Annotated in this window: 49 protein-coding genes and 1 tRNA gene (1 of these 50 only partly in view); 25 read left to right on the forward strand and 25 right to left on the reverse strand. The window is 58.9% G+C overall.

The window, feature by feature from the left end; all coding sequences use genetic code 11:
- Together tig and G560_RS0113015 are read right to left on the reverse strand one after the other, a co-directional pair.
- A protein-coding gene (gene tig / locus G560_RS0113010) for a trigger factor (RefSeq protein WP_022704745.1) crosses the window boundary here: on the reverse strand, window positions 1–1,322 show its 5' portion. The gene continues 13 nt to the left of window position 1, outside the view; 1,322 of the gene's 1,335 nt are visible here — the first part of the coding sequence; it begins with the start codon at window positions 1,320–1,322; the stop codon falls past the left edge of the window.
- Window positions 1,323–1,346: 24 nt separating this feature from the next.
- A tRNA-Leu gene (locus G560_RS0113015) sits at window positions 1,347–1,431 on the reverse strand.
- 202 nt (window positions 1,432–1,633) lie between these two features.
- On the opposite strand from G560_RS0113015, the gene G560_RS0113020 reads away from it, so the two are divergent.
- On the forward strand, window positions 1,634–2,104 hold the full coding sequence (locus G560_RS0113020; protein WP_022704746.1) for a Hint domain-containing protein: 471 nt from the start codon (window positions 1,634–1,636) through the stop codon (window positions 2,102–2,104).
- A gap of 79 nt (window positions 2,105–2,183) precedes the next feature.
- Here the strand turns inward: G560_RS0113020 and G560_RS0113025 are convergent, their stop codons facing one another.
- Window positions 2,184–3,764, reverse strand: coding sequence for a bifunctional ADP-dependent NAD(P)H-hydrate dehydratase/NAD(P)H-hydrate epimerase (locus tag G560_RS0113025; protein WP_022704747.1), 1,581 nt, complete (start codon window positions 3,762–3,764; stop codon window positions 2,184–2,186).
- A gap of 177 nt (window positions 3,765–3,941) precedes the next feature.
- Here G560_RS0113025 and G560_RS0113035 point away from each other — a divergent pair, with 177 nt between their 5' ends.
- From G560_RS0113035 to G560_RS0113045, 3 genes are all read left to right on the forward strand, one after another.
- The gene (locus G560_RS0113035; RefSeq protein ID WP_022704749.1) at window positions 3,942–4,280 is read left to right on the forward strand and encodes a P-II family nitrogen regulator; all 339 of its coding nucleotides are present in this window, start codon (window positions 3,942–3,944) and stop codon (window positions 4,278–4,280) included.
- Window positions 4,281–4,337: 57 nt separating this feature from the next.
- Window positions 4,338–5,747, forward strand: a complete 1,410-nt coding sequence (glnA, locus tag G560_RS0113040; RefSeq protein WP_022704750.1) for a type I glutamate--ammonia ligase — start codon at window positions 4,338–4,340, stop codon at window positions 5,745–5,747.
- Window positions 5,748–5,998: 251 nt separating this feature from the next.
- The gene (locus G560_RS0113045) at window positions 5,999–6,409 is read left to right on the forward strand and encodes a glyoxalase superfamily protein (RefSeq protein ID WP_022704751.1); all 411 of its coding nucleotides are present in this window, start codon (window positions 5,999–6,001) and stop codon (window positions 6,407–6,409) included.
- Window positions 6,410–6,527: 118 nt separating this feature from the next.
- On the opposite strand, the gene G560_RS19295 is transcribed toward G560_RS0113045, so the two are convergent.
- A complete protein-coding gene (locus G560_RS19295) occupies window positions 6,528–7,307 on the reverse strand; it encodes a heme-dependent oxidative N-demethylase subunit alpha family protein (protein ID WP_022704752.1) in 780 nt (259 codons plus the stop codon).
- A 126-nt stretch (window positions 7,308–7,433) separates the two neighbouring features.
- On the opposite strand from G560_RS19295, the gene dddP reads away from it, so the two are divergent.
- The 8 genes from dddP to G560_RS0113090 all read left to right on the forward strand — a co-directional run bounded on the left by dddP (window position 7,434) and on the right by G560_RS0113090 (window position 15,483).
- Window positions 7,434–8,774 carry a dimethylsulfonioproprionate lyase DddP gene (gene dddP / locus G560_RS0113055; RefSeq protein WP_022704753.1) on the forward strand — a complete coding sequence of 447 codons (1,341 nt, stop codon included), beginning with the start codon at window positions 7,434–7,436 and terminating at the stop codon, window positions 8,772–8,774.
- 75 nt (window positions 8,775–8,849) lie between these two features.
- Window positions 8,850–10,079 (forward strand): bifunctional alpha/beta hydrolase/OsmC family protein, encoded by a 1,230-nt coding sequence (locus G560_RS0113060; RefSeq protein WP_022704754.1) that lies wholly within the window; start codon window positions 8,850–8,852, stop codon window positions 10,077–10,079.
- A gap of 80 nt (window positions 10,080–10,159) precedes the next feature.
- Window positions 10,160–11,464 (forward strand): adenylosuccinate lyase, encoded by a 1,305-nt coding sequence (purB, locus tag G560_RS0113065; RefSeq protein WP_022704755.1) that lies wholly within the window; start codon window positions 10,160–10,162, stop codon window positions 11,462–11,464.
- A gap of 95 nt (window positions 11,465–11,559) precedes the next feature.
- Complete coding sequence (locus tag G560_RS0113070; protein WP_022704756.1) at window positions 11,560–12,096, forward strand: tetratricopeptide repeat protein; 537 nt, start codon at window positions 11,560–11,562, stop codon at window positions 12,094–12,096.
- A gap of 23 nt (window positions 12,097–12,119) precedes the next feature.
- A complete protein-coding gene (locus G560_RS21045) occupies window positions 12,120–12,281 on the forward strand; it encodes a hypothetical protein (RefSeq protein ID WP_022704757.1) in 162 nt (53 codons plus the stop codon).
- A gap of 108 nt (window positions 12,282–12,389) precedes the next feature.
- Complete coding sequence (locus G560_RS0113080; RefSeq protein ID WP_022704758.1) at window positions 12,390–13,472, forward strand: flagellar motor switch protein FliG; 1,083 nt, start codon at window positions 12,390–12,392, stop codon at window positions 13,470–13,472.
- 239 nt (window positions 13,473–13,711) lie between these two features.
- Entirely contained in the window at window positions 13,712–14,611 is a 900-nt protein-coding gene (locus tag G560_RS0113085) for a DMT family transporter (protein ID WP_022704759.1), read from the forward strand.
- Window positions 14,611–15,483: a lysophospholipid acyltransferase family protein gene (locus G560_RS0113090; protein ID WP_022704760.1), complete on the forward strand. Its 873-nt coding sequence runs from the start codon at window positions 14,611–14,613 to the stop codon at window positions 15,481–15,483. Before G560_RS0113085 ends, G560_RS0113090 begins: the two co-directional genes overlap by 1 nt.
- Window positions 15,484–15,589: 106 nt before the next feature.
- Here G560_RS0113090 and G560_RS0113095 read toward each other — a convergent pair whose 3' ends face one another.
- The gene (locus G560_RS0113095; protein ID WP_022704761.1) at window positions 15,590–16,303 is read right to left on the reverse strand and encodes a DUF1223 domain-containing protein; all 714 of its coding nucleotides are present in this window, start codon (window positions 16,301–16,303) and stop codon (window positions 15,590–15,592) included.
- A gap of 358 nt (window positions 16,304–16,661) precedes the next feature.
- Between G560_RS0113095 and acnA the strand changes: the two genes are divergently transcribed.
- Window positions 16,662–19,433 carry an aconitate hydratase AcnA gene (gene acnA / locus G560_RS0113105; protein WP_022704763.1) on the forward strand — a complete coding sequence of 924 codons (2,772 nt, stop codon included), beginning with the start codon at window positions 16,662–16,664 and terminating at the stop codon, window positions 19,431–19,433.
- Window positions 19,434–19,891: 458 nt separating this feature from the next.
- Here acnA and G560_RS0113115 read toward each other — a convergent pair whose 3' ends face one another.
- The 6 genes from G560_RS0113115 to tgt are packed head-to-tail and all read right to left on the reverse strand — an operon-like array spanning window position 19,892 to window position 23,864.
- The gene (locus tag G560_RS0113115; RefSeq protein ID WP_022704765.1) at window positions 19,892–20,419 is read right to left on the reverse strand and encodes a DsbE family thiol:disulfide interchange protein; all 528 of its coding nucleotides are present in this window, start codon (window positions 20,417–20,419) and stop codon (window positions 19,892–19,894) included.
- A complete protein-coding gene (gene ccmD, locus G560_RS19300) occupies window positions 20,412–20,606 on the reverse strand; it encodes a heme exporter protein CcmD (RefSeq protein WP_022704766.1) in 195 nt (64 codons plus the stop codon). The genes G560_RS0113115 and ccmD overlap by 8 nt, the downstream gene beginning before the upstream one ends.
- Entirely contained in the window at window positions 20,603–21,331 is a 729-nt protein-coding gene (locus G560_RS0113125; RefSeq protein WP_022704767.1) for a heme ABC transporter permease, read from the reverse strand. The genes ccmD and G560_RS0113125 overlap by 4 nt, the downstream gene beginning before the upstream one ends.
- Window positions 21,332–21,383: 52 nt before the next feature.
- Complete coding sequence (gene ccmB / locus G560_RS0113130; protein ID WP_022704768.1) at window positions 21,384–22,040, reverse strand: heme exporter protein CcmB; 657 nt, start codon at window positions 22,038–22,040, stop codon at window positions 21,384–21,386.
- Window positions 22,037–22,675: a heme ABC exporter ATP-binding protein CcmA gene (ccmA, locus tag G560_RS0113135; protein WP_022704769.1), complete on the reverse strand. Its 639-nt coding sequence runs from the start codon at window positions 22,673–22,675 to the stop codon at window positions 22,037–22,039. The genes ccmB and ccmA overlap by 4 nt, the downstream gene beginning before the upstream one ends.
- A gap of 58 nt (window positions 22,676–22,733) precedes the next feature.
- Window positions 22,734–23,864: a tRNA guanosine(34) transglycosylase Tgt gene (tgt, locus tag G560_RS0113140; RefSeq protein ID WP_028914072.1), complete on the reverse strand. Its 1,131-nt coding sequence runs from the start codon at window positions 23,862–23,864 to the stop codon at window positions 22,734–22,736.
- Between the two features lie 146 nt (window positions 23,865–24,010).
- Here tgt and modA point away from each other — a divergent pair, with 146 nt between their 5' ends.
- From modA to G560_RS0113170, 6 genes are all read left to right on the forward strand, one after another.
- A complete protein-coding gene (gene modA, locus G560_RS0113145) occupies window positions 24,011–24,745 on the forward strand; it encodes a molybdate ABC transporter substrate-binding protein (protein WP_022704771.1) in 735 nt (244 codons plus the stop codon).
- On the forward strand, window positions 24,742–25,422 hold the full coding sequence (gene modB / locus G560_RS0113150) for a molybdate ABC transporter permease subunit (RefSeq protein WP_022704772.1): 681 nt from the start codon (window positions 24,742–24,744) through the stop codon (window positions 25,420–25,422). Before modA ends, modB begins: the two co-directional genes overlap by 4 nt.
- Complete coding sequence (gene modC / locus G560_RS0113155) at window positions 25,422–26,516, forward strand: molybdenum ABC transporter ATP-binding protein (RefSeq protein ID WP_022704773.1); 1,095 nt, start codon at window positions 25,422–25,424, stop codon at window positions 26,514–26,516. Before modB ends, modC begins: the two co-directional genes overlap by 1 nt.
- A 167-nt stretch (window positions 26,517–26,683) precedes the next feature.
- Entirely contained in the window at window positions 26,684–27,658 is a 975-nt protein-coding gene (cobS, locus tag G560_RS0113160) for a cobaltochelatase subunit CobS (RefSeq protein WP_022704774.1), read from the forward strand.
- Between the two features lie 77 nt (window positions 27,659–27,735).
- Window positions 27,736–29,610, forward strand: coding sequence for a cobaltochelatase subunit CobT (cobT, locus tag G560_RS0113165; protein WP_022704775.1), 1,875 nt, complete (start codon window positions 27,736–27,738; stop codon window positions 29,608–29,610).
- The gene (locus tag G560_RS0113170) at window positions 29,611–31,407 is read left to right on the forward strand and encodes an aminopeptidase P family protein (protein WP_022704776.1); all 1,797 of its coding nucleotides are present in this window, start codon (window positions 29,611–29,613) and stop codon (window positions 31,405–31,407) included.
- On the opposite strand, the gene G560_RS0113175 is transcribed toward G560_RS0113170, so the two are convergent.
- Window positions 31,404–31,832 carry a SufE family protein gene (locus G560_RS0113175; protein WP_028914074.1) on the reverse strand — a complete coding sequence of 143 codons (429 nt, stop codon included), beginning with the start codon at window positions 31,830–31,832 and terminating at the stop codon, window positions 31,404–31,406. The genes G560_RS0113170 and G560_RS0113175 overlap by 4 nt on opposite strands.
- A 147-nt stretch (window positions 31,833–31,979) precedes the next feature.
- Here G560_RS0113175 and G560_RS0113180 point away from each other — a divergent pair, with 147 nt between their 5' ends.
- Window positions 31,980–32,429, forward strand: coding sequence for a hypothetical protein (locus tag G560_RS0113180; protein ID WP_022704778.1), 450 nt, complete (start codon window positions 31,980–31,982; stop codon window positions 32,427–32,429).
- A gap of 9 nt (window positions 32,430–32,438) precedes the next feature.
- Here the strand turns inward: G560_RS0113180 and G560_RS0113185 are convergent, their stop codons facing one another.
- From G560_RS0113185 to G560_RS0113235, 11 genes are all read right to left on the reverse strand, one after another.
- Window positions 32,439–35,129: an ATP-binding protein gene (locus G560_RS0113185; RefSeq protein ID WP_022704779.1), complete on the reverse strand. Its 2,691-nt coding sequence runs from the start codon at window positions 35,127–35,129 to the stop codon at window positions 32,439–32,441.
- 1 nt (window position 35,130) lies between these two features.
- Window positions 35,131–35,400 carry a hypothetical protein gene (locus tag G560_RS0113190; protein ID WP_022704780.1) on the reverse strand — a complete coding sequence of 90 codons (270 nt, stop codon included), beginning with the start codon at window positions 35,398–35,400 and terminating at the stop codon, window positions 35,131–35,133.
- A complete protein-coding gene (locus G560_RS0113195) occupies window positions 35,397–35,795 on the reverse strand; it encodes a response regulator transcription factor (RefSeq protein WP_028914075.1) in 399 nt (132 codons plus the stop codon). Before G560_RS0113195 ends, G560_RS0113190 begins: the two co-directional genes overlap by 4 nt.
- A 77-nt stretch (window positions 35,796–35,872) precedes the next feature.
- Window positions 35,873–37,171 (reverse strand): short-chain fatty acyl-CoA regulator family protein, encoded by a 1,299-nt coding sequence (locus tag G560_RS0113200; RefSeq protein WP_028914076.1) that lies wholly within the window; start codon window positions 37,169–37,171, stop codon window positions 35,873–35,875.
- Between the two features lie 143 nt (window positions 37,172–37,314).
- Window positions 37,315–38,298: an ABC transporter substrate-binding protein gene (locus tag G560_RS0113205; RefSeq protein ID WP_022704783.1), complete on the reverse strand. Its 984-nt coding sequence runs from the start codon at window positions 38,296–38,298 to the stop codon at window positions 37,315–37,317.
- 23 nt (window positions 38,299–38,321) lie between these two features.
- Window positions 38,322–39,263, reverse strand: a complete 942-nt coding sequence (locus G560_RS0113210) for an ABC transporter permease (protein ID WP_081647659.1) — start codon at window positions 39,261–39,263, stop codon at window positions 38,322–38,324.
- Window positions 39,260–40,153: an ABC transporter permease gene (locus G560_RS0113215; protein WP_022704785.1), complete on the reverse strand. Its 894-nt coding sequence runs from the start codon at window positions 40,151–40,153 to the stop codon at window positions 39,260–39,262. The genes G560_RS0113210 and G560_RS0113215 overlap by 4 nt, the downstream gene beginning before the upstream one ends.
- A 30-nt stretch (window positions 40,154–40,183) precedes the next feature.
- Entirely contained in the window at window positions 40,184–40,966 is a 783-nt protein-coding gene (locus G560_RS0113220; protein WP_022704786.1) for an ABC transporter ATP-binding protein, read from the reverse strand.
- A 46-nt stretch (window positions 40,967–41,012) separates the two neighbouring features.
- Window positions 41,013–42,464 carry a dihydropyrimidinase gene (gene hydA, locus G560_RS0113225; protein ID WP_022704787.1) on the reverse strand — a complete coding sequence of 484 codons (1,452 nt, stop codon included), beginning with the start codon at window positions 42,462–42,464 and terminating at the stop codon, window positions 41,013–41,015.
- A gap of 39 nt (window positions 42,465–42,503) precedes the next feature.
- Window positions 42,504–42,707 (reverse strand): hypothetical protein, encoded by a 204-nt coding sequence (locus tag G560_RS0113230; RefSeq protein WP_155947275.1) that lies wholly within the window; start codon window positions 42,705–42,707, stop codon window positions 42,504–42,506.
- Window positions 42,708–42,781: 74 nt separating this feature from the next.
- Window positions 42,782–44,032 carry a Zn-dependent hydrolase gene (locus G560_RS0113235; protein WP_028914078.1) on the reverse strand — a complete coding sequence of 417 codons (1,251 nt, stop codon included), beginning with the start codon at window positions 44,030–44,032 and terminating at the stop codon, window positions 42,782–42,784.
- 127 nt (window positions 44,033–44,159) lie between these two features.
- On the opposite strand from G560_RS0113235, the gene G560_RS0113240 reads away from it, so the two are divergent.
- From G560_RS0113240 to G560_RS19305, 5 genes are all read left to right on the forward strand, one after another.
- A complete protein-coding gene (locus G560_RS0113240; RefSeq protein ID WP_022704790.1) occupies window positions 44,160–44,792 on the forward strand; it encodes a TetR/AcrR family transcriptional regulator in 633 nt (210 codons plus the stop codon).
- A gap of 18 nt (window positions 44,793–44,810) precedes the next feature.
- The gene (locus G560_RS0113245) at window positions 44,811–45,263 is read left to right on the forward strand and encodes a heme-degrading domain-containing protein (protein ID WP_022704791.1); all 453 of its coding nucleotides are present in this window, start codon (window positions 44,811–44,813) and stop codon (window positions 45,261–45,263) included.
- Between the two features lie 139 nt (window positions 45,264–45,402).
- Window positions 45,403–45,660: a PepSY domain-containing protein gene (locus G560_RS0113250; RefSeq protein WP_022704792.1), complete on the forward strand. Its 258-nt coding sequence runs from the start codon at window positions 45,403–45,405 to the stop codon at window positions 45,658–45,660.
- 21 nt (window positions 45,661–45,681) lie between these two features.
- Window positions 45,682–46,245, forward strand: a complete 564-nt coding sequence (locus tag G560_RS0113255; protein WP_022704793.1) for a cytochrome b/b6 domain-containing protein — start codon at window positions 45,682–45,684, stop codon at window positions 46,243–46,245.
- A complete protein-coding gene (locus G560_RS19305) occupies window positions 46,223–46,765 on the forward strand; it encodes a helix-turn-helix transcriptional regulator (RefSeq protein ID WP_022704794.1) in 543 nt (180 codons plus the stop codon). Before G560_RS0113255 ends, G560_RS19305 begins: the two co-directional genes overlap by 23 nt.
- 225 nt (window positions 46,766–46,990) lie before the next feature.
- Here the strand turns inward: G560_RS19305 and G560_RS20030 are convergent, their stop codons facing one another.
- Both G560_RS20030 and G560_RS20705 read right to left on the reverse strand, forming a co-directional pair.
- A complete protein-coding gene (locus tag G560_RS20030; protein ID WP_162140866.1) occupies window positions 46,991–47,968 on the reverse strand; it encodes a Hint domain-containing protein in 978 nt (325 codons plus the stop codon).
- An 80-nt stretch (window positions 47,969–48,048) separates the two neighbouring features.
- Window positions 48,049–48,361, reverse strand: a 313-nt coding sequence (locus G560_RS20705; protein ID WP_155947277.1) for an IS5 family transposase, incomplete at its 5' end; no start/stop codon positions are given.

Here is a 48,361-nt window from a genome sequence, read left to right on the forward strand (position 1 = left end):
AGCGCTTCGATGGCTTTTTGCAGATCTTCCTTGCTGACTTCCTTGTCGGAAACCTTGGCACCCGCAACGATATGATCGACCACTTTATCTTCAAAAATCGGCGCGCGCAGCTGCTGCTGCATTTGCGGATTCTTTTGGACATATTCAAAGAACTGGCGTTCCTGACCTGGATACTGACGGGCCTGCATCATCACAGCCTGGGTCATTTCCTGATCGGTGACAGTCACCTCGGCCTTGCGACCGATTTCAGCCAAAAGCAGTCCCAAACGAACCCGACGTTCCGCCAGCTTTTTATGCTCGTCCGTGGTCTCGACAGCCCCGTGGTTGTGATCGTGAACCTCTGGGTTTTCTTCATGCCACAGCTGATGCGCGATTTGTCCAGCTTCGGCTTCCACCAACGAAGGCGGCAGATCAAACTTTACCAAACCATCCAACTGATCCAGCAAAGACCGCTTCATCACAGCGCGGGCAGCGCCTTGATATTCAGCTTCCAAACGCTCGGAAATCTGGCCCTTCAACGCGGCCAAATCCTCGGCGCCGTATTTCTTGGCCAGCTCGTCATTCACTTCAGCAGGCTTCGGCTCTTTAACAGCCTTCACAGTGCATTCAAATACGGCCGCTTTGCCAGCCAGATTTGCCGCGCCATACTCTGCAGGGAAACTCACTTCGACCTTCACTTCGTCATCGGCTTTGGCACCAACCAACTGCGCTTCAAACCCAGGAATGAAGGAATTAGAGCCCAGAACCAGCGGATAATCCTCGCCCGTGCCGCCTTCAAAATAGTCGCCATCAACCGAGCCTTTAAAGTCGATCACAACCTGATCGCCGTCCTTGGCCTTGGAACCCTTCTTGCGGTCCTCAAAGTTTTGCGCCGATTGGGCCAGATTTGCCAGCGCTTCGTCCACAGCCGAATCCTCGGCCTTCACGACCAAACGCTCCAACGTCACCTTCGACGCGTCAACCTCGGGAATCGCTGGCAGGGCTTCATAGGTCATCTCAACGACGACATCCGTGCCCTCTTTCCAGTTTTCACCATCAACCATTTTCACGTCAGGCTGCATCGCAGGGCGGTCGCCGGACTTGTCGAAATGCTCTTTCATCGCGCCATCAATAGCGTCTTGCATGGCTTCACCCATGATCCGCGGGCCAAATTGCTTGCGCATCATCGCCATAGGCACTTTACCCTTGCGGAAGCCCTTCATTTCGACTTCGGGCTGCGCCTCGACCAGCTTTTCTTGCACTTTCGCGTCAAGTTCTGCCGCGGTCACCGTGATGGTGTAGCCGCGCTTAAGGCCGTCGTTCAGGGTCTCAGTGACCTGCATATGGATCCATCCTTCTTACATATCTGGTGCGGGTAGAGGGACTTGAACCCCCACGCCTTGCGGCGCCAGAACCTAAATCTGGTGCGTCTGCCAATTTCGCCATACCCGCATCTCATCTCCGCATCCTTTGGCCGTGTGCCAAGGGTTGCGATGAAATTCCGCGCCCTTCTAACAAAGCCGCGCGCAGGATGCGAGAGGAAAAGATTGCCTTAAAATGGATAGATTCAAAATCGAAGTTTAACACCTCGTTGACTCATTGCCGCCACCTTTAGAGGCGAGACAGTTGGCAGGGATCAAGGAAAGCAAATCACATGACACAAAACACAGCCACCATCTACCGCACAGATGCAGCCCTTACCAACGGGCTTGTTGCCGGAACCACCGTCATGACGCTGGCTGGTGAAATGCCGGTTGAATACCTGTCTGTTGGTGATCGCATCATCACCCGCTCCGGTGCCCGTGCCATCCGCGCCATCCACAGCACCGTTTTGCCTACCGCGAAACTGGTCTGCATCTCGGCCTCGGCCCTTGGGGTTGAGCAACCAGAGGAAGACATGCGTGTCTCCCCCGATCAAGGCATCCACATCCGCGACTGGCGCGCCAAGGCGCTGAAAGGCGTGGCACAAGCCGTGATCGCGGCCAAGGAATTGGCTGATGGCGAATATATCCGCATGGAAACTGTTGTGGGCGCTTGCCTGTACAGTCTTGAATTTGACGTCGCCGAAGTGATCTATGCCAATGGCGTCGAGGTGACTTGCACCCCCGCCACGGTTGCCGCCTAACCCCCAAACCTTCTGCTTTCCTCAACAATCCCAAAAGGTAAGCCCGCCCCGATACCGGAGGCGGGCTTTTCCTTGGCTGCTATAGCCCCAAAGCGCGAAACACCTTAGGCAGTTCTTCGGGCAAATCCTCGGCAATCAGACAGGGGCCAAACGACCGCGCGCATTCCACATGTAACCAAGCCGCCATTTCTGCCGCCGTCATCGGCGCAAATCCCCGCGCCAGCAGGCCCGTGATAAACCCCGCCAGCACATCGCCCGACCCTGCCGTTGCCAACCACGGTGCCGCGCGGTCATACACGGCGGCATTGATAGAACAGCGCCCCGATGGGCCCGCAATCACCGTATCGGCGCCTTTGAACAGCACCACACAGCCCGCACGCTTTGCCGCCTCACGGGTCGCATCCACCTTTGAATAGGCAGGGCCTTTGGTTGCCGGTTCGTTCAACTTCGCCGCAATATCGGGAAACAGCCGCGCAAATTCGCCCGCGTGGGGCGTAAGGACGCAATCTGGGTGCAACATTGCGAACAGCGCAGCATCCCCCGCCAGCAAAGTCAGCGCATCCGCATCCAGCACCGTAGGTCGGGGTTTACCCCGGCTCCCGTCCAACGCCGCCGCGACCAATTCTCCACGCTCCAACCCCAGCCCCGGCCCAAGGCACAGCGCGTTGATTCGCGTATCCTCCAGCACCCCTGCCAAAGCCGCCGCATCACCGACAGATTTCAACATAATGGCATTCAAATGCCCCGCATTCACCATCACAGCCGAAGGCGGGCACCCCAGCGTCACCACCCCTGCCCCAATCCGCAACGCGCCACGCGCCGCAAGGCGGGCGGCCCCGCTGGTGGTGATACCGCCGGACAGGATAAGGGCGTGGCCGTGGGTGAATTTGTGGGCAGGCGTAAATTTCATGAGGTCTTCTTTGTCTGCGGGATTTGGCGACACCGCGCGCCAGACTGGGTTAACCATTGCATCGGCGTCAGCCGCGGACCCATCATCGATAAGACCAATATCGACAACGGCTATCTTGCCACAAGCATCAATTCCAAGATCGATGTAATGACCAACTTTGGCACGATGAAATGTCACGGTCAGATCGGCCCGGAAAACGAAACCTTCTGACGTTATCCGCCGCCCGCTGTCCGAACAAACTCCCGTCGGGACGTCAACGCAAACCGTTAATGCGTTGTGAAACAGACCATGATTGTGGGTGGACCAGTCGGCAAGCATCTCGGCAGCATCGGACAAAGCGCGGGTCAGTCCGGTGCCGAACAACGCATCGATCACCACGTCACAGGTGTGTTTCTCCAATTCTGCAGCATCCTGCACGACCGAAGTCGTCCCCATCCCCAACCACCGCTCATAATTCACCTTCGCGTCAGGCGGCAGCTTTTCGGCGTCGCCATAGAGGAAGACGTCGACCTCCCAGCCCCATTCCTTCAACAGCCGCGCCACAACAAACCCGTCGCCGCCGTTGTTGCCCGGCCCGCACAGCACCACCGCGCGGTGGGATGTGGCGCGCAGCGCGGGCCATTCCTCAAAAATCGCCTCGACCACGCCACGGCCTGCGCGTTCCATCAATTCCAGCCCTGTCACGGTGCCAGACGCAATCGCAGCCGCCTCAATGGCGCGCATTTGGGCAGCGGTCAGCAGTTCGGTCATTTTTCCCACCTTACGAATTTTTATTCCGCCTGCTTTTCAACCGAAATGCCTAAATTTTAGGCGACACATCAAAATCCCCCCTCAGATCCGACCTGCCGCGCGCCCAGCAATTGTCCCTGCCCGATGAAAATGGTCAACACATCATCAGATGAAAATTGCCCCAGGGGGAGTCGGCCGATGAAAAAGATCGAAGCGATCATCAAGCCATTCAAATTGGATGAAGTGAAAGAGGCCTTGCAAGAGGCCGGCGTCCAAGGGCTTTCCGTCACCGAAGTCAAAGGCTTTGGCCGTCAAAAGGGGCATACCGAACTCTACCGTGGCGCGGAATATGTCGTTGATTTCCTGCCCAAAGTGAAAATCGAAGTCGTGCTGCCAGATGATATGGTCGATGCCGCAATCGAGGCCATCGTCACCGCCGCGCGCACAGATAAAATCGGCGATGGCAAGATCTTTGTCAGCCCCGTCGAACAAGCCATTCGTATCCGCACCGGCGAAACCGGTGATGACGCGATCTAAACCAACGGTCGGGATGCTACCCCTGCCAAACCACGCTTAAGCAGAAGGAATGACCCTATGAAAACGGTCGCAGACGTTCTGAAACTGATTAAAGATGAAGAGGTCGCCTATGTCGACGTCCGCTTCACCGATCCAAAAGGCAAATTGCAGCACGTGACGCTGGATGTGGACCTTGTGGACGAAGATTTCTTTGACGAAGGCTTTATGTTTGATGGCTCGTCCATCGCTGGCTGGAAATCGATTGACCAGTCCGACATGAAGCTGATCCTCGACCCGTCTTCGGTCTACCTCGACCCCTTCTATGCCGAAAAAACCCTGTGCGTGCATTGCAATGTGGTCGAACCCGACACAGGCGAGGCCTACAGCCGCGACCCCCGTGGCACCGCTGCCAAGGCCGAGGCTTATTTGAAGTCGACAGGCATTGGCGACACGTCCTATTTCGGGCCAGAAGCTGAATTCTTCCTGTTTGATGACGTGCGCTATTCCGTGACGCCACAAAAAGTGTCGTTCCAGATTGATGCCGAAGCGGCGTCTTGGAACACCGATGCCGAATTCGAAGGCGGCAACATGGGCCACCGCGCGCCCCACAAGGGCGGCTATTTCCCCGTGAACCCGATTGACGAAGCGCAAGATATTCGCGGCGAAATGCTGTCGACGATGAAGCGTATGGGTATCAAGGTTGACAAGCACCACCACGAAGTTGCGACCTGCCAGCACGAACTTGGCATGATCTTTGGCGGTCTGGTTGAACAGGCCGACAACATCCAGAAATACAAATACGTGATCCACAACGTCGCCCACGCTTACGGCAAGACCGTAACCTTCATGCCAAAGCCGATGAAGGGCGATAACGGCTCGGGGATGCACGTGAACATGTCGATCTGGAAAGACGGCAAGCCTTTGTTTGCAGGCGACAAATATGCCGATCTCTCCCAAGAGGCGCTATATTTCATCGGTGGCATCCTGAAGCACGCGAAATCGTTGAACGCGCTGACCAACCCATCGACCAACAGCTACAAGCGGTTGATCCCCGGGTTTGAAGCGCCTGTTCTGCGCGCGTTTTCGGCCCGCAACCGCTCGGGCTGCGTTCGTATTCCGTGGACAGAATCGCCAAAGGCCAAGCGTGTCGAGGCGCGTTTCCCCGATCCGGCAGCGAACCCCTACCTCGCATTCTCGGCCCTGTTGATGGCTGGCCTTGATGGCATCAAGAACAAGATCGATCCGGGCCCGGCATCTGACAAAGACCTCTATGATCTGCCGCCAGAAGAATTGGCAGCAATCCCAACGGTTTGCGGCAGCTTGCGTGAAGCGCTGGAAAGCCTTGAGGCGGATCATGAGTATCTGCTGGCCGGTGATGTGTTCACCAAGGATCAGCTGGACGGCTACATGGCGCTGAAATGGGAAGAGGTTTATGCCTATGAGCATACGCCACACCCGATTGAATACGCGATGTATTATTCCTGCTGATCAACAGCACGATCGACATCAAAGGTCGCCCCTCGGGGCGGCCTTTTTCATTTCGCGCGCCCGCCCCTTGCAATCCCCTGCGCCCTTCCCCAATTATGCTGCACGGGGAGCAGGCCCCCGCCTCTCGCAGGCAGTGATGCCAAGGTGAAGCCTGTGTAGTGACGGTTTTGACAGATCAGCTTTTGGTCATGCAAGGCAGGCGTAACGCGGGAAACGAATGACACCGGCATGGCCCTTTGAAAGGCACGATCATGCAAGACATTACCGTTTTGAAAACCCAAGCCAAACGGCTGCGCAAAGCCTTGGCCGACACGGGCACCGAGGTCAGCCACAGCCGCGCGTTGGAATTGGTGGCGCAGTCCGTGGGCGCGCGCGACTGGAACACAGTCGCCGCAACAACGCGCCCCGACACCCCTGCTTGGCACATCGGGCAAATCGTTTCGGGCCGCTATCTGGGCCATGCCTTTACCGGCCGCATCCACGAGGTTTCGGCCCGTGCGGCGGGTTGGCACCGTTTGACCATCGACTTTGACACGCCCGTCGATGTGGTGGCGTCCGAACATTTCACCTCATTGCGGCGGCGCGTTTCGGGCACGGTTGGAACCGATGGCAAGACGGTTGAAAAAACCTCGAACGGGCAGCCGCATTTGCAGTTGGATTAAATCGTTAGGGCGCGCTGATGTGCGCCCTAACCCCTTGATGTCCCGTGTGCGCTATCCTTGACAAGACAGCACTTGGACGTGACGTCAGATGGATATTTAAGCCAAAGAGAATGGGGGCTTAGGGTTTGTGCGCCGCTTGCAAGCTATGCCGCTGATCGGGGGTAAGGTTGGTTAGCGCCATCACATAGGTATGGATTGTGAACAACACAGCCCCCGTTTCGGGCAGGCGCAGCAGGCATTGGCGTTCGGCCCTAAGGTAGTGCGGGGTGGCATCCACGCGGGGGGCGTTTTCGGTTCGGGGGTGAAACAGGTCGGGGCGGGCATATAGATTGTGGTTCATCCGCCAGATCGGGCGGCCCGGCTGCACTGCATCCAGCAAACGCTGCACGCGGCGCGCGATGTTATCGTCATATTCGGGGACAGGCGTATGGATGCGGGTCATCGGGTGGCCCAATTTTTCCGCCAGCGTCCAACTGGCCGGAAAGCACAGGACCGCGCCGCCAAGAATATGTTCGCCCTGCCCGTTCGGCACCATCAGGCACAGGTCTTCTTGGACCAAGCGGCCCAAGGTTTGCAGCGGGTGGTCACGGTCCAGCGATACCTCGGCCCCATCCGGCCTAAGGGCCGATTTTGCGCGAATCTGATAGCCCGCATCCTGTGCCAGCTTGGCCAGCACCATGTCATAGGTCTCGGCCGCCGCCGCTTTGGCCTGTGGCAACATCCCATAGACAGGGGCGTTTGCGGCAATCAGCCGGTCACGTTCGGCCATTTGCAGGGCAAACACCTCATCGCGCAGCACCCAATCATCATCCTCTACTGGTAACACCCCCGGAAGGCGGGCAAGGCGCGGGTCAAGCCATGGCAAGGCTGGCAGGGTTGTGTGCAAAATCGGCATCATCCGTCAGGCATAGCGCAGCCGAACGCCCCTGCAAAGCCCCCCGAAATCCGACATTTCCACGTCGTAATCTGGCGCGCATATCCGGTGATTGGGCTGCAGGCTGGACCAAAGCCAAGAGGTGCCCCGATGAATATACCCTATTCCGCACGTCGCAAGATTGACCCCACCCGCGGCGACCGCCTTGCCGATGGCAGCCCCAATGATAACGACCGCGTGGAAATCGGGCCAACCCAGCTGGCCTATACCGAATGGCAAGCGGCGGGCCTTATCTTGCCCGACCTGCATGCCATGCGCGCCTTTCGGCATAAACGGCTGGTCAAAGGCGTGGTGGATCGCGGCTATGGCGGCATCTTGATGTTTGACCCGTTGAACATCCGCTACGCCACCGACAGCACCAATATGCAGCTGTGGAACACCCATAACGCCTTTCGCGCCTGCCTTGTCTGTGCCGATGGCTATATGGTGGTGTGGGATTACAAGCAGGCGATGTTTCTAAGCAAATTCAACCCTTTGGTGCGCGAACAACGCACGGGCGCCGACTTGTTTTACTTTGACCGCGGCGACAAACTGGACCCTGCTGCCGACAAGTTCGCAAACGAGGTCCGCGATGTGATTGCCGAACACGGCGGCGGCAATATGCGGCTGGGCGTGGACAAGGTCATGCTGCACGGGCTTCGCGCGCTGGAGGCGACCGGTTTCACCGTGATCCCCGGTGAGGAGCTGACCGAAAAAGCCCGCAGCATCAAAGGCCCCGATGAAATTTTGGCCATGCGCTGCGCGTCGCATGCCTGCGAGGCCGCCTGCGCCGAGATGGAACGCGCGGCCCGCGCTGGCGTGCCGCAGGGCAATATGTCCGAAGATGATATCTGGGCCGTGCTGCACGCCGAAAACATCCGGCGCGGCGGTGAATGGATTGAAACGCGCCTGCTGTCATCGGGTCCGCGCACCAATCCGTGGTTTCAGGAGTGCGGCCAGCGCATCGTGCAAAACAATGAAATCGTTGCCTTTGATACCGATCTGATCGGCGCTTACGGCATTTGCATCGACATTTCGCGCACATGGTGGGTCGGCGACCGCGCCCCCCGCCCCGATATGATTGACGCCATGAAGATCGGCGTGGACCATATCGCGCAGAATATGGCGATGCTGAAACCAGGCGTGACCATCCCCGAACTGGTCGCGGGCTGCCATGTTTTGCCCGCCAATATGCAAGCGCTGAAATACGGCTGCATGATGCATGGGGTGGGTCTGTGCGATGAATGGCCGCTGGTCGCCTATCCCGACAACGCGGTGGATGGCGCGTTCGATTACGCGCTGGAACCCGGCATGTGCCTGTGTGTCGAGGCGCTGATATCCCCCGAAGGCGGCGATTTTTCCATCAAGCTGGAGGATCAGGTGCTGATCACCGAAACGGGGTATGAAAACCTGACCAAGTACCCGTTTGATGCGGCCTTGATGGGCAGCTGACACAAGCGTGTGAGGGTGGGTTACAACCGACCCGCCCTTGCGGCACACTCCCCTGAACACATAGGGGGCATTGCAATGACCAGCGAAGCATTTTCTTTCACCGGCAAAGACGGGCAAACCTTGGTCGGGCGGCTGGAACGCCCTGCGGGGCCTGCACGCGGGGCGGCGCTGTTCGCCCATTGCTTTACTTGCGGCAAGGATATTTTTGCCGCCCGCCGCATCAGCCGCCGTCTGGCCGCGATGGGCATCGCCGTTTTGCGATTTGATTTCACAGGGTTGGGCCATTCAGATGGCGAATTTGCCAACTCCGGCTTTTCCGGCAATGTCGAAGACTTGGTGGCGGCAGCCGCTGCAATGGCTGCCAAAGGCTTGCCCCCCGCTTTGCTGATCGGTCATTCGCTGGGCGGGGCCGCCATTATCGCCGCAGCGGGGCAAATCGCATCGGCCAAAGCCGTGGCCACCATCGGCGCGCCCGCCGATCCGGCCCATGTCACCCGCCATTTTGCCCATGCCAAGGATGAGATTGAAGCCAAGGGAGAGGCCGAAGTCACCCTTGCAGGCCGCAATTTTACCATCAGCCGCGCCTTCCTGCGCGATCTACGCGATGCGACCTTAACCGAACACCTGCGCCACCTGCACCGCGCGCTGCTGATCCTGCACGCCCCGACAGATGCAATCGTCGGCATCGACAACGCCGCCGCCTTGTTCACCGCCGCGCGCCATCCCAAAAGCTTTGTCACTTTGGACGGTGCCGACCATCTGCTGACCCGCGCCGCCGATGCCGATTATGCCGCCAATACCATCGCCACATGGGCCGCACGGTATTTGGACATGCCCGCCGCCGCCGCCGAAGAAGATGATGACATTCCCGAAGGCATTACGCGGGTGGTTGAGGCTGACCCCAACGGCTTTTTGCAAGACGTGCATTTGGGCCTGCATCACCTCAAGGCCGATGAACCCGTCAGTTTTGGCGGCACCGATCTGGGCCCTTCGCCGTACCAATACCTTGCCGCCGGTCTGGGGGCCTGCACATCCATGACCATCCGCATGTATGCTCGCCGCAAGGCTTGGGATCTGCGCGGCGTGGCTGTTGATGTATCACATGAAAAACGCCATGCAAGTGATTGTGAGGATTGTGAAAAAGGTGAAAAGATTGATACCTTCACCCGCTCCATCACCCTGACGGGCGACCTAACTGCCGACCAACGCACCAAGCTGATCGCGATTGCCGATAAATGCCCCGTTCATCGCACATTGGACGCACAGGCGCAGATTGTCACCCGAGAGGTATCGCAGGCGGGTTGACGGCATCGCCTTGCCCTCGGGGCAATCCCGCTTTATGGGAATGCGCATCCCTGCTGCCCCTAACGAGAAGGCCCTGCCCCATGATCCCGCGTTATTCCCGCCCCGATATGGTTGCCATCTGGTCGCCGGAAACCAAGTTCAAGATTTGGTACGAGATTGAGGCCCACGCTTGCGATGCGATGGCCGATCTTGGCGTGATCCCGCGTGAAAACGCCGATGCGGTGTGGCGCGCCCGCGATGTGCAGTTTGACGTGGCCCGCATTGATGAGATCGAGGCAGAAACCAAGCATGACGTCATCGCCTTTCTCACCCATCTGGCCGAACATGTGGGATCGGACGAGGCGCGCTTTGTCCATCAAGGCATGACCTCCTCCGATGTGCTGGATACATGCCTCAACGTGCAGATGGTCCGCGCATCCGACATTCTGATCGCCGATCTGGTGGCCTTGCTCGCCGCCCTCAAACGCCGCGCGATGGAACATAAAAACACCGTCCGCGTAGGTCGCAGCCACGGCATCCACGCCGAACCCACCACCATGGGCCTGACCTTCGCGCGCTTTTACGCCGAAATGGACCGCAACCTTGCCCGCCTGCGCGCCGCACGGGCCGAGATTTCCACAGGTGCCATTTCCGGCGCTGTCGGCACTTTCGCCAATATCGACCCGCGGGTCGAGGAACATGTCTGCGCCAAACTGGGCCTGACGCCTGAACCAATTTCCACCCAAGTCATCCCGCGCGACCGCCACGCAATGTTTTTCGCGACCCTTGGCGTCATCGCCTCATCGATCGAAAACGTGGCGATTGAAATCCGCCATATGCAGCGCACCGAAGTGTTGGAAGGCGCGGAATTTTTCGCGCTGGGGCAAAAGGGTTCCAGCGCCATGCCGCATAAGAAAAACCCCGTGTTAACCGAAAACCTGACCGGCCTTGCCCGCCTTGTCCGCATGTCGGTGATCCCCGCGATGGAAAACGTGGCGCTGTGGCACGAACGCGATATTTCGCATTCTTCCGTTGAACGCGCGATTGGCCCCGACAGCACCATCACGCTGGATTTCGCTCTGCACCGTTTAACAGGTGTGGTGGATAAGATGCTGATTTTCCCGCAAAATATGCTCGACAATATGAACAAATTCCCGGGGCTTGTGATGTCGCAGCGTGTGTTGCTGGCGCTGACCCAAGCGGGTGTCTCGCGAGAGGCCGCCTATTCGATGGTGCAACGCAACGCCCTGCGCGTTTGGGAAGAACGCCGTGATTTCCGCGAAGAACTGCTTGCCGATGCCGAAGTTGTGGCCGCGCTGGGGGTTGATGGCATCAATGAGAAATTCGACATGGCCTATCACACGAAACATGTCGACACGATTTTCAAACGGGTTTTCGGCGCATAACCACCGATAACCGTGCAAAACTTTGGGGCAAGCTGGTTTTCCGGCTTGCCCTTTTCCATTTCGTGCTAAGTTTAGTAAAAATAAGGAGTGGATTGATGCTGAAACTCACCGCAGTTCTTTTCGCAACCGCCTTGCCTTTTGCGGCCTATGCTGCGGGTAGTGATGACACAGCCCCGCCTACGCCGACCGAGACCACCACCGAATGCAAAAAGGGGGAAGTGTTCGATACCAAGGCGAAAAAGTGCAAGAACCCGCAGGATGCAAGCCTTGACGATGACACCCGTTTTGGCGCGGTGCGCGAATTGGCCTATGCGGGCCGCTATACCGACGCTCTTGCAGCCCTTGACGCAATGCAAGAAGGCGACAGCGACCGCGTGCTGACCTACCGCGGCTTTATCACCCGCAAGGCGGGCGATATGGCGGGCGGCATGGCCTTTTACGCCCGCGCGCTTGCGGTGAACCCAGACAACATTCTGGCACGGTCCTACATGGGCCAGGCTTTGGTCGAACAAGGCGATATCGCCGCCGCCGCGCGCCAGCTTGATGAAATACGTAACCGCAATGGTACGGGAACATGGGCCGAGGCCGCGCTGTCCCACGCCGTCGGTACGGGACAAACGCTAAGCTATTGAAACCACGACAGAAAGGACGCGTTATGAAGACCAAGATTGCTGCCATACTCTGTGCCCTTACGCTTTTGCCAAGCATCGCCGCTGCGGCCTGCCAAGGCGACGACCATGCCCAAACCACCATGAGCTGCACTGACGGCAAGGTGTTTGACGCCGCCAGCAAAACCTGCCTGCCGGTTTCAGGCTGATTTTTTGCGAAAAATTGGCGAAAGACAGGGGCTTGGGCCTTTTGGCGTAAGCCCGTGTTAACCTGATGCTGCGAACCTAACCCCAAGATGTCAGCCATTGGGGGCTAAATGGAAAACGGATCGACCGAACTCGCGCAACTCTCGACAGGGGTTGCGTTTGGTGCCAATCGCGAACGGCGCAGCGAAAGGCGCAGTCTAACGAACCGCGAAAAGGCCGCCGTGATTGTGCGGCTGATGTTGGCCAAAGGGTCGCCGATCACCCTGTCGTCCCTGCCCGAACATATCCAAGCCTCGCTTGCCGAACAGATGAGCAAGATGCGTCTGATCGACAGGCGCACCTTGGACCGTGTCGTGACCGAATTTGTAACCGAGCTTGAGGAGGTCGGTCTGTCCTTTCCTGGCGGCATCGAAGCGGCACTTTCAATCATGGACGGCCATATTTCCACCACTGCGGCCAGTCGTTTGCGCCGTTTGGCAGGGGCGTCGTCCAAAGCCGACCCGTGGGACCGGATCGCTGCCTTGCCGATCGAGCGGCTTTTGCCGGTGCTGGAAGACGAAAGCGTCGAGGTGGCGGCGGTCATGCTGTCCAAGCTTGCTGTGCCCAAGGCTGCGGAACTGCTGGGGAAACTGGCGGGGGAACGGGCGCGCCGCGTCGCCTTTGCCGTGTCGCTGACAGGAAATGTTGACCCTGAAACCGTGCGCCGGATCGGCCTGTCTTTGGTGACAGAACTTGAAAACCTGCCCGCCCGCGCCTTTGACACAGGCCCCGTTGAACGGGTTTGTGCCATTTTGAACCAAGCCCCCCAAACCATCCGCGATGAGGTGTTGGCGGGGCTGGATCAAGATGACAAGGCCTTTGCCAATTTGGTCCGAAAGGCGATCTTTACCTTCGTACATATCCCCGCACGGATAAACCCGCGCGATGTGCCAAAAATCACCCGAATCGTGGAACAACCTATCTTGGTCACAGCCCTTGCTGCGGCGACGGGGACCCAGGAACTGACAGATGCTGCCGATTTCTTTCTGGCCAACATGTCGCAACGCATGGCGCAATCCTTACGAGAGGAAATTGCCGAGCGTGGCAAGGTAAAGGAAAAAGACGGTGAGGCGGCGCAATCGGCGGTCATTTCCGCGATACGGGTGCTGGAAACCTCGGGTGAGTTGGCACTTGTCCAAGAGGAGGAGGAGTAGGCGCGCGCCTTGATCACATTGAGAGATTGGGCAAGCGCTCTGCCTACGTTTCGACACAATGGTGCAAGCGATTTTGCGTTCAACCAAAATGCCGTTTGTTGAACGCAACCCTCACCCGAACCAAATGCTATCGGGTCTTGGTGCATTCAGTCCAATTCGCCGGCATGCAACCCATTTCAATCCCCAGTCTTTTCCCTATAGAGAGGTGCCAGCACCTTCCAGTACCGGACCTTATCCCCATGACCATGAAACAGACCAAAGTGCCACGCCTCGGCAACAATGGGGCGGGCATTTTGTTCATGCTTCTGGCGATATTCTGCTTCACCTTGATGGATGCCAATGTCAAAGGCGTGGTCGATCGCTACCCCGCGCCGATGTTGGTGTGGATCCGGTTCTTGGGCCAATTGATCCTTGTCCTTATCCTCCTGCGCCATCGGTTCTTTGCCCATTTGCGCAGCCAATACATCACGGTTCATTTTGCCCGCGCCGTGACGCAAATCGGGGCGACAGCCCTGTTTTTTACCAGCCTCGCCTATATCGGCTTGGCCGAGGCGACGGCGCTGATTGATGTAAACCCCGTTCTGATCACCCTTGGCGCCGCCATTTTTCTGGGTGAAAGGCTGGGTCCGCGCCGCCTGTTCGGCGTCTTTGCGGCCCTGTGCGGCGCATTGATCATCCTGCGCCCCGGCACTGGCCTGTTTTCGCTCGCAGCCCTTTTGCCGCTGGCAGGGGCCGTCTGCTATGCCGCCAACGCGCTGATCACCCGCTGGATCGGCCCCAAGGAAAGTGCGTGGACCTCGATGGCGTTCACCTCGGTGATCTGCACGGGCCTTGCCAGCCTATCGCTGCCCTTTGTCTGGGTCCCCATCGCCAGCGACGATCTGCCAACCTTTGCGCTGATCGGTGTGTTGGGCACCGTGGCCCAGCTTTGCATCATCCGCGCCTTTACCTTGGCCGAGGCAGCATCGGTCGCGCCCTTTGCCTATGTCGGGATTATTTTTGCCGCAGGCTGGGGGATTTTGTTCTTTGACATATACCCCGACCGCTGGACAGTGATCGGCGCGCTTGTGATCGTGGCGGCAGGGCTTTATGTCTGGCACCGCGAAACCCGCGCCTTGCGCGATAACCCCACGGGCTGATGGCACAGAAATCCACATCACAAGGCAAAACCGAACGGCTGCGCAACATCGCGTTGCAGGGCCTGATCGGGCTGTTGCTGGCCCTGCCTTACACATGGCGCGTGCCTTTGTGCGGCTGGGTCATGGCCTATGTGATCGCGCCCATAGCGGGTTATGACAAACGGGTCCGTGAAAACCTTGCCCGCATCCTCCCCGATCTGCCCCCTGATGAGGTAAAGCGCATGACCCGCGCCGTGCCGCGCAATGTGGGCCGCACTCTGATTGAAATTTATTCAGGCGCCGAATTCGTTGCCCGCGCCACGGCTGAACCGCTCAAGGGCGCAGGCCTTGCCGATCTCGATGCCGCCCATGCCGCGGGGCGGCCTGTCATCCTAGTGACCGGCCATTTCGGCAATTATGACGCCAGCCGCGCCGCCTTGATCGCACGCGGCTTTCGGGTTGGCGCGCTGTACCGCCCAATGGCCGACCCCGATTTCAACGCCCATTACGTCAAAGCCATTTCGCGCATCGGCACGCCCGTGTTTCCACGCGGCCGCGCAGGTCTTGGTGATATGGTGCGTTTTTTGCGCTCGGGCGGGATGCTGGGTCTTTTGATGGATCAGCACATGCACCACGGCTCGGCACTGTCATTCTTTGGCCACACCGCGATGACCGCCCTATCCGCGGCCCAGCTGGCCTTGAAATATGATGCCTTGGTTGTGCCCACCTATGCGGTGCGCCGCGCCAACGGGTTGGATTTCGATATCATCATCGAACCGCCAATTCCGCACGGCCCCCCCGAGGCGATGACCCAAGCCTTGAACGATTCCCTCGAACGCCTTGTGCGCGAGAATTTGGACCAATGGTTCTGGGTTCACCGCCGCTGGAAATAGGAGCCTAAAGCGTTTCGACGTCACCTTGATCCAACAGACATCACATACCGCGTTGAAACCGTTGATTTCAGGCAGCGCTATGTGATGCATGTCAAATCGACACGCCTTAGCGCAAACGCGCCGCCGCCAAAATTTCCGCAGGCCCGTCCGATTGCAAAATCACCGCCAAAGGCGATGACCCTGTGACAGGCGTATCCACGACCAAAGCCGATGTGCCATCCCATTTGCCGATCACCTGCCACGATTTGACGACATTGTGGTACGTGATGGTCTTGCCCGCATTTTCGCCCCGTTCAATGACGACTTCCTCGGCAGGGCTGAACCGCACAAGCTGCACATGAATCGGTTTGCCCGCGCCGGCGATGGGCTGGGCACGGATCGACAGGATATCCCCATTGCGAACCAGCGAAATCTCGGTCAACGGGCCTTGCGCCAGTGCCGCCGAAATTGCCGCCGAAATTGCCGCAGTCACCGCCTCGGTTTTGTTCCCGACCAGTCGCGTTTGGCCCTGAACAACCATCTGCGGCGTATAGACCATCTTGTCACGGGCATGATGGGCATAGCTCTTTTGACGCTTGGTGAAAGTCGGGCTGGCGAATTTGTCTTTCCACCCCAGATAATCCCAATAATCCACATGCAATGACAGCGCCAATAAACGCGGATCATGTGCCAGCGCACCCAATAACGCGTCCGCAGGCGGACAAGAGGAGCAGCCTTGCGAGGTAAACAGTTCCACCACAACCGCGTCATTGCTTTGCGCAAAAGAAGGGGCGGCAAAAACTGCCCATGCCGCGCAAGCGGCTGTAATCGCCTTGTTCATCGTAGTATTCCCGTTCCCATCGTTTATAGCGTTTCAACCTCAACTTTACCCCGCACACATCCTATCACGCGTTGAAATTTTGGTTTCAGGCAGCGTCATGTGCGTAAGGTTAGGCAGAACCGCTTTAGGCTTGTCTATCCCCATCCGCCACTTTGGGCCAATCAAGGTTTTGCGAGCCAGCGTTACAAACCAATGCCAAGCCCGTGCGCCCATTGAAAGCTAAAATGACGCAGAAATTGGGGCTGGATTTTCGGCATACAATTGCATACAAAGCGGCGACTCCCTTGCTTTAAGGCCGCAAAACAGGCATGACGCAAGGGAAGATCACGACATTCACGCCCCAGCCAGGAGGTTAGAGATGACCGTCACCGTCGGACATGACAGCACCAAAACCCGCCGCAGCCTTACCGCCGGCGGTTCCACAGTTTCCTACTACTCGATTCCCGCCGCACAAGAGGCTGGACTTGGCGATTTCAAACGCCTTCCCGCCGCGCTGAAGGTGGTTTTGGAAAACATGCTTCGCTTTGAAGATGGTAAAACCGTCTCGGTGGATGACATCCGCGCCTTTGGCGAATGGGCAACCAATGGCGGCCAAAACCCGCGCGAAATCGCCTATCGCCCCGCCCGCGTGTTGATGCAGGATTTCACCGGCGTGCCCGCCGTGGTCGACCTTGCCGCCATGCGTGACGGCATCATCGGCCTTGGCGGAAATGCCCAGCAAATCAATCCCTTGGCCCCTGTTGACCTTGTCATCGACCATTCGGTCATGATTGACGAATTTGGCAACCCGCGCGCCTTCCAGATGAACGTGGACCGCGAGTATGAGCGGAATATGGAGCGGTATACCTTCCTGAAATGGGGTCAAAACGCCTTTAACAACTTCCGTGTTGTGCCTCCGGGCACGGGCATTTGCCATCAGGTCAACCTTGAATACCTGTCGCAAACCGTCTGGACCGACAAAGACCAGCACGGCAACGAAATCGCCTACCCAGACACTCTCGTCGGCACCGACAGCCACACCACAATGGTCAACGGCTTGGCTGTCCTCGGTTGGGGCGTCGGCGGGATTGAGGCAGAGGCAGCGATGCTCGGCCAGCCCGTCTCGATGCTGATCCCCGAAGTCGTCGGCTTCAAACTGACCGGCAGCATGATCGAGGGCACAACCGCCACCGACCTCGTGCTGAAAGTCGTTCAAATGCTGCGCAAACACGGCGTGGTCAGCAAGTTTGTCGAATTCTACGGTGACGGCCTTGACCGTTTGCCACTGGCCGACCGCGCGACCATCGCCAACATGGCACCCGAATACGGCGCAACCTGCGGCTTTTTCCCGATCGACACCGAAACCCTGCGCTACCTGCGCAATTCGGGCCGCGACGAAGACCGTATTGCGCTGGTCGAGGCGTATGCAAAGGCCAACGGCATGTGGCGCGATGCCGATTACAACCCAATCTATACCTCGACGCTGGAACTCGACATGGGCACCATCGTGCCTGCTATTTCTGGCCCAAAGCGTCCGCAAGATTACGTGGCACTCGACAGCGCATCATCGGTCTTTGCCGATTACATCCGCGGCGTCCGCAAACTTCCCGATGCGCCAAAGGCCGAGAAAGTCGAAATGCGTGCCGAAGGCGGTGCCCCTGCCCCGGCCCATGTTCCCGGCAACACCGATGGCTTCTCTACGGCCGCAGTTGCCGGCGAGGATTATACACTGCGCGATGGCTCTATCGTCATTGCCTCGATCACATCCTGCACCAACACCTCCAACCCTTACGTCATGATCGGCGCGGGTCTGGTGGCGCGCAAAGCACGTGCCTTGGGCCTGACCCGCAAACCTTGGGTCAAAACCTCGCTCGCGCCCGGCTCTCAGGTCGTGTCCGAATACCTTGAGGCTGCGAACCTGCAAGAAGACCTTGATGCCATCGGCTTCAACCTCGTCGGTTACGGCTGCACCACCTGCATCGGCAATTCTGGCCCGCTGCAACCCGAAATCTCGGCTGCGATCAACGAAGGCGACCTTGTTGCTACGGCCGTTCTGTCGGGCAACCGCAACTTTGAAGGCCGGATTTCGCCAGACGTGCGCGCCAACTACCTCGCCTCCCCGCCGCTCGTGGTGGCCTATGCGCTGGCAGGCGATATGAACATTGATCTGACGACTGAACCTTTGGGCACAGGCTCCAACGGTCAGCCGGTCTATTTGAAAGACATCTGGCCAACCAACAAGGAAATCGCGGATCTGGTCGAAAGCACCGTCACCCGCGCCGCCTTCCTGAAAAAATATGCCGATGTGTTCAAAGGCGATGAAAAGTGGCAAGCGGTCAAAACGCCGGATTCCGAAACTTATGATTGGCCATCCAGCTCGACCTATATCCAGAACCCGCCCTATTTCCGCGGCATGTCCAAAAATCCGGGCGTGATTTCCGATATCAAAGGCGCGCGCGTTCTGGCTCTGCTTGGCGATATGATCACCACCGACCACATCTCGCCCGCAGGCTCGTTCAAAGATACCTCGCCCGCGGGCAAGTATCTTGTCGACCGTCAGGTCGCCCCGCGCGAATTCAACTCTTATGGTGCGCGGCGTGGCAACCATGAGGTGATGATGCGCGGCACCTTCGCCAATATCCGCATCAAGAACGAAATGCTGGACGGCGTTGAAGGCGGCTATACCAAAGGCCCAGACGGCGTGCAGACCTCGATCTTTGATGCGGCCATGGCCTATCAGGATGCCGGCACACCGCTGGTCATCTTTGGCGGCATCGAATACGGCGCAGGCTCCAGCCGCGACTGGGCGGCCAAAGGCACGGCGCTGCTCGGGGTCAAGGCCGTGATCGCCGAATCCTTTGAACGGATCCACCGTTCCAACCTCGTTGGCATGGGCGTTATCCCGTTCGAATTCACCGGCGGCGCGACCCGTAAATCGCTTGCCCTGACAGGGGATGAGGTGATCAGCATCGAAGGTTTGGCAGGCGATCTTAAACCGCTTTCCGAAGTGCCATGCCATATCACCTATGCCGATGGCAAAACCAAAACCATCCAGATCAAGTGCCGGATCGATACGGCGATTGAAAAGGAATATGTCGAACATGGCGGCGTGCTGCATTACGTGCTGCGCGACTTGGCCAAGGCCCAGTAACCGACAGTTTTCTACATAAAACCAACGCACAAGCGCTCCACTCGGGGCGCTTGTTGCTTTTCAAAAAGACGCATAGCCATTAGCGTCTCGTTAAATCCGACTGTGCAAACTAAGGAAAGCACACAGCACAAACGGGTTCATAAATGCACGTCCCAACTCTTAGGCCTCAATCTGAAATTGACCGGCATTTGCAACGCAGCAAACCACGCCTCCCCATAGCGCCGCCTTTGCCTTGGGTTCCGGCCTTATTTGGCCTTACCATGGTCCTTGCGATGCAAACGCTGCTTTAAGGGACACGCGCGCCGTGGCATCCGCAGCCCCGGCTTTCTTTTCGACAAAAATGTCATCGGGGGGGCGGGTTTGCCCCCGCAAACCTACCAAGGGGGGCAGACAGCCCCCCTGATTTTTCACAGAAAAATCGCAGACTTTACCGCTTTTTCACAGAAAAATCGCAGGCTCTACTGCAAAGCCTCGGCAATCGCGGGGCGTATCTGCCGCTCCAACTCTTGCGCGGTGATCGGCCCTGCAAAGCGCAGCACAATCTGCCCATCACCATCAATCACATAGGTTTCCGGCACGCCGTACACACCCCAATCCAGCGCCATCCGGCCCTGATCCTGCCCAATCGCGGTATAGGGGTTGCCCAGCTCGCCCAAAAACCCCAACGCATCCTCGGCGCGGTCCTTATAGTTCACACCATAAATTGTGATCCCTTCCGCGGCCAATTGCTCCAGAAACGGGTGTTCCACCCTGCACGGCGCGCACCAGCTGGCAAAGAAATTCACCAACTTTACCCCGGGCACGCGCAATTCGGCATCACCAAAAACCGCGCCGTCGCCCAATGGCGTCACTTGTACCGCAGGCGCAGGCTTGCCCGACAGCGCCGACGGCAAAGTGTCGGGATCTTCGCGGTTCATGCCCATAATGAACAAGGCCGCCAGCCCCGCAAATGCCAAAGGCGGCAAGAACATCAACACCTTAGCCATGCTTGCCAGCCCCCGTCGTCGTCGACGCGCCCGTCCCCGTCGCCGCCCGTGCCTCAACCTCGGCCAAGGCGCGCTTTACCTTCGCCGCGCGCCACAGGCTCCACCCCACAATCACAACGATCAACGCGATGGATGCCGCATAAGACCCCAGCACCGCACCCGCATATTTCCCAAGTTCCGGCATCATCCCATCCGCTCCCGTGCCAAAAGCGCACCCATCCGCCGCGCCCGAATTTCCGTACGCGTACGCAGCAGCACCAGCGCCAAAAACAGCAGCACAAACCCCGCAATGCACACCAACAGCGGAAACCAGAACACATCCGCCACGTTTTCTTCTTTATCCAGCGACAAGGACGCACCTTGGTGCAGCCCTTGGTTCCAGAAATTCACCGCATAGCGCGACAGCAGCGCAAAAACCGACCCGACGATGCACAAAACCCCCGTCAAATCGGCGGCTGTGTCGGGGTCATCCACCGCTTGCCACAGCGCGATATAGCCCAGATAAAACAGCGCCAAAATCAAAAAGCTGGTCAAACGCGGGTCCCAGGCCCACCAGGTCCCCCACATCGGCTGGCCCCAAAGCGCCCCCGTGGCCAGCGCAATCAGCGTAAACACCAACCCCACAGGGGCCGCCGCCTTGGCCGCCAGCGCCGACACATGGTGCCGCCGGATCAGCCAGACCAAAGACGTGACCAGCATCATCACCCAAGCATTGATCGCCATCATCGCGGCGGGCACATGCAGGTAAATAATCTTGACCGTCGATCCTTGCTTGTAATCATCCGGCGTGCCGAAAAACCCCCAAGCCAGCCCACCAACAAGACACAACACTGACGCACCCGCCACCCAAGGCATTACCTTGCGCGACAGTTGCATGAATTTCTGCGGATTTGCGTATTCCCAAAATGACATGGCGATTAGCTAGACTTTCCTTGTTTCGGCGGCAAGCTGTAACACAGTTTGTTCACCGCAGGTTGATACGGATTGCCGCAGCAGATGCAAAAGGCAACAGCGCCGCCGCCCCCGCCGTAATCGCGGCCAACAGCGCCAGCGGCGTGCCCGTGGCCATGCCTTCGGCCCCACGCTTCACCACTTCGGCCCCGAAAATAAGCGTTGGCACATACAGCGGCAAGACCAGCAGCGACAACAAAAGCCCGCCACGTTTCAGCCCCACCGTCAACGCCGCGCCAAACGCCCCAATCACCGACAGCGCAGGCGTGCCCAGCGCCAGCGACACCACCAGCCACACATACCCATCCACGGGCAGGTTCAAAAGCACCCCCAACACAGGCGCCACAATCGTTAACGGCAGGCCCGTCACCGTCCAATGCGCCAGCGCCTTGATGGCCACCACCCCTTCCAACGGAATAGGGGCCGTGACCAGCAGGTCCAGCGACCCATCCTCAAAATCCAGCGCGAACACCCGATCAAGGCTTAACAAACACGCCAGCAACGCGCCAACCCACAATATCCCGGGTGCAATCAGCGCCAAAACGGTACTGTTCGGCCCGACCCCCAGCGGCACCAACACCGCCACCAACAGGAAAAACGCAAGTCCAAGACCAAAGCCGCCCCCTGCCCGCATTGCCAGCCGCATATCCCGAACCAACAACGCGATCATGCGAAATCCCCGCCAAAGGCCGCATCAAACGCGCCACCCGCGCCGCCGCCGCGCGGACCAATCGCCTTGAACGGCCCCAGCTCCAGCACATCGGCCTCCAGCCCAAGGTCTATATGGGTCGCGATCAGCACCGACCCGCCCGCGCCCAGATGCCCGCGCACCACATCGCCAAACAATTGCACCGATGCCGTGTCCAGCGACACGGTCGGTTCATCCAGCACCCAAATGGGCCGCCCCGTGACCAGCAACCGCGCCAGCCCCAGCCGCCGCTTTTGCCCCGCCGACAGGTTCGCCGCCTGACGGTCGCGCAGCTCGGCCAAATTCATCCGGCCCAGCGCGTCCTCCACCGCGGCAGTTCCATACACCGCCGCCCAAAATCTCAAATTCTCGGCCACCGTCAGCGTGGCCTTCAACCCGTCGGCGTGCGCTGCATAAGCAATCGCATCCGGCGCGACCGACACAGACCCCGCCACCGCAGGCTGCAACCCCGCCACCGTGCGCAGCAATGTCGTCTTGCCAATCCCGTTCGGTCCGCGCAGCACCAAGCCGCGCCCCGCTGGCAAGGCAAAACGAACCCCTTCCAGCACGGTCACACCCCCACGGGCCACGGCAAGCTGATCTACGCGCAAATCCATCGGTTACAGATCTATCCCAACTAAAAGCATGCGAAAAGGGTGCGGTCTGTCGCGGCCCTCACAGCGGTTCAATATCGCCCTGCGCACGCCCTGCATGGAAATCCGCCACAAACGCCACCAGCGTCCCCGCCCCGATCGCCGCCCGCAATCCGGCCATAAGGTCCTGATAATACCGCAGGTTATGCCAGGTCAGCAGCATCGACCCGATGATCTCGTCCGATTTGATGACATGGTGCAAATAGGCGCGCGAATATTGGCGGCAGGCGGGGCATTCGCAAGCCTCATCCAACGGGCGCGGGTCATCCTTGTGCCGCGCATTGCGCAGGTTCACCTGCCCGTGCCGTGTCCAGCCCTGCCCCGTGCGCCCCGACCGCGACGGCAGCACGCAATCCATCATATCAATCCCGCGTTCCACAGCACCCACAATATCATCGGGCTTGCCCACGCCCATCAAATAGCGCGGCTTATCGTGCGGCAACATATCGGGCGCATAATCGAGCACGCCAAACATCGCCTCTTGCCCCTCGCCCACCGCCAAACCGCCCACGGCATAGCCATCAAACCCGATGGCCTTCAACGCCTCGGCACTTTCGGCCCGCAAGTCCTGCGTCACACCGCCTTGCTGAATGCCAAACAGCGCATGTCCCGGCCGGTCGCCAAACGCATCGCGTGACCGCTGCGCCCAGCGCATCGACAGCGCCATCGACTTGGCCACCTCGGCATCTGTCGCAGGCAAGGCAGGGCATTCGTCAAAACACATCACAATGTCCGACCCCAGCAGCTTTTGGATCTCCATGCTGCGTTCGGGCGACAGCATATGCTTGGACCCGTCAATATGGCTGGAAAACGTAACACCTTCCTCGGTCAGCTTGCGCAAACTCGCCAAAGACATCACCTGAAACCCACCCGAATCCGTCAAAATCGGCCGATCCCAGTTCATAAACTTGTGCAACCCGCCCAAGCCCGCAATCCGTTCCGCCGTGGGCCGCAGCATCAAATGATAGGTGTTGCCCAGCAAAATATCGGCCCCCGTCGCGCGCACCGACTCTGGCATCATCGCCTTGACCGTAGCCGCCGTGCCCACAGGCATAAAGGCCGGCGTGCGAATATCGCCGCGCGGGGTTGAAATAACCCCCAAACGCGCCCGCCCATCCGTGGCCTTTACGTCAAAGCTGAACCGTTGTCCCATCATCGTCGCCCCTTTTATGACGGCCCCTTTTGGGCAAATTGCAACCAAAAGCCAAGCCCCTCAGAACAGACGCACCAAAACGCCCCCTTGCGCCCCCAAGCACCCACAGGGCAATATTCACCCAAACCGCCCCGAAAGGCCCCGAAATGCTGCACCGCGCTGCCTTGCTGATCTGCCTTGCCCTGCCCTTGCAGGCAAAAACGGCACAGGCCGAAACCGCCCTTGCCGCTGTTGCTGCCAACTTTGCGGATGCCGCCCAAACGCTTGCCACCCAGTTTCAGGCCGAAACGGGGCACAGCATAGAAATCACCACCGGCTCCACTGGCAAGCTCTACGCCCAAATTACCCAAGGCGCGCCCTATGACCTGCTTTTGTCCGCTGATGCCGCCACCCCTGCGCGCCTGTACAGCGATGGGCATGGCCGGCCCCAACCCTACGCCATCGGCATCCTGACCCTCTGGGCGCCGAACATGCCAATCAATACTGACCCCACCGTCACCTTACAAAGCGACCAAATCCGCCATATCGCCATCGCCAACCCCGATCTGGCCCCCTACGGTCAAGCCGCCATGCAGGCCCTGACCGCGATGGGGCTTGAAGGTGCCATCGCCGATAAAATCGTCATGGGCCAAAACATCGGCCAAACTTTTGCCTTGGTCGATAGCGGTGCTGCCGAGGCTGGCCTCGTCGCACGCTCGGCCCTGACCAACCCCAAAGGCTATGTCTGGGATGTGCCCGCAAACCTGTACCCCCCCATCCAGCAACACGCGATCCTTCTGACCCACGGCGCAAACAACCCCGCCGCCACAGCCTTCCTCGCCTACCTCACAACGCCCCAAGCCCGCGCCATCATCGCCAACAGCGGCTACGCGCTGCCATGACCCTTCCCGATCTTGGCCCCCTCTGGCTCACCCTCCACCTCGCCGCAATCACCACGGGCCTGCTCCTCCTCCTCGGCACGCCCTTGGCTTGGTGGCTGGCCCAAACCAAGTCCCGCGCCAAACCAATAATTGAGGCGCTGACCGCCCTGCCCCTTGTGCTGCCCCCCACAGTCCTCGGATTTTACCTTTTGGTCCTGTTCAGCCCCAATTCCACATTCGGCGCATTCTGGGTGCAGGTCACAGGCGAAACCCTAACCTTTTCCTTTACCGGCCTTGTCATCGCCTCGATGCTCTATTCCTTGCCCTTCACCGTGCAACCCTTGCAATCAGCGTTCGAATCCATTGGCCCCAAACCGCTAGAGGCCGCCGCCATGCTCCGCGCCTCCCCCTTTGACCGCTTTGCAACCGTCGCGGCCCCCATGGCCAAACGCGGGTTTCTAACGGCCACCGTCCTCAGCTTCACCCATACGCTTGGCGAATTTGGTGTAGTCCTCATGGTCGGCGGCAATATTCCGGGCAAAACCAAGGTCATCTCGATTGCGATCTATGAACATGTGGAAACCATCAACTATGCAGATGCCCATGTGCTGTCGGCTATCCTGTTGGTGTTTTCCTTCGTGACCCTCCTGTTGGTCTACAGCCTCAACCGCCAGTTCCCCACAGGGGGGCGGCCCTGATGCTGTCGCTGGATGTCACCCTTGCCTATCCCAACTTCACCTTGGCCATTCGTGAAACCATCCCCGCATCGGGCCTAACCGCCCTCTTCGGTCGCTCTGGGTCCGGCAAATCCACCCTGCTGCGGGTGATCGCAGGGCTGGACCCCCGCGCCACGGGCCGCATCGCGTGGAATGATACGGTTTGGCAAGATGGCCCCCAATTCACCCCGCCCCACAAACGCGGGCTTGGCTATGTGTTCCAAGATACCCGCCTGTTTCCGCACCTGACCGTGGCCAAAAACCTTGCCTATGCCGACACGCGCGCCCGCGGCCTGCCCGGCCCCAGCTTGGGTGACATCATCACCGCCTTGGACCTTGCCCCCTTGCTGTCCCGCTATCCCAGCACCTTGTCGGGGGGCGAACAATCGCGCGCCGCCATTGGCCGCGCCATGCTCACCCGTCCCGAAATGCTCTTGATGGATGAACCCTTCGCCGCACTCGATGCCGCCCGCAAGGCCGAGATTCTGCCCTACCTTGAACGCCTGCGCGACCAGATCGGCACCCCCATCCTCTACGTCAGTCATAACATGGCCGAGGTGGCGCGCCTTGCCACAAACCTGATGCTGATCGACGCAGGCCGCATCACCCATCACGGGCCCATCGAGGCGCTGTTGTCCGACCCAAACGTCGCCCCCGCGCTGGGCTTGCGCGAGGCAGGTTCGGTGATCGAGGCCATCTTGACACGGCACGAGGATGACGGGCTAAGCCAACTCGCCACCTCCGCAGGCGCGCTTCTCCTCCCGCATGTCAACGCCGCCCTCGGAAGCCGCATCCGCATCCGCATTCTGGCCCAGGATGTCATGCTGTCGCGCAGCCGCCCCACGGGCCTGTCGGCCCTCAACATCCTGCCCGCCACCGTGACCGACCTGCGCACAGGCGATGGGCCGGGGGCGTTGGTGCAACTGCAAATAGGCACAGACCGCATCCTTGCCCGCATCACCCGCCGCTCGGCCACCGCGCTAGACCTGCGCGCGGGCGTCGACTGCTTTGCCATCCTGAAATCGGTGTCCGTGGCCCAAGGCAACATCGGCGCCATGCCCCCCCGCGCCTTGTAACCGATACAAAAAACATATGCCCCTTTCCCTTGCACCCTTTTGCGATATGTTCCATCACTCTCGCAGGCGTGTACATACGGATGGCATACGCAAAGCATACGCAAAACATACGCTGGGCTTTTCCCCGTTGCAGGAACGCCCGACACACTTAAGGAACGGGCAAACCTATGGCTGACGCGCTGATGAAACCGACCGAAGAAATCTCTGTACGCGAGGTTTTCGGGATCGACACCGATATGAAAGTCAAAGGTTTTGCCGAACCAACCGACCGCGTGCCCGCGATTGACCCGACCTATAAATTCGATCCCGACACGACTTTGGCGATCCTTGCAGGTTACGCCTATAACCGCCGTGTCATGGTCCAAGGCTATCACGGCACGGGCAAATCCACCCATATCGAACAGGTTGGCGCGCGGCTGAACTGGCCCACTGTTCGGGTCAATTTGGACAGCCATATCAGCCGGATCGACCTGATCGGCAAAGACGCGATCAAACTGCGTGATGGCAAGCAAGTTACTGAATTCCATGAAGGAATCCTGCCGTGGGCGCTGCGCAACCCCGTGGCAATCGTGTTCGATGAATATGACGCAGGCCGCGCCGATGTGATGTTCGTTATCCAGCGCGTGCTGGAACATGACGGCAAATTGACGTTGCTGGACCAGAACGAAATCATCACGCCGCACCCGTCCTTCCGCCTGTTCGCTACGGCCAACACCGTCGGTCTTGGCGATACCACGGGCCTCTATCACGGCACCCAGCAGATCAACCAAGCCCAGATGGACCGCTGGTCGCTTGTGGCCACGCTGAACTACCTGTCCCATGATGCCGAGGCGGCGATCGTGCTGGCCAAGAACCCGCATTACAATACCGAAAAAGGCCGCAAGGATATTTCCCAGATGGTCACGGTCGCAGACCTGACCCGCACGGCCTTTATGAACGGCGATCTGTCCACCGTCATGTCGCCCCGTACCGTCATCACATGGGCCGAAAACGCGCGTATTTTCAAAAACATAGGCTATGCCTTCCGCCTGACATTCCTGAACAAATGCGATGAGCTGGAACGCCAAACCGTGGCCGAATTCTACCAGCGTTGCTTTGCCGAGGAACTGCCGGAATCAGCGGCCAGCATGGCGATGAAGTGATGTAGGGTGGGTGCCAACCCACCACCCCTCAAGCGGTGGGTTAACACCCACCCTACCCCAGCCGATCCGGGATTCTCATGACCAAACCAACCGATAACCCCGCCGATCCGTTCAAAAAGGCCTTGGCCGAGGCGACCAAAGTCATGGCCGATGACCCGGACATGACCGTCACCTATTCGGTGGATCCGTCGGGCATGACCAAAGAAGGCGTGCGATTACCACAGGTTAGCCGCCGCATGACCCGCGATGAGGTGCTGCTGGCCCGTGGCACTGCCGATGCCTTTGCTTTGCGCCGCAAGTTCCATAATGATGCCACCGCCGCCAAATACGCGCCCACCGGCACCCTCGCGCGTGAGATTTATGAGGCGATGGAAACCGCGCGCTGTGAGGCCGTTGGCGCCCGCGCCATGCCCGGCACCGCTGGTAATATCGACGCCAAAATCGGACATGAGGCCGCGCGCAAAGGCTATGCCGAGATCACCCAAGCCACCGACGCGCCCTTGCCCGTCGCCGCAGGTTACCTGATCCGCCACCTTGCCACGGGCCGCGATTTGCCAAAAGGCGCGGATAACGTGATGAACCTCTGGCGCGGTTTTATCGAGGACAGCGCGTCCGAAACCCTTGAAAACATTGATCATGTTCTGGCAGACCAAGCTGCCTTTGCCCGCCTTGCCCGCAAGGTAATCTCTGATCTCGGCTATGGCGACCAGTTGGGCGATGACCCCGACGCGCCGGATGAGGATGAAGAGTCCGGCGACGATGCGCAGCAAGACGACGAACAGCAAGAAAGCTCTGGTGACGACGAAAGCGAGGAAGACGATAGCGAATCCTCGCCGGAACGGTCCCAAGAAGAGCAGCAAGACGCGTCCCAAGCGCAAGTGTCCGAAGACGATATGTCGGACATGGAAGAAGGCGAAGAGACCGAGATGCCCGAAGGCGAGGCCCCGATGGAGCCCCCGCCCCCCGCCGCCCATTCCGATGCGGACCCGAACTACGCCGTCTATACCACGGATTTTGATGAAGAAATCCGCGCCGAAGACTTGGCCGAGGCCGCCGAATTGGAACGCCTGCGCGCCTATCTCGACCAACAGCTGGAACCCCTGAAAGGTGCTGTGTCGCGCCTTGCCAACAAGCTGCAGCGCCGTCTGCAAGCGCAGCAAAACCGCAGCTGGTTGTTTGACTTGGAGGAAGGCACGCTGGATGCAGGCCGCCTTGCCCGTGTGATCGCAAACCCCACCACGCCCCTTTCGTTCAAGCAGGAAAAAGACACCGAATTTCGCGATACTTGCGTTACCCTGCTATTGGATAACTCCGGTTCCATGCGCGGTCGCCCGATTTCCATCGCCGCAATTTGCGCCGATGTTTTGGCCCGCACGTTGGAACGCTGTTCGGTCAAGGTCGAAATCCTCGGCTTTACCACCCGTGCCTGGAAAGGCGGGCAAAGCCGCGAACGTTGGTTGGGGGCGGGCCGTGTGCAACAGCCCGGCCGCTTGAACGACCTGCGCCACATCATCTATAAATCCGCCGACGCCCCTTGGCGCCGCGCGCGGCCCAATCTAGGGCTGATGATGAAGGAAGGGTTGCTGAAGGAAAACATCGACGGCGAGGCGCTGGAATGGGCCCACCGCCGCATGATGGCCCGCCCAGAGGCGCGCAAAATCCTGATGGTTATTTCCGATGGCGCACCGGTAGACGACTCAACTTTGTCCGTTAACCCCGCGAATTATCTGGAAAAACACCTACGCGATGTGATTGCCATGGTGGAAAAGAAAAAGGCTGTCGAGTTGATAGCAATCGGGATAGGCCATGATGTGACCCGCTATTATAACCGCGCAGTGACCATCACCGATGTGGAACAATTGGCGGGTGCGATGACCGAACAGCTTGCCGGATTGTTTGACACCGATCCGCGCAAACGCGCGCGGGTGCTGGGCATGCGAAAGGTCGGCTAAATGCACCAAACCTTCAACGCCACCGCCACTCCGGCCCAAGGCCCCGCCCGCCTTGCGCAGCTGCGCAAAACCCTTGCAGCGCAAGGACTTGCAGGTTTCATCATTCCCCGTGCCGATGCCCACCAAGGCGAATATGTCGCCGCGCGGGACGAGCGTTTGCAATGGCTGACAGGGTTCACCGGATCGGCAGGGTTTTGCATCGTTTTGACCGACGTGGCAGGCGTGTTCATCGACGGTCGCTACCGTACGCAGGTCAAGGGTCAGGTTGATCTTGCCCATTTCACCCCCGTACCTTGGCCCGAGGTAAAACCTGGCCCCTGGATCGCCGATCATCTGGCGCAAGGCGCCATCGGTTTTGACCCGTGGCTGCATACCAAGGATGAGATTTCGGCAATTGAGAAAACACTTGAAGAAACGGGCGTAACCCTTTGTGCTGCAAGCAATATGGTCGATGCGATTTGGCCGGATCAACCAGATGCACCTTTGGGCAAAGCGTTCATCCATCCCGATACGCTTGCAGGCAGCACCAGCACCCAAAAATGCACAGACATCGCCACCGAACTGCGCAAATCGGGGCAATCGGCAATGGTTATCACGCTACCGGATTCTCTGTGCTGGTTGCTGAACATTCGCGGTGCGGACGTGCCCCGTAACCCCATCGTCCACGGCTTTGCCATTCTTCACTGTAACGCCTCTGTCTCGCTCTTCGCCGACCCAGACAAATTCGACCCAACCACCCGCGCCCATCTTGGCCCGCAAGTCACGATCCGCCCGCCATCTGCCTTCATGCCCGCGCTGCGCACCTTGCAAGGCCCTGTGCGCGTTGACCGTGCCACCGCCCCTGTGGCTGTGTCCTTGGAGCTGGCCGAGACGGGCATCGACATCGCTTGGGGCGATGACCTGTGCCGCCTGCCCAAAGCCTGCAAAACCGAGGCCGAGATTGCGGCGACCCGCGCGGCGCATCTGCGCGACGGGGCCGCGATGGTCGAATTTCTGTGCTGGCTGGATGCCGAGGCTCCCAAAGGCGGGCTCACCGAAATTGACGTGGTTACAGCGCTCGAATCCTTCCGCCGCGCGACGAACCAGTTGCATGACATCAGCTTTGATACCATCTGCGGCGCAGGCGAACATGGCGCGATCATGCATTACCGTGTGACCACCGAAAGCAACCGCGCGGTGACGTCGGGCGAATTGCTTTTGGTGGACAGCGGCGCGCAATACGTTGATGGCACCACCGATATCACCCGCACGATGGCGATTGGCCCCGTGCCCGATGGGGCCGCCGCCGCCTATACCCGCGTGTTGCAAGGCATGATCGCCATTTCCCGTGCCCGCTGGCCCCGTGGCCTTGCAGGCCGAGATCTGGATCCTTTGGCGCGCTATCCCCTTTGGCTGGCGGGCATGGATTTTGATCATGGCACCGGCCACGGCGTTGGTGCGTTTTTGTCAGTCCATGAAGGCCCGCAGCGGATTAGCAAGGTGTCAGACGTACCGTTGCAACCCGGAATGATCCTGTCGAATGAGCCGGGCTATTACCGCGAAGGGGTCTTTGGCATCCGGCTGGAAAACCTGATCGTCGTCACCCCTGCGCCGAAACTGGCCGATGACCGCGACCAGCTTTGCTTTGAAACCCTGACCTTTGTGCCGCTTGACCGCAGGCTGATTGATACGGCCCTGCTGGCACCCGGTGAAAAGGACTGGCTGAACGCCTATCATGCTCAGGTCATGGACAAGCTGGGCACACGGCTGTCAAGCGCCGCCAAGGCCTGGCTTGCCTCCGCAACAGCCCCGCTTTAGCCCGCCATCTCGGCCGCTGCCGTCTCACGGATCCGTTCCACCATCGCGCGCACGCCGTTGGACCTCTGCGACGACAAATGCTCATCCAGCCCCAGCCGCGCCAGTTCGGCAGGAGCGTCGATTGTCATCACCTCATCCACCGTGGCACCCGCATAAAGCGCATGCAAAACCGCGATCAGCCCGCGCACAATCATCGCATCGCTTTCGCCTTCAAAACCGAACACAGCCGCCTTGCCCTGCCCTGAAATCACGGGCCGCAGCCACACTTGGCTGGCACAGCCGTCAACCTTTAGCGCGGGCACCTTGAACGCCTCGGCCAAAGCGGGCATTTCCTTGCCCAAGGCAATCACGTGGCGGTAACGCTCTTCCCAATCCTCAAGAAACTCGAATGTTTCGGCAATATCTTCGAATGCGGCGCTGGCCATTCCGTCTGCTCCGATTGCAATTTTCAACAGAGGTAGCGCCTTCGCGGCCTCAGGTCCAGCAATTGGCAACATTTCCTCGCAGCAAGTGCTTTTCAAACGCTTCGCTTTGGGCTACCCAATAAGCAGAGCTGAACGGGAAGAGCCGCAATGAACACACCACTGGTCGCAACACTCTGCGCAACATTGGCCCTAGGGGCTTGCTCGTCTATCAGCAATTCGCGCCTGAACCCGTTCAATTGGTTTGGCGGTTCCGAAGAAACCGTCACCCTTTTGGTTGAGGCGCCACAAGACAGCCGTTTGCTGGTGTCCCAAGTCACCGACCTTACGCTGGAAAGAATGCCGGGCGGCGTGATTATTCGCGCAACCGGCCTGCCCCCAACCCAAGGCTATTGGGAAGCCGAGCTTGTGGCTCGCCCCGTTGACGATGGTCAGATCACATTCGATTTCCGCGTGTTCCCACCGATCACGGCGCAGATCTCGTCAACCCCGCAGTCGCGTGAAGTGACCGTCGCGACCTATCTGTCGAATATCAAACTCGATTCCATTCGCCAGATCACCGTGCAAGGTGCCAACAACGCCCGCACCAGCCGCCGTTAACCCGCCCGACTATTTCTTTGGCGGCTCAAGGCGCAGCGGCAAGGTGACCCGAAACGCGGCCCCCCATTGCCCCGGCAAGTAAGAAATTGTGCCGCCTAAATTCGCCATAACCTCGCGGCAAATCGCAAGGCCAAGCCCTGCACCGCCGGCTTTGGTCTGGTCGGTCAATCGCGCAAATTTTTCAAATATCAACGCCTGTTGGCCTTTTGGAATGCCACTGCCATTGTCGATGAAATCCACGATCACACGCCCGCCCTTGCGCCGCACCGAAATACGCAGTTCGGGGTTGGCCGCATCGCAATATTTCCGCGCATTGGAAATGAGGTTGATAAACACTTGCGTCAGCCGGTCGCTATCCGTGCGCAGGAAAATATCTTCGCTGGGCAAATCGCGGTGGATGACAAAGCTGCGCTCCGCCCGCGTATGGCTTGATGATCGCAGCGCCCCGTCGATCATCTCGCGCAGGTTGCTTAATTCAAGGTTAAGCTGCACAGTCCCGTTTTCCAACACGCTCAGATCCAGCAAATCATCCAACAGCCGAGTTAGGCGTTTGGTCTCGTCATGGATCACCTTTCCATATTTCGTCACCATTTCCCCGGGCAAATCGTCCTCGGCCAGAATTTCCGAAAAAGCGCGGATCGACGTCATTGGCGTGCGCAACTCGTGGCTGATCTGGCTAAGGAACGCGTCTTTTTGCACCGAAAGCTGGGTCAGCTTGTCATTGGCATCGCGCAACTGACGGGCAGTGCGGGTCAACTCGTCTTGCTGCTCTTCCAGCTTGCTTGAATATTCCATGATCTGCGCGGCCTCGTTCGCCACCGCCATCAAATCCTCAACGGAAACAGTCGCACGGCCTGCGATCTGTGAAATCATCGCATGCGCAGTCGCCGCCCCCACGGCCCCCGCCAACCGCCGTTCCAACTGCTCCATAAATCCGGCAGTCGGGTCGGGCAAATAGCCGCTTTTGCCTTGCGCCCGCGCTTGGCCTTCAAAAAACCCAAGCCCCTCGTCGTTGCCCAGAATGCGCTGCGCCATGATCAGCAAATCTTCGGCCCCCACCGCCCCATGTTCGGACCAACCGCGCGTATTGCCCGGTTCTGCATCAAACGCGTTCACAAAGGCCGCCGCTTGCACGCGTTCCACAGGGTTCGGAAACGTCAGCAATGATCCGGTACAAAAGGCCACTGTATTCAAAGCCATAGACCAAAACAGCGCGTGGATCAGCGGGTCCATACCCTCAACCCCAAACAGCGCCTGCGGGCGCAGCCATGCAATGCCCAGCGGCCCGTTTGCCATAACATTGGCCGACAGCACCGCATCGGCCCCAAAGGACGGGAAAAACAGCGTATAGGCCCAAACCGCAAAGCCAAGGCACAGCCCCCAAATCGCGCCCGTCCGCGTGGCGCCGCGCCAAAAGATACCGCCCATCATCGCAGGCAAAATCTGCGCAACGCCCACAAAGGAAATCAGCCCAATCGCGGCAAGCGCCGCCGATCCGCCCGACCCCTGATAATACGCATAGCCCAATGCCAAGATCGCAACGATCGACAAGCGCCGTGACAGCAAAACCAACCGCCGCACATCCCCCGGCACCGCCCGTGCGGGGCGCAGCGACAACCAGAACGGCATGACAATATGGTTTGACACCATCGTCGCCAGCGCAATCGACGCCACAATCACCATCGAGGTCGCGCTTGAGAACCCACCAAGAAACGCCAGCATCGCCAAACCGCCCTGCCCTTGGGACAACGGCAAAGTCAGCACGAACAAATCCGGATTGGCCCCTTCGGGCATCAATTCCAGCCCGACCACCGCAATTGGCACCACAAACAGGCTCATCATCAACACATACAGCGGGAATGCCCAGCTTGCGGTCGCCAGATGGCGCTCGTCGCTGTTTTCCACGACCAACACCTGAAACATCCGCGGCAGGCAAATCACCGCGGCCGCCGACAGAAAAATCAGTCCGGTCCAGCGTGACGGTTTCATATGCCATTCGGCCATGCTGCTGGCATCAATGCGCGCCAGAATATCGCGCGGCCCGTCTGCAATACCCCAAACAACAAACACCCCAACCGCGACAAGCGCCAGCAGTTTCACCACCGCCTCTACCGCAATCGCCGTGACAACGCCGGTGTGCTGCTCGTTCGCATCCAGATTTCGGGTGCCGAACAAAATGGTAAAAAGGGCCAATCCGCCCGTCACCCAGACAGAGGTCACTTCGCCATCCGGTTTGGCCCAGCCATCAACCGTAGCACTGGCGAACACCCCAAATGACAGGGTAACCGATTGTAATTGCAGTGCGATATAGGGCGTTGCTGCCGTCACGCACATCACGGTCACAATCACGCCCAGCAGGTTCGATTTGCCGTAGCGACTGGAAATCAAATCCGCGATGGACGTGACACGGTGCTGTCGCCCGATCCGCACCAGCTTGCGCAGTACCCACCACCAGCCGACAAACACAATCGTCGGGCCTAGATAAATGGTCAGATATTCCAGCCCCGACCGCGCGGCATAGCCCACGGCCCCATAAAACGTCCAAGCCGTACAATAAACCGACAAAGACAAGGTGTACACCAAGGGCGACCGCAACCAACCCGCCGCCCCTTGGGCCGCGCGCCGTTCCACGAAAAACGCCACGCCAAACAGGAAAATCACATAGGACAGTGACGCCAGAACCAGCAGGTTAAACGGCATCTTACGATTTGTCCTTGGGCAAAACAGGTGGGGCTGTGTCCGCCTCGATCGACAGACGGCGCGCCAGCAAAGCCGCCGCAACGATCAGGACCAGCCAGACCGTAAACAAATAAATCGCATCGCGCCCTGTATAGCGCAAATCCCCCGTTTCTTCGCCCCACAACATCGGCAAAATGATCAAAAAGCTGGCCAGAATGGGTAACAACCGCGCAGCATCGCGCAAACGGCGTTGCCGATAGCTGTGCGCCGCAAGGAACATAGGCCGTTTCATGTGCCCTGTGTCCCGTCTTGGCCAATCTGATCCGCACCAAGCAACCGGACCGCCGCCACAATTTCGGCATTGGAAAACGGTTTGGCCATAAACATATTCGCCCCAGCACGCTCGGCCATCTCACGGTCGCGCCCTTGGCCCTTGGCAGTCAGCATCAACACCGGCAAATCGGTGAAATCGGGCATCCCGCGCAGCTGGGCAAGGATGTCATGCCCGCTTTGCCCCGGCAGCATCACATCCAGAATCAACACATCTGGCCGCAAGCTTTGCACCTGCGCAACGGCTTCCAGCCCACTTCCATATGTGCTGACCCGCCAACCGTCACGGCTCAGGATAAAGCGTATCGCCTCGGCAATATTCGGTTCGTCTTCGATCAGCAGCACATGCTGGCCCATATATTGCTCCCGACCTTCCGCTGACCCCATGTCCATCCTTTGACTATTGCGGGTTCCGACCTGCCTGTCAAAACCGTTTACAAAACTTCGGCAATGATCGACGGCTCGCGCCGCGCCACACAGGCCCCACGCGCGCAAATCCGGCATGAACTGCCGACCGGAACAAAGGCTTCGCCGATACCCACAACCGGATAATGCGCAATCAACATCGCTGCATGCCGCACCTCGGGCCCCGCGAATCCCTGGGGATAGGACACATCACAAAACGCCCGCGTCTGGAAATGCTGCCGCGTCAGCCCCGGCATTTCCACCACGGCGGCAACTGGTTGCGATGGCCGCGACAGCGCCGAATACAAGGGCCACAACGGGCAGGCCGCCCCGTGTCGTGGCAGCGCGAATCCCTCAATCGGCCTACGCAGGGTCAAGGCCCCCGCCCCGTCACAAATCACCAAACCCATCGTCGCGCCTTTGCGAAACGCAAGCCTGCGAAACACCCGCAGCGCATCGCAGCCAAAGGCCCGTGCCAGTTGCAGCGGGTCACCTTTCGGGTCCTTGGCCAAAGCCGCCTCAAACGCCGCCAGTGGCAGCGCTTTGGCGTCCTCGGCCGCTTGGCGCACCCAGTCGCGCGCCAAAGACCGCGCCGCAGCCGATGCTATCCCCGCCACCTCGCCCGCCAGCGCCTCGGGGCCACCGCCGCCTGCCTCTAACGCGTCAAAATGCCAATCATGCGCTGCAAGCCAAACCTCCAACTCTTCTTGCGGGGCCGCAGCGCCTGTGTCCTCTGCTTGGTCGGACCCATCGAGATAGGCCACAAGTGCCTCGGCCCCTACTGCCAACCGCTCGCTGTCTACGTGCAAATTGCCATGAAACAGCGCGCGCCATTCCGGCTCGATATCTTCAGTCTCGGCCAAAATCGCTGCCGTGGACCTTACCGAACTTACTGCCGATAATACCTCATGCAGTGCCAGCGACAAATGCGGGTCATGGCTGATCCGGTCATTCAACGCAGCCACCATCCGTTCCAAGTGCCCGATGCGGCGGTATTGTTCGGCCAACAACTCGGCCCAACCCGGAAAGCGGCCCAGAAATTCATCCAGCTTGTCCACTTCGGCCTCCGTGCCAACGCCGATCATCGCGGCCGCCCGCATATCCTGCGCTGCCCCTCCGACCGCCCCTTCGGCCAGAACCACCGCATCAATGCCCAAAGCCGCGGCGAGTTTCGCCAGCACGGCATCCCCAATCCGCCGCCGATTATGCTCGATAAGATTTAAATAGGATGCCGAGATTCCCACAGCCCGCGCAAGATCGGCCTGTGCAATCCCCGCAGCCAAACGCCTTTCGCGTACCCGACTGCCTGTCAAACCTGTAAGCGCCATGTGTAAATTCCTTCAATCACAATAAATTTACACCACCCGTGTCAATTTACAAAGCCTGTAAAATCACCAACGCCAGCCTGCGCAACAATAAAAGGGGCGCGCCGACCCAACGGCACGCCCCCATTTCAGTCGTGGCAAACGCCTTAGTTCAGCGCCTTGTCCGTGATCGCCGTCGTATAGGCCCCTTCTGGTGCCTTGGAAATCACCGGGTCCGACCCGCCACCCAGCAAAGTCGCCACCGTGCGGTCATAATCGGCCATGTCCAGCGCGCCATTCGACCCTGCGGTCAGCTTGGCCACTTCGGCCATCATCCGCTTTTGGTGGCTTTCGGTTTGCGCGCCCGTCTCGTCATTCTCCAAAACCATCATCGCGGCCTCGTCCGAATTTTCCTCGGCGTATTTCCAACCCTTCATCGAGGCCCGCACAAAGCGCACCATCTTATCCTCAAACGAAGGATCGGCCAGATTGGCCTCCAGCACATAAAGCCCGTCTTCCAGCGTCGCCACGCCTTGATCCTCATACTTGAAGGTCACCAGATCATCGGCAGCAATCCCCGCATCAATCACCTGCCAATATTCATTATAGGTCATGGTCGAAATGCAGGCGGCTTGCTTTTGCAACAACGGATCGACGTTAAAGCCTTGCTTTAACACCTCAACCCCGTCCGCGCCGCCTGTGGTCGGGATGCCCAATGTGCTCATCCAGCTCAGGAACGGGTATTCATTACCAAAGAACCAAACGCCCAGCGTCTTGCCCTTGAAATCGTCGGGCGACGTGATGCCGGTTTCTTTCAAACAGGTCAGCATCATACCGCTCGATTTGAACGGCTGCGCGATGTTGACCACAGGCGCGCCTTGCTCGCGTGCAGCCAGCGCCGATGGCATCCAGTCGACCATCACATCCGCGCCGCCGCCCATCAACACCTGCACAGGGGCCACATCGGGGCCACCCGGTTTAATCGTGACGTTCAGGCCTTCTTCCTCATAAAACCCTTTTTCCAGCGCCACGTAATAGCCGCCAAACTGCGCCTGCGTGACCCATTTCAACTGCAATGTCACATCATCCGCCGCCCATGCCGCGCTGCTCATCAGCGTTGCCGCAATCGTACCCGCAAAGATTTTCTTCATAGTACTCTCCCGTGTTGGGCCGATTATCGGCCTCTCTGTGAAGGGTGCCAAAATGTCACCCGTTTTTCTATCAAAGCCACGACACCGTAAAACGCCGATCCCGCCATCGCCGCCACCGCAATCTCGGCCCAAACCATATCAAGCCCAAGCCGCCCGACCTCGGTGCTGATGCGAAACCCCATGCCCTGCGTCGGGCTGCCGAAAAATTCGGCAACAATCGCGCCAATCATCGCCAAAGTGGTCGCAATCTTAAGCCCGTTAAACATGAATGGCATCGCCGCAGGCAGACGCAGCTTGAACAACCCTTGCCAGTAACTCGCCGAATAGGTCGCCATTAGATCACGTTGCATCACATCCGTGGCGCGCAAGCCCGCAACCGTGTTCACCAGCACGGGGAAAAACACCATCACCACAACCACCGCCGCCTTGGATTGCCAGTCAAACCCGAACCACATCACCAAAATCGGCGCGATGCCGACCACAGGCAAGGCCGCCACGAAATTACCCACCGGCAACAGCCCGCGCTGCAAAAACGGCGATCGGTCCACCACCACCGCTGTCAGCACCGCCGCCCCACAGCCCATCACAAAGCCCGACAGTGCACCTTTTACAAAGGTCTGCACAAAATCGCCCCACAGCACATCCAAACTGCTGCCAAACCGTGCGGCAATCGCCAAGGGCCCCGGCAAAATGACAGATGGCACGGCAAACAGCGTCACCGTCATTTCCCACAACACCAACAGCGTCAGCCCAAAAATCACCGGCACCAACCGCATCCGCCACGGCCCGCCCAACTGCGACAAGCCGTTATTCACCAACCACGCGCCCAGCCACACACCCAGCAGCACCGTCACGCGCCAATCCCATGCCAGAACCACCACGACCCCAGCGATCAGCGCAACCAACCCATCAAGGCCAAACAGCACCCCAGCCCCTTTGCGCGTTATCTTCGCTGACCGGCTCATGCGCCCATCCCCATCCGCGCCAACACCCGCGATTGAATGCTCCCCACCACGGCCACCAACCCCGCAGCCAACAGCGATGCCATCACCAAAGTCGCCCAAATCTGAATGGTCTGCCCGTAATAAGACCCCGCCAACAAGCGCGTGCCCAACCCGGCCCCGCCCAACGGCAGTTCTGCCACAATCGTGCCCACAAACGACGCCGCCACCCCCACTTTCAGCGAAGCAAACAAATAGGGCATCGAGGCCGGCAAACGCAGGTTCCACAACCCCTGCGCTGCACTGGCATTATAGGTGCGCAGCAAATCCAACTGCATTCCGTCAGGGCTGCGCAACCCTTTCACCATGCCCACCACCACAGGGAAAAAGCTTAAATACGCCGCAATAATCGCCTTGGGGATCAACCCCGCCACCCCGACCGAATTCAAAACCACAATGATCATCGGCGCAATCGCCACAATCGGAATGGTCTGGCTCGCAATCGCCCAAGGCATCACCGATGCATCCATCGCGCGGTTGTGCACAATCCCAACGGCCAGCAAAATCCCAAAACCCGACCCGATGGCAAACCCCAGCATCGTGGCCGAAAACGTAACCCAAGCATGCAATACCAACCCACGGTTCGACAGGCTGCCCGACTGCACAATCCCGCGCCGCCCGCCAACCTCCTCACCCCATGTCAGCGCCCAAAACTCCGCCGCCACTTGGTGCGGCGCCGGCAACACAGGCCGCTCTTGCGCCATAGTTTTCGGCACAATCTGCGCCCAACCAATCGCCTCACCCGCACGGCCCGCCTGATCTCGCTCCCATTGCGCATTCATCAAAACCGCAGCGCCGTACCACAGCGCCAGAATACAGCCAACCACCACCAATACAGGCCCAAAGGACTTCATGCCCCCACCCCCGCACCCGGTTCCACAAACTTAATCCTCATAAGAATGCCCCGCCCGCAAGCCATCCCTGACGCGATGCGCAATCTCAATAAATTCCGGCGTGTCGCGAATGTCCAATGGGCGCTCACGCGGCAAAGGGCTCTCGATCACTTCTGCAATCCGCCCCGGTCTCGGGCTCATCACCACAATCTTTGTGCTCAAATACACAGCCTCGGGAATCGAGTGTGTGACGAAACAAATCGTTTTCTCGGTCCGCGCCCAGAGCGCCAGCAACTGCTCGTTCAAATGGTCGCGCACGATCTCATCCAACGCACCAAACGGCTCATCCATCAACAATATATCCGCGTCAAAGCTTAACGCCCGTGCAATGCTGGCCCGTTGCTGCATCCCGCCCGACAATTGCCACGGGAAACTGTTTTCAAACTTACTCAGCTCGACCAGCTCCAAAACCCGCGCAACACGCTCCGCCTGTTCGGCTTTGGAAAACCCCATAATCTCCAACGGCAACCGAATATTCCCACCGATGGTTCGCCAAGGGTACAGACCCGCCGCCTGAAATACATAGCCATAAGCCCGCGCCTGCCGTGCGGCTTCCGCGCTCATCCCATTTACGGTCAAACTGCCCTCGGTCGGAGTCTCCAACGCCGCCATACAGCGCAAAAACGTGGTCTTGCCGCAGCCCGACGGCCCGATGAAGGATACGAAGTCCCCCTTCTCAATCACCAAATCCACGCCTGAAAGCGCATGCACCGGCCCGCCATTGGTTTGGAATGTCAGGCCAACGCCTTTGGCCTCAATCACTGCTGCCGTCATAAATCGCCCATATCCCTAAAACTTCGTCCCAAACCCACGCGTGCCATCACACCCCACTCGCCGGAATGCCGGACCGCTGCACAGGCCGCGGTGCTGTCAACTCTTTCCACGTGCTCAACGCCCGGTTCACCGCGCCATTCGGCTCGCGCGCCACGAATTCGCCGTGGCCTTCTTGGCAACGGATGTCCCCATCATGCACCGCCACTTGCCCCCGCGTCAGCGTGAACCTCGGCAAGCCCTTCACAGCCTTACCCTCAAACACATTGTAATCAATGGCAGATTGCTGATGGGCCGCGCCAATCACCTTTTCCTTCAACGGATCCCACACCACCAAATCGGCATCCGACCCAACAGCAACAGCCCCCTTCTTCGGATACATCCCGAAAATCTTGGCCACATTGGTCGAGGTCACGGCGACAAACTCGTTCATCGTTATCCGGCCCGTGTTCACCCCATTGGTCCACAGCATCGGCATCCGGTCCTCAAGGCCCCCTGTGCCATTGGGGATCTTGGTAAAATCCCCTACGCCAAAGCGTTTTTGCGCCGTGGTAAACGCACAATGATCCGTCGCCACAACCGACAACGACCCACTGGCCAACCCAGCCCAAAGGCTATCCTGGTGCTGCTTGTTGCGGAACGGCGGCGACATGACCCGCCGCGCTGCATGGTCCCAATCGGCGTTGAAATACTCACTCTCATCCAGCGTCAAATGCTGGATCAACGGCTCGCCCCACACGCGCTTACCCTGCTGACGCGCGCGCCGAATGGCTTCATGGCTATCCTCACAAGACGTATGCACCACATACAAAGGTGCCCCGGCCATATCGGCAATCATGATCGCGCGGTTGGTTGCCTCGCCTTCCACTTGCGGCGGGCGGGAATAGGCGTGCGCCTCTGGCCCCGTATTGCCAGCGGCCAGCAGTTTGGCCGATAATTCCGCCACCACATCGCCGTTTTCAGCATGTACCATCGCAATCGCGCCCAAATCGGCCACCCGCTGGAAACTGGAATACAGCTCGTCATCATTCACCATCAACGCGCCTTTATAGGCAAGGAAGTGTTTGAAGCTGGTGATGCCTTTGTCCACCACCTTTGCCATGTCGTCAAAGACCTTTTCCCCCCACCACGTCACCGCCATATGATAGGAATAATCGCAATTCGCGCGGCCAGATTTATTGTGCCACATCTCCAAAGCGTCCAGCAAACCCTGCCCCGGCGCAGGCAGCGCAAAGTCGATCACCATCGTCGTGCCACCCGCAAGGGCCGCCCGCGTGCCAGATTCAAAATCATCCGACGAATAGGTCCCCATAAACGGCATTTCCAAATGCGTGTGCGGATCAATCCCGCCCGGCATAATGAAACACCCAGTCGCATCCAGCACGGTATCGCCCGACAGGTTCGGCCCAATCGCCGCAATCCGGCCGCCCTCAATCAACACATCTGCCTTATAGGTCAGATCATGGGTCAAAACCGTGCCGTTCTTGATCACTGTGGTCATGCGCTATCTCCGTCTTGAAATATGTTTATCTGGCTGGATTTAAAGGCAAATCTGCCCACCATTATTTGCGGTCAGCGGGTCAATCGTCGCGCCCGCCACATAGTAATAGCAATTGTCATTGCCCAACCTTAGGGCCGAAGGCCGCACCCCATCCGGCACCAACCCCGCAAACTCTGCCCGAGCCTCACGGCTGGCGACGGAAAAGTCGGTGGCTTGACCTTGCACACCAACAGGTCCGGCCATTGGCACAGCCACCCGGTCAGATCCTCCACCACAGGCAGCAAGCGTAACTCCGGCACAGATCACGGCTAAGGCTTTCACGCCACCACCCCGGCCACGTCCAGCACCGTGTGGAACATCACATCCGTCCCCGCCGCCGCCCATTCCGGCGAAATCTCTTCGGCTTCATTATGCGAAAGCCCGTCCACACAAGGGCACATAATCATCACCGTCGGCGCCACGCGGTTGATCCAGCAGGCATCGTGCCCCGCGCCTGAAATGATATCCATATGGCTATACCCCAACCGCTCGGCCGCCTCGCGGACCACGCTAACCAGCCCAGCGTCAAAGGTCACAGGGTCGAAATGGCCGACATCCTCAATCTCGATGCCAAGGCCAAGTTCCGCCGCCACCGCATGGGCCGCGCGCGTCACTTCGGCCTTCATCGCGTCCAGCTTTCCCTGATCGGGGGTGCGGATATCCACCGTGAAAACCGCCTTGCCGGGAATAACATTCCTTGAATTCGGGTACACATTCGCATGCCCCACAGCCCCCACCGCACCGGGTTGGTGGCTCATCGCTATCTGATGCACCCGTTCAGTAATCCGCGCCATGCCCAGCCCCGCATTCACACGCATCGCCATCGGCGTAGACCCAGTATGCGCATCCTTACCCGTCAAGGTAATCTGCAACCACCACAGCCCTTGCCCATGTGTCACCACGCCGACATCACGGCCCTCAGCCTCCAAGATCGGCCCCTGCTCAATGTGCAGCTCGATCATCGCATGCATCTTGCGCGCACCGACCACCTCGTCGCCAACCCACCCAATCCGCGCCAATTCATCGCCAAAACTTTTACCCTCGGCATCCTTGCGGCTATAGGCATAATCTTGGCTGTGCATCCCCGCAAACACGCCACTGGCCAGCATCGCAGGCGCAAAGCGGGTGCCTTCCTCATTCGTCCAATTGGTCACCACAATCGGATGCTTGGTCTTGATGCCTGCGTCATTCATCGACCGCACCACCTCCAGCGCGCCCAACACACCCAGCACACCGTCATATTTACCGCCCGTGGGCTGCGTGTCCAAATGGCTGCCCATGTAAACCGGCAGGGCATCGGCATCCGTCCCCGCCCGCGTGGCAAACATCGTGCCCATCGTATCGACACCCATCGCCATGCCTGCCGCTTTGCACCACTCGGCAAACAGCGCGCGACCCTTGGCATCATCATCGGTCAGCGTCTGGCGGTTGTTGCCCCCCGCAATCCCCGGGCCGATCTGTGCCATCTCCATCAGACTGTCCCACAACCGTTCTCCATTGATCCGCAGATTTGCTGCTGGTGCCGCCATGTCCATCACTCCCACTTGTCAGACGGGGCCTTAAAACCCCTTGCCGCGAGTCTCCTCGCCGCCCTATGCTTTTGCAACAGCGCAACACAAGCTGACCAAGCGGTCAAGAAAATTCGGATCGGCCCGCATGACACAAGACCCCCGCCCCTCAAAACGCGAAGAAACCCGCCGCGAAAATGAGCGTTTGATCTTGTCGGCCGCAGAAAAGGTTTTTGCCGAGGCTGGATTTGGCGGGGCGACCATGCAATTGATCGCAGATGTTGCGGGCCTGCCCAAGGCCAACCTGCACTATTATTTCACCACCAAAGAGGAACTCTACCGCCGCGTGGTCCAGGATATCTTTGAAATCTGGCTCCATGCCGCCGACAGTTTTGACAATGCCCCCGACCCCGCCACAGGGATCGGCGCCTATATTGACGCCAAAATGAATATCTCACGCCACCATCCGCACGGATCAAAGGTGTGGGCATCCGAGGTGATGCACGGCGCACCTGTAATCCAAGACTATCTGGAAGGCACCTTGCGCGACTGGACCAACGGGCGCATCGCCGCGATCCAAGGCTGGATTGACGCGGGCCAAATGGCCCCGATCGACCCGCGCCATTTGCTCTATATGCTCTGGGCCACCACCCAGCATTACGCCGATTTCGGCCATCAGGTCGAAACCCTGAACAACGGCGCGCCTTTGTCAGATGCCGATTGGAAACTGGCCTCTGACAATATCAAAACCATCATCCTGCGCGGCATTGGTGCCGCTTGAACCGCAAAAAGGCCCGAAATGGAAATCGAAATCCTCCGCGATCAGGAAACCCGCCTTGTCTGGCCCCGTTTCGGGGCTAATGACGCGATCAACCTTGGCCTGATCTTGCTGGACAGGGGCCGCAAAGATAACCTGCCCATTCTCATTAATATCCGCACGCCCAACCACACCTTGTTTCACGCGGCCTTGCCCGGTGCCACGCCGCTCAATGACCTCTGGGCGCAGCGCAAATCCAATGCGGTGCTGCACTATCATATGTCCTCGCTGCACCTTGGCGAAACCATGCGCGCGCGGGGCAAAACCTTTGCCAATGACGGCCTGCCTGATGCCGATTATGCGGCCCACGGCGGCAGCTTTCCCATCCGCCTTGCAGGAGGACCCGTCATCGCCGCCGTCACCGTGTCGGGCCTGCCGCAAGTTGACGACCACGCGCTGGTCGTGGCGGCGCTCACGCAGGCGCTTTGCCTCTAAACCAGCGAAAACACGCCGTAAACTTTTGGCCTAAACCCCCGAAACAAGCCTTTGGACAATAGCCCCCGCCACCCGATTCCCGGTAGCACTTCCCTACCCCCTGACACTGGGTCGGGGCGCTAACCCATAGGATCACACCATGAAAAACCTTCTTTTGACCGCCGCTTTCGCAACCTTTGCAGCCCCCGCCTTCGCCGAACCCTCCTGCACCCCCGGCACCGACCTGAAACCCGTCTGGGAATCGATCCAGGCGTTCGAGGCCGAAAGCGGCAAAGTCCTTGCCTTTAAGATTAACGATGGCGGCTGCTATGAAATCTACGGCACGCTGAACGACACCAAGATGGAAGTGTTCTTTGACCCCAACACTGGGGCCGAGCTGGACCGCATCGACGCATAATCAAACAAAAAGGGGCGCATCATGACACCCACATCTGACGTTGACGCACCCACGAAAACGGTTCAGGTCTGGGACCTCGGGGTGCGCCTTTTTCACTGGTCCTTGGTGGCGATGGTCGCCGCCGCTTATCTGACCGAAGATTTCCGCAAAATTCACCGCTACCTTGGCTATGCGGTTCTTGTCCTGATCGGTTTTCGCCTGATCTGGGGCGTGACCGGCAGCCACCACGCCCGCTTTGCCAGCTTTATCCCCGGACCTGCGCGCCTGATTGCCTATCTGCGCGATATTGTGGCTGGCCGCGAACGGCGTTACCTTGGGCATAACCCCGCAGGTGCTGCGATGATCGTGGCTTTGCTGGTGACCCTTGGCGCAGTCGGTGCCACGGGGTATATGATGGGGATGGATCGGTATTTTGGCCAGTCTTGGGTAGAAAACACCCATAAGACCTTGGTTGATGGTCTGCTTGTCCTAGTGGCTTTTCATCTTGGCGGCGTCCTCCATGCCAGCTACCACCATTCGGAAAACCTTGTGCGTGCAATGCTGACCGGCAGAAAGACCTTGGATGATCCATCCCAACACCACTGACCCAAAGACAAGCCTGGGCACAAACCCCGTCACCGTCCGCCGCACTCTGTTCCTGATCGCGGCGGCCCTACAGGTCGGATGCGGAGTGGTGTTTGTCATTGACGTCATCTCAGAATGGAAAGAATTTGACAGCTATGGCGCGTTCGAGGCTTTGGCCGTCTTGGGCCTTGCTATCGGCGCCTTTTTATCCCTGCGCGAATACCGAAGCCTTTTGCGCCGCAATACCAAAGTGGAACGCGAACTCAACGTCGCCTCCGGCGCGTTTCAAGAGGTGATCGAACAGCATTTCGACAGCTGGGCGCTCACCCCTGCTGAACGCGATGTTGCTCTTTTTCTGATAAAGGGCCTGTCGATTTCCGAAATTGCGGCCCTGCGCAACACGCGCGATGGGACAATAAAGGCCCAAAGCGCTGCAATTTACCGCAAGACAGGGGTCTCCAGCCGCACCGAACTTATCTCTGTTATGGTCGAAGAGCTTATTTCCGGCCTTAGCGTCGCAAAACGTTCAGCGTCCCTTTAAATTTCTTTGCGCTTAGGGCCTTGCCCTGTGGCGGATGGCACCTAAATAAAGTTTCATGTGTGCAGGCGCCGCCTGTACTTTTTTGCAAAGGATACACCATGTTCAAGGGTCTTACACGCAGCCTCACCCTTGTTATGGGCATGATTGTCGGCGTTCCTTACCTGATCTTGCTGGCAGTCGAATAAGCGTCCGGCTCAGTCCATCAAATGCGACAGAACACCGGCCTCAGCTTTCGTCAAACATAACCGCGCGGTAGCCTGAAACGCGCGTCTTTTTGTTGCGCGCAGCTCTGGGAATAGCCCGTAAACCTCGGCCTGAACCGCGGTTTTTAAGGCTGTTAAGTGCCGATTTTCCAAGAAAAAAGCTTTCGCTCGGCGTGCCATTGGCAAATACCACTTCGTGGCGGTCAAACAGCATATGCTGATAGCTGACAAAGCCGCCCGCCCTCTGCACAATACCTGCCGATCCGACCAAATGCTTGGCCGCAACGAACACTTCGCGTTCCGCAAAATACAAATCGGCCGATGCCGCCTCGATCAGCATACGGTGGTTCGGTAATACCGACAAAGCGCGGTGATTGCCCAGCACATCCTGTGCGATATGCACAGGCGCTTGCGCCCCGCGCGCTGGCACCACCCGCCGCCCGATCCAGCGCAGCGGCTGCACCCCGTTATCGCGCGTAACGATCCCATCGCCTTCGCGCAAATCATCAATCAACACCTCACCGCGGTTGGTCATGATCCATGTCCCCGCGGTAAAGCAAACAAACAGGTTAGAATACGGCGTCTGCCCGACAAAGTTGCCCGCACTCAGCGTGATGGAATCCCCTGCCGAAACGCCAATGGAAAAGCTGTTGTAATAGTCGCCAACCTGACCGCCGGGCGATGCAGGGTTGGTGCCTGAATAGATCCGGATCAAAAAGGCAGTTCCTGTTTGGCCCGTCGTATTGTTGGTGATTGTATAGCGGTAAACCGATTGCACCACCTGCCCCGCACCTGCAGGCCCAAAGGCCGCCGCGAGGGTTTGCTGTGATGTATCTACCGTCTGGCCGCTACCATTCGCTTCATCATCAAACACCGCGTCATCGTCCAGAACCTGCATAACCTGTGGCACGCCGGAAACCGTGAATGTTCCCGTACCAATGGCCCCGCTGGCACGTCCCAACTGGGTGTTTGAAAAGGTATGAAAGGAATAGATCGGCATTTGCGCACCCTTTACGGCCATCAAGATACAATTACAGCGACGCAAAAATACGGCGTTGCGTTTATGACTAGGTTCAGGACTCATAACCAGAATATGACGGTTGCAGCGAGTGCAATTGCTGACAGGAATACCTTTGGACAGCGGTCATAGCGGGTTGCGACGCGTCGCCAATCTTTGAGCCTGCCAAACATTCTTTCGATGCGGTTGCGGCGTTTGTAACGGCGCTTGTCGTATCGAATGGTCTTGTTGCGTGATTTGCGACCTGGGATACAGGGCCTTGTACCCCTTTCTGACAAGGCTTCGCGGAACCAGTCGGCATCATAGCCTCGATCTGCAAGCAGCCATTCTGCATTTGGCAAACTGCTCAGCAAAGCCATGGCGCCAGTGTAGTCG

It is taken from the genome of Pseudorhodobacter ferrugineus DSM 5888 (assembly GCF_000420745.1).
Taxonomy (GTDB): domain Bacteria; phylum Pseudomonadota; class Alphaproteobacteria; order Rhodobacterales; family Rhodobacteraceae; genus Pseudorhodobacter; species Pseudorhodobacter ferrugineus.

Coding starts and splice junctions, on each gene's coding strand:
- G560_RS0113020 (WP_022704746.1), top strand. CDS start 1,634: ATGACACAAAACACAGCCACCATCTACCGCACAGATGCAGCCCTTACC.
- G560_RS0113025 (WP_022704747.1), bottom strand. CDS start 3,764: ATGACCGAACTGCTGACCGCTGCCCAAATGCGCGCCATTGAGGCGGCT.
- G560_RS0113035 (WP_022704749.1), top strand. CDS start 3,942: ATGAAAAAGATCGAAGCGATCATCAAGCCATTCAAATTGGATGAAGTG.
- glnA (WP_022704750.1), top strand. CDS start 4,338: ATGAAAACGGTCGCAGACGTTCTGAAACTGATTAAAGATGAAGAGGTC.
- G560_RS0113045 (WP_022704751.1), top strand. CDS start 5,999: ATGCAAGACATTACCGTTTTGAAAACCCAAGCCAAACGGCTGCGCAAA.
- G560_RS19295 (WP_022704752.1), bottom strand. CDS start 7,307: ATGATGCCGATTTTGCACACAACCCTGCCAGCCTTGCCATGGCTTGAC.
- dddP (WP_022704753.1), top strand. CDS start 7,434: ATGAATATACCCTATTCCGCACGTCGCAAGATTGACCCCACCCGCGGC.
- G560_RS0113060 (WP_022704754.1), top strand. CDS start 8,850: ATGACCAGCGAAGCATTTTCTTTCACCGGCAAAGACGGGCAAACCTTG.
- purB (WP_022704755.1), top strand. CDS start 10,160: ATGATCCCGCGTTATTCCCGCCCCGATATGGTTGCCATCTGGTCGCCG.
- G560_RS0113070 (WP_022704756.1), top strand. CDS start 11,560: ATGCTGAAACTCACCGCAGTTCTTTTCGCAACCGCCTTGCCTTTTGCG.
- G560_RS21045 (WP_022704757.1), top strand. CDS start 12,120: ATGAAGACCAAGATTGCTGCCATACTCTGTGCCCTTACGCTTTTGCCA.
- G560_RS0113080 (WP_022704758.1), top strand. CDS start 12,390: ATGGAAAACGGATCGACCGAACTCGCGCAACTCTCGACAGGGGTTGCG.
- G560_RS0113085 (WP_022704759.1), top strand. CDS start 13,712: ATGACCATGAAACAGACCAAAGTGCCACGCCTCGGCAACAATGGGGCG.
- G560_RS0113090 (WP_022704760.1), top strand. CDS start 14,611: ATGGCACAGAAATCCACATCACAAGGCAAAACCGAACGGCTGCGCAAC.
- G560_RS0113095 (WP_022704761.1), bottom strand. CDS start 16,303: ATGAACAAGGCGATTACAGCCGCTTGCGCGGCATGGGCAGTTTTTGCC.
- acnA (WP_022704763.1), top strand. CDS start 16,662: ATGACCGTCACCGTCGGACATGACAGCACCAAAACCCGCCGCAGCCTT.
- G560_RS0113115 (WP_022704765.1), bottom strand. CDS start 20,419: ATGGCTAAGGTGTTGATGTTCTTGCCGCCTTTGGCATTTGCGGGGCTG.
- ccmD (WP_022704766.1), bottom strand. CDS start 20,606: ATGATGCCGGAACTTGGGAAATATGCGGGTGCGGTGCTGGGGTCTTAT.
- G560_RS0113125 (WP_022704767.1), bottom strand. CDS start 21,331: ATGTCATTTTGGGAATACGCAAATCCGCAGAAATTCATGCAACTGTCG.
- ccmB (WP_022704768.1), bottom strand. CDS start 22,040: ATGATCGCGTTGTTGGTTCGGGATATGCGGCTGGCAATGCGGGCAGGG.
- ccmA (WP_022704769.1), bottom strand. CDS start 22,675: ATGGATTTGCGCGTAGATCAGCTTGCCGTGGCCCGTGGGGGTGTGACC.
- tgt (WP_028914072.1), bottom strand. CDS start 23,864: ATGGGACAACGGTTCAGCTTTGACGTAAAGGCCACGGATGGGCGGGCG.
- modA (WP_022704771.1), top strand. CDS start 24,011: ATGCTGCACCGCGCTGCCTTGCTGATCTGCCTTGCCCTGCCCTTGCAG.
- modB (WP_022704772.1), top strand. CDS start 24,742: ATGACCCTTCCCGATCTTGGCCCCCTCTGGCTCACCCTCCACCTCGCC.
- modC (WP_022704773.1), top strand. CDS start 25,422: ATGCTGTCGCTGGATGTCACCCTTGCCTATCCCAACTTCACCTTGGCC.
- cobS (WP_022704774.1), top strand. CDS start 26,684: ATGGCTGACGCGCTGATGAAACCGACCGAAGAAATCTCTGTACGCGAG.
- cobT (WP_022704775.1), top strand. CDS start 27,736: ATGACCAAACCAACCGATAACCCCGCCGATCCGTTCAAAAAGGCCTTG.
- G560_RS0113170 (WP_022704776.1), top strand. CDS start 29,611: ATGCACCAAACCTTCAACGCCACCGCCACTCCGGCCCAAGGCCCCGCC.
- G560_RS0113175 (WP_028914074.1), bottom strand. CDS start 31,832: ATGGCCAGCGCCGCATTCGAAGATATTGCCGAAACATTCGAGTTTCTT.
- G560_RS0113180 (WP_022704778.1), top strand. CDS start 31,980: ATGAACACACCACTGGTCGCAACACTCTGCGCAACATTGGCCCTAGGG.
- G560_RS0113185 (WP_022704779.1), bottom strand. CDS start 35,129: ATGCCGTTTAACCTGCTGGTTCTGGCGTCACTGTCCTATGTGATTTTC.
- G560_RS0113190 (WP_022704780.1), bottom strand. CDS start 35,400: ATGAAACGGCCTATGTTCCTTGCGGCGCACAGCTATCGGCAACGCCGT.
- G560_RS0113195 (WP_028914075.1), bottom strand. CDS start 35,795: ATGGGCCAGCATGTGCTGCTGATCGAAGACGAACCGAATATTGCCGAG.
- G560_RS0113200 (WP_028914076.1), bottom strand. CDS start 37,171: ATGGCGCTTACAGGTTTGACAGGCAGTCGGGTACGCGAAAGGCGTTTG.
- G560_RS0113205 (WP_022704783.1), bottom strand. CDS start 38,298: ATGAAGAAAATCTTTGCGGGTACGATTGCGGCAACGCTGATGAGCAGC.
- G560_RS0113210 (WP_081647659.1), bottom strand. CDS start 39,263: ATGAGCCGGTCAGCGAAGATAACGCGCAAAGGGGCTGGGGTGCTGTTT.
- G560_RS0113215 (WP_022704785.1), bottom strand. CDS start 40,153: ATGAAGTCCTTTGGGCCTGTATTGGTGGTGGTTGGCTGTATTCTGGCG.
- G560_RS0113220 (WP_022704786.1), bottom strand. CDS start 40,966: ATGACGGCAGCAGTGATTGAGGCCAAAGGCGTTGGCCTGACATTCCAA.
- hydA (WP_022704787.1), bottom strand. CDS start 42,464: ATGACCACAGTGATCAAGAACGGCACGGTTTTGACCCATGATCTGACC.
- G560_RS0113230 (WP_155947275.1), bottom strand. CDS start 42,707: ATGGCCGGACCTGTTGGTGTGCAAGGTCAAGCCACCGACTTTTCCGTC.
- G560_RS0113235 (WP_028914078.1), bottom strand. CDS start 44,032: ATGGCGGCACCAGCAGCAAATCTGCGGATCAATGGAGAACGGTTGTGG.
- G560_RS0113240 (WP_022704790.1), top strand. CDS start 44,160: ATGACACAAGACCCCCGCCCCTCAAAACGCGAAGAAACCCGCCGCGAA.
- G560_RS0113245 (WP_022704791.1), top strand. CDS start 44,811: ATGGAAATCGAAATCCTCCGCGATCAGGAAACCCGCCTTGTCTGGCCC.
- G560_RS0113250 (WP_022704792.1), top strand. CDS start 45,403: ATGAAAAACCTTCTTTTGACCGCCGCTTTCGCAACCTTTGCAGCCCCC.
- G560_RS0113255 (WP_022704793.1), top strand. CDS start 45,682: ATGACACCCACATCTGACGTTGACGCACCCACGAAAACGGTTCAGGTC.
- G560_RS19305 (WP_022704794.1), top strand. CDS start 46,223: ATGATCCATCCCAACACCACTGACCCAAAGACAAGCCTGGGCACAAAC.
- G560_RS20030 (WP_162140866.1), bottom strand. CDS start 47,968: ATGCCGATCTATTCCTTTCATACCTTTTCAAACACCCAGTTGGGACGT.